Origin of the sequence: Streptomyces sp. NPDC002055 (assembly GCF_040296705.1) — a bacterium.
In the GTDB taxonomy this organism is placed as follows: Bacteria; Actinomycetota; Actinomycetes; order Streptomycetales; family Streptomycetaceae; genus Streptomyces.
This window is the reverse complement of the sequence record NZ_JBEOXS010000037.1, coordinates 1-56,465: the sequence shown is the minus strand read 5'-3', so window position 1 is coordinate 56,465 and position 56,465 is coordinate 1. Positions and strand designations below refer to the sequence as shown.

General features: G+C 72.2%; 53 protein-coding genes, 1 tRNA gene and 2 pseudogenes (1 of these 56 running past the window's edge). 23 read left to right on the top strand and 33 right to left on the bottom strand.

From position 1 onward, the window contains the following. Together ABT112_RS22795 and ABT112_RS22790 are read left to right on the top strand one after the other, a co-directional pair. Nucleotides 1-324, top strand: partial view of an MBL fold metallo-hydrolase gene (locus ABT112_RS22795; protein WP_351512339.1) — the 3' portion only. Its footprint begins 318 nt before the window's first position; 324 of the gene's 642 nt are visible here — the last part of the coding sequence; its start codon lies beyond the left edge, outside the window; it ends in the stop codon at nt 322-324. 371 nt (nt 325-695) lie between these two features. After that, nucleotides 696-1,193, top strand: a complete 498-nt coding sequence (locus ABT112_RS22790) for a hypothetical protein (protein ID WP_351512337.1) — start codon at nt 696-698, stop codon at nt 1,191-1,193. Between the two features lie 268 nt (nt 1,194-1,461). Here ABT112_RS22790 and ABT112_RS22785 read toward each other — a convergent pair whose 3' ends face one another. Then, nucleotides 1,462-2,139, bottom strand: a complete 678-nt coding sequence (locus ABT112_RS22785; RefSeq protein ID WP_351512335.1) for a pentapeptide repeat-containing protein — start codon at nt 2,137-2,139, stop codon at nt 1,462-1,464. Nucleotides 2,140-2,245: 106 nt separating this feature from the next. Between ABT112_RS22785 and ABT112_RS22780 the strand changes: the two genes are divergently transcribed. After that, complete coding sequence (locus ABT112_RS22780) at nt 2,246-2,599, top strand: ArsR/SmtB family transcription factor (RefSeq protein WP_351512333.1); 354 nt, start codon at nt 2,246-2,248, stop codon at nt 2,597-2,599. Here the strand turns inward: ABT112_RS22780 and ABT112_RS22775 are convergent. Next, a complete protein-coding gene (locus ABT112_RS22775; RefSeq protein WP_351512331.1) occupies nt 2,583-3,671 on the bottom strand; it encodes a GlxA family transcriptional regulator in 1,089 nt (362 codons plus the stop codon). The two genes, ABT112_RS22780 and ABT112_RS22775, sit on opposite strands and share 17 nt — an antisense overlap. A gap of 268 nt (nt 3,672-3,939) precedes the next feature. Here ABT112_RS22775 and ABT112_RS22770 point away from each other — a divergent pair, with 268 nt between their 5' ends. Next, complete coding sequence (locus ABT112_RS22770) at nt 3,940-4,716, top strand: NAD(P)H-dependent oxidoreductase (RefSeq protein WP_351512329.1); 777 nt, start codon at nt 3,940-3,942, stop codon at nt 4,714-4,716. Between the two features lie 223 nt (nt 4,717-4,939). Here ABT112_RS22770 and ABT112_RS22765 read toward each other — a convergent pair whose 3' ends face one another. Together ABT112_RS22765 and ABT112_RS22760 are read right to left on the bottom strand one after the other, a co-directional pair. Next, nucleotides 4,940-5,542, bottom strand: coding sequence for an HhH-GPD-type base excision DNA repair protein (locus tag ABT112_RS22765; RefSeq protein WP_351512327.1), 603 nt, complete (start codon nt 5,540-5,542; stop codon nt 4,940-4,942). A gap of 204 nt (nt 5,543-5,746) precedes the next feature. Continuing rightward, nucleotides 5,747-6,106 carry an ATP-binding protein gene (locus ABT112_RS22760; protein WP_502975414.1) on the bottom strand — a complete coding sequence of 120 codons (360 nt, stop codon included), beginning with the start codon at nt 6,104-6,106 and terminating at the stop codon, nt 5,747-5,749. A 258-nt stretch (nt 6,107-6,364) separates the two neighbouring features. Here ABT112_RS22760 and ABT112_RS22755 point away from each other — a divergent pair, with 258 nt between their 5' ends. Both ABT112_RS22755 and ABT112_RS22750 read left to right on the top strand, forming a co-directional pair. After that, nucleotides 6,365-6,679: a putative quinol monooxygenase gene (locus tag ABT112_RS22755; RefSeq protein WP_351512368.1), complete on the top strand. Its 315-nt coding sequence runs from the start codon at nt 6,365-6,367 to the stop codon at nt 6,677-6,679. Next, nucleotides 6,669-7,886, top strand: coding sequence for a helix-turn-helix domain-containing protein (locus ABT112_RS22750; protein WP_351512323.1), 1,218 nt, complete (start codon nt 6,669-6,671; stop codon nt 7,884-7,886). Before ABT112_RS22755 ends, ABT112_RS22750 begins: the two co-directional genes overlap by 11 nt. A gap of 136 nt (nt 7,887-8,022) precedes the next feature. On the opposite strand, the gene ABT112_RS22745 is transcribed toward ABT112_RS22750, so the two are convergent. Continuing rightward, a complete protein-coding gene (locus ABT112_RS22745) occupies nt 8,023-8,721 on the bottom strand; it encodes a permease prefix domain 1-containing protein (RefSeq protein WP_351512321.1) in 699 nt (232 codons plus the stop codon). Continuing rightward, nucleotides 8,718-9,059, bottom strand: a complete 342-nt coding sequence (locus ABT112_RS22740; RefSeq protein WP_351512319.1) for a PadR family transcriptional regulator — start codon at nt 9,057-9,059, stop codon at nt 8,718-8,720. Before ABT112_RS22740 ends, ABT112_RS22745 begins: the two co-directional genes overlap by 4 nt. 87 nt (nt 9,060-9,146) lie before the next feature. Between ABT112_RS22740 and ABT112_RS22735 the strand changes: the two genes are divergently transcribed. Both ABT112_RS22735 and ABT112_RS22730 read left to right on the top strand, forming a co-directional pair. Beyond that, nucleotides 9,147-9,695 (top strand): hypothetical protein, encoded by a 549-nt coding sequence (locus ABT112_RS22735; protein ID WP_351512318.1) that lies wholly within the window; start codon nt 9,147-9,149, stop codon nt 9,693-9,695. A 5-nt stretch (nt 9,696-9,700) separates the two neighbouring features. Continuing rightward, nucleotides 9,701-9,958 carry a DUF3817 domain-containing protein gene (locus ABT112_RS22730; RefSeq protein ID WP_351512366.1) on the top strand — a complete coding sequence of 86 codons (258 nt, stop codon included), beginning with the start codon at nt 9,701-9,703 and terminating at the stop codon, nt 9,956-9,958. A 102-nt stretch (nt 9,959-10,060) separates the two neighbouring features. Here ABT112_RS22730 and ABT112_RS22725 read toward each other — a convergent pair whose 3' ends face one another. Then, nucleotides 10,061-10,522 (bottom strand): hypothetical protein, encoded by a 462-nt coding sequence (locus ABT112_RS22725; RefSeq protein ID WP_351512316.1) that lies wholly within the window; start codon nt 10,520-10,522, stop codon nt 10,061-10,063. 193 nt (nt 10,523-10,715) lie between these two features. After that, a complete protein-coding gene (locus ABT112_RS22720; RefSeq protein ID WP_351512314.1) occupies nt 10,716-11,525 on the bottom strand; it encodes an AraC family transcriptional regulator in 810 nt (269 codons plus the stop codon). Between the two features lie 49 nt (nt 11,526-11,574). Between ABT112_RS22720 and ABT112_RS22715 the strand changes: the two genes are divergently transcribed. Beyond that, nucleotides 11,575-12,006, top strand: a complete 432-nt coding sequence (locus tag ABT112_RS22715) for a DUF2000 family protein (RefSeq protein ID WP_351512312.1) — start codon at nt 11,575-11,577, stop codon at nt 12,004-12,006. Nucleotides 12,007-12,125: 119 nt separating this feature from the next. On the opposite strand, the gene ABT112_RS22710 is transcribed toward ABT112_RS22715, so the two are convergent. Together ABT112_RS22710 and ABT112_RS22705 are read right to left on the bottom strand one after the other, a co-directional pair. After that, nucleotides 12,126-12,470, bottom strand: coding sequence for a TraR/DksA family transcriptional regulator (locus ABT112_RS22710; protein ID WP_351512310.1), 345 nt, complete (start codon nt 12,468-12,470; stop codon nt 12,126-12,128). A gap of 236 nt (nt 12,471-12,706) precedes the next feature. After that, a tRNA-Thr gene (locus ABT112_RS22705) sits at nt 12,707-12,779 on the bottom strand. Between the two features lie 218 nt (nt 12,780-12,997). On the opposite strand from ABT112_RS22705, the gene ABT112_RS22700 reads away from it, so the two are divergent. The 3 genes from ABT112_RS22700 (at nt 12,998) to ABT112_RS22690 (ending at nt 15,780) form a co-directional block, all read left to right on the top strand. Beyond that, nucleotides 12,998-14,134, top strand: coding sequence for an ABC transporter ATP-binding protein (locus ABT112_RS22700; protein WP_351512308.1), 1,137 nt, complete (start codon nt 12,998-13,000; stop codon nt 14,132-14,134). A gap of 393 nt (nt 14,135-14,527) precedes the next feature. After that, nucleotides 14,528-14,950 (top strand): hypothetical protein, encoded by a 423-nt coding sequence (locus tag ABT112_RS22695; RefSeq protein ID WP_351512306.1) that lies wholly within the window; start codon nt 14,528-14,530, stop codon nt 14,948-14,950. 41 nt (nt 14,951-14,991) lie between these two features. Beyond that, a complete protein-coding gene (locus ABT112_RS22690) occupies nt 14,992-15,780 on the top strand; it encodes a nucleotidyltransferase family protein (RefSeq protein ID WP_351512304.1) in 789 nt (262 codons plus the stop codon). Nucleotides 15,781-16,094: 314 nt separating this feature from the next. Here ABT112_RS22690 and ABT112_RS22685 read toward each other — a convergent pair whose 3' ends face one another. From ABT112_RS22685 to ABT112_RS22655, 7 genes are all read right to left on the bottom strand, one after another. Then, nucleotides 16,095-17,699: a DoxX family protein gene (locus ABT112_RS22685; protein ID WP_351512302.1), complete on the bottom strand. Its 1,605-nt coding sequence runs from the start codon at nt 17,697-17,699 to the stop codon at nt 16,095-16,097. 90 nt (nt 17,700-17,789) lie between these two features. Further along, nucleotides 17,790-18,746 (bottom strand): 23S rRNA (guanosine(2251)-2'-O)-methyltransferase RlmB, encoded by a 957-nt coding sequence (gene rlmB, locus ABT112_RS22680; RefSeq protein ID WP_351512300.1) that lies wholly within the window; start codon nt 18,744-18,746, stop codon nt 17,790-17,792. 99 nt (nt 18,747-18,845) lie between these two features. Then, the gene (cysS, locus tag ABT112_RS22675) at nt 18,846-20,240 is read right to left on the bottom strand and encodes a cysteine--tRNA ligase (RefSeq protein ID WP_351512299.1); all 1,395 of its coding nucleotides are present in this window, start codon (nt 20,238-20,240) and stop codon (nt 18,846-18,848) included. A gap of 131 nt (nt 20,241-20,371) precedes the next feature. Next, complete coding sequence (locus ABT112_RS22670) at nt 20,372-20,776, bottom strand: PPOX class F420-dependent oxidoreductase (protein WP_351512297.1); 405 nt, start codon at nt 20,774-20,776, stop codon at nt 20,372-20,374. Nucleotides 20,777-21,122: 346 nt separating this feature from the next. Continuing rightward, nucleotides 21,123-21,659, bottom strand: a complete 537-nt coding sequence (gene ispF / locus ABT112_RS22665) for a 2-C-methyl-D-erythritol 2,4-cyclodiphosphate synthase (RefSeq protein ID WP_351512295.1) — start codon at nt 21,657-21,659, stop codon at nt 21,123-21,125. Next, entirely contained in the window at nt 21,646-22,410 is a 765-nt protein-coding gene (gene ispD / locus ABT112_RS22660) for a 2-C-methyl-D-erythritol 4-phosphate cytidylyltransferase (RefSeq protein ID WP_351512364.1), read from the bottom strand. The genes ispF and ispD overlap by 14 nt, the downstream gene beginning before the upstream one ends. A 512-nt stretch (nt 22,411-22,922) precedes the next feature. Further along, nucleotides 22,923-23,405, bottom strand: coding sequence for a CarD family transcriptional regulator (locus ABT112_RS22655; protein WP_003953493.1), 483 nt, complete (start codon nt 23,403-23,405; stop codon nt 22,923-22,925). 1,044 nt (nt 23,406-24,449) lie between these two features. On the opposite strand from ABT112_RS22655, the gene ABT112_RS22650 reads away from it, so the two are divergent. Further along, complete coding sequence (locus tag ABT112_RS22650; RefSeq protein WP_351512293.1) at nt 24,450-25,136, top strand: DUF461 domain-containing protein; 687 nt, start codon at nt 24,450-24,452, stop codon at nt 25,134-25,136. Between the two features lie 268 nt (nt 25,137-25,404). Here ABT112_RS22650 and phoP read toward each other — a convergent pair whose 3' ends face one another. Both phoP and phoR read right to left on the bottom strand, forming a co-directional pair. Further along, complete coding sequence (phoP, locus tag ABT112_RS22645) at nt 25,405-26,085, bottom strand: two-component system response regulator PhoP (RefSeq protein WP_351512291.1); 681 nt, start codon at nt 26,083-26,085, stop codon at nt 25,405-25,407. After that, entirely contained in the window at nt 26,082-27,383 is a 1,302-nt protein-coding gene (gene phoR, locus ABT112_RS22640) for a two-component system sensor histidine kinase PhoR (RefSeq protein WP_351512289.1), read from the bottom strand. The genes phoP and phoR overlap by 4 nt, the downstream gene beginning before the upstream one ends. Nucleotides 27,384-27,661: 278 nt before the next feature. Here phoR and phoU point away from each other — a divergent pair, with 278 nt between their 5' ends. The 4 genes from phoU (at nt 27,662) to ABT112_RS22620 (ending at nt 31,401) form a co-directional block, all read left to right on the top strand. Then, a complete protein-coding gene (gene phoU / locus ABT112_RS22635) occupies nt 27,662-28,339 on the top strand; it encodes a phosphate signaling complex protein PhoU (RefSeq protein WP_351512287.1) in 678 nt (225 codons plus the stop codon). A 966-nt stretch (nt 28,340-29,305) separates the two neighbouring features. Then, entirely contained in the window at nt 29,306-29,707 is a 402-nt protein-coding gene (locus tag ABT112_RS22630; protein ID WP_351512285.1) for a hypothetical protein, read from the top strand. A gap of 161 nt (nt 29,708-29,868) precedes the next feature. Continuing rightward, nucleotides 29,869-30,438, top strand: a complete 570-nt coding sequence (locus ABT112_RS22625; RefSeq protein ID WP_351512283.1) for a VanZ family protein — start codon at nt 29,869-29,871, stop codon at nt 30,436-30,438. A gap of 183 nt (nt 30,439-30,621) precedes the next feature. Beyond that, nucleotides 30,622-31,401 carry a hypothetical protein gene (locus ABT112_RS22620; protein ID WP_351512281.1) on the top strand — a complete coding sequence of 260 codons (780 nt, stop codon included), beginning with the start codon at nt 30,622-30,624 and terminating at the stop codon, nt 31,399-31,401. Nucleotides 31,402-32,262: 861 nt separating this feature from the next. On the opposite strand, the gene ABT112_RS22615 is transcribed toward ABT112_RS22620, so the two are convergent. After that, nucleotides 32,263-33,117 carry a hypothetical protein gene (locus ABT112_RS22615; protein WP_351512279.1) on the bottom strand — a complete coding sequence of 285 codons (855 nt, stop codon included), beginning with the start codon at nt 33,115-33,117 and terminating at the stop codon, nt 32,263-32,265. Between the two features lie 647 nt (nt 33,118-33,764). On the opposite strand from ABT112_RS22615, the pseudogene ABT112_RS22610 reads away from it, so the two are divergent. Then, a pseudogene (locus ABT112_RS22610) lies at nt 33,765-34,098 on the top strand (tyrosine-type recombinase/integrase); the annotation flags it as partial. Nucleotides 34,099-34,469: 371 nt separating this feature from the next. After that, nucleotides 34,470-34,649: a hypothetical protein gene (locus tag ABT112_RS22605; protein WP_351512277.1), complete on the top strand. Its 180-nt coding sequence runs from the start codon at nt 34,470-34,472 to the stop codon at nt 34,647-34,649. 80 nt (nt 34,650-34,729) lie between these two features. On the opposite strand, the gene ABT112_RS22600 is transcribed toward ABT112_RS22605, so the two are convergent. Then, nucleotides 34,730-35,491 (bottom strand): phosphoglyceromutase, encoded by a 762-nt coding sequence (locus ABT112_RS22600; protein WP_351512275.1) that lies wholly within the window; start codon nt 35,489-35,491, stop codon nt 34,730-34,732. A gap of 275 nt (nt 35,492-35,766) precedes the next feature. On the opposite strand from ABT112_RS22600, the gene ABT112_RS22595 reads away from it, so the two are divergent. Continuing rightward, complete coding sequence (locus ABT112_RS22595) at nt 35,767-37,086, top strand: MDR family MFS transporter (protein ID WP_502975412.1); 1,320 nt, start codon at nt 35,767-35,769, stop codon at nt 37,084-37,086. Between the two features lies 1 nt (nt 37,087). On the opposite strand, the gene ABT112_RS22590 is transcribed toward ABT112_RS22595, so the two are convergent. Both ABT112_RS22590 and mshA read right to left on the bottom strand, forming a co-directional pair. Beyond that, entirely contained in the window at nt 37,088-37,606 is a 519-nt protein-coding gene (locus ABT112_RS22590; RefSeq protein ID WP_351512271.1) for a type III secretion system chaperone family protein, read from the bottom strand. Beyond that, complete coding sequence (gene mshA, locus ABT112_RS22585) at nt 37,599-38,978, bottom strand: D-inositol-3-phosphate glycosyltransferase (protein ID WP_502975411.1); 1,380 nt, start codon at nt 38,976-38,978, stop codon at nt 37,599-37,601. The genes ABT112_RS22590 and mshA overlap by 8 nt, the downstream gene beginning before the upstream one ends. Before the next feature lie 420 nt (nt 38,979-39,398). Between mshA and ABT112_RS22580 the strand changes: the two genes are divergently transcribed. Further along, nucleotides 39,399-40,202 carry a class I SAM-dependent methyltransferase gene (locus ABT112_RS22580; protein WP_351512269.1) on the top strand — a complete coding sequence of 268 codons (804 nt, stop codon included), beginning with the start codon at nt 39,399-39,401 and terminating at the stop codon, nt 40,200-40,202. A 185-nt stretch (nt 40,203-40,387) separates the two neighbouring features. On the opposite strand, the gene ABT112_RS22575 is transcribed toward ABT112_RS22580, so the two are convergent. From ABT112_RS22575 to mshD, 9 genes and pseudogenes are all read right to left on the bottom strand, one after another. Continuing rightward, nucleotides 40,388-41,593, bottom strand: coding sequence for a caspase, EACC1-associated type (locus ABT112_RS22575; RefSeq protein WP_351512267.1), 1,206 nt, complete (start codon nt 41,591-41,593; stop codon nt 40,388-40,390). Next, nucleotides 41,590-42,117, bottom strand: a complete 528-nt coding sequence (locus ABT112_RS22570) for an effector-associated constant component EACC1 (RefSeq protein ID WP_351512265.1) — start codon at nt 42,115-42,117, stop codon at nt 41,590-41,592. The genes ABT112_RS22575 and ABT112_RS22570 overlap by 4 nt, the downstream gene beginning before the upstream one ends. Before the next feature lie 71 nt (nt 42,118-42,188). After that, nucleotides 42,189-43,562, bottom strand: coding sequence for a hypothetical protein (locus ABT112_RS22565; RefSeq protein ID WP_351512263.1), 1,374 nt, complete (start codon nt 43,560-43,562; stop codon nt 42,189-42,191). Continuing rightward, nucleotides 43,559-44,398, bottom strand: coding sequence for a hypothetical protein (locus tag ABT112_RS22560; protein ID WP_351512261.1), 840 nt, complete (start codon nt 44,396-44,398; stop codon nt 43,559-43,561). The genes ABT112_RS22565 and ABT112_RS22560 overlap by 4 nt, the downstream gene beginning before the upstream one ends. Nucleotides 44,399-44,848: 450 nt before the next feature. Further along, nucleotides 44,849-45,244 (bottom strand): NUDIX hydrolase, encoded by a 396-nt coding sequence (locus ABT112_RS22555; protein ID WP_351512360.1) that lies wholly within the window; start codon nt 45,242-45,244, stop codon nt 44,849-44,851. 356 nt (nt 45,245-45,600) lie between these two features. Continuing rightward, a complete protein-coding gene (locus ABT112_RS35400) occupies nt 45,601-46,665 on the bottom strand; it encodes a CHAD domain-containing protein (protein ID WP_502975413.1) in 1,065 nt (354 codons plus the stop codon). A 327-nt stretch (nt 46,666-46,992) separates the two neighbouring features. After that, nucleotides 46,993-47,304 (bottom strand): annotated as a pseudogene (locus ABT112_RS22545) (CHAD domain-containing protein); the annotation flags it as partial. Nucleotides 47,305-47,662: 358 nt separating this feature from the next. Then, nucleotides 47,663-50,014 carry an RNA degradosome polyphosphate kinase gene (locus ABT112_RS22540; RefSeq protein WP_502975410.1) on the bottom strand — a complete coding sequence of 784 codons (2,352 nt, stop codon included), beginning with the start codon at nt 50,012-50,014 and terminating at the stop codon, nt 47,663-47,665. A gap of 820 nt (nt 50,015-50,834) precedes the next feature. Beyond that, on the bottom strand, nt 50,835-51,773 hold the full coding sequence (mshD, locus tag ABT112_RS22535) for a mycothiol synthase (protein WP_351512258.1): 939 nt from the start codon (nt 51,771-51,773) through the stop codon (nt 50,835-50,837). 331 nt (nt 51,774-52,104) lie between these two features. On the opposite strand from mshD, the gene ABT112_RS22530 reads away from it, so the two are divergent. Beyond that, nucleotides 52,105-53,910, top strand: coding sequence for a bifunctional metallophosphatase/5'-nucleotidase (locus tag ABT112_RS22530; protein ID WP_351512256.1), 1,806 nt, complete (start codon nt 52,105-52,107; stop codon nt 53,908-53,910). 582 nt (nt 53,911-54,492) lie between these two features. Beyond that, nucleotides 54,493-55,845 carry an LmeA family phospholipid-binding protein gene (locus ABT112_RS22525; RefSeq protein ID WP_351512254.1) on the top strand — a complete coding sequence of 451 codons (1,353 nt, stop codon included), beginning with the start codon at nt 54,493-54,495 and terminating at the stop codon, nt 55,843-55,845. 225 nt (nt 55,846-56,070) lie between these two features. On the opposite strand, the gene ABT112_RS22520 is transcribed toward ABT112_RS22525, so the two are convergent. Then, on the bottom strand, nt 56,071-56,465 hold a 395-nt coding region (locus ABT112_RS22520), incomplete at its 5' end, for an ATP-binding protein (protein WP_351512252.1).

Below are 56,465 nucleotides of genomic sequence, written 5' to 3'. Positions count from 1 at the left end.
CCGGACGCCGCGCTGGCCGACGGCGAGGTGCTGAACGTGGGCACCGCCGAGCTGCACGTCCTGCACACCCCCGGGCACAGCCCCGGCGCGGTCTGCCTCTACGCCCCGGAGCTGGACACCGTCTTCTCCGGCGACACCCTCTTCCAGGGCGGCCCGGGCGCCACCGGCCGGTCGTTCTCGTCGTTCCCGACGATCGTCGAATCGATCCGGGAGCGGCTGCTGGCGCTGCCGCCGGAGACGGTCGTCCGGACCGGACACGGCGACTCCACCACCATCGGTGACGAGGCGCCGCACCTGGACGAGTGGATCGCCCGCGGGCACTGAGGCGCTTCGCCGACGCCGGGCCGGCATACCAGTCCTGGCCGCCGATGCGGTCCGGGCCGGGCTCCCGACGGGCAGGCCGGGCTTCGATGCCGGTCCGGGCAGCGGATCCGGCCCGCCGGTCCGGCCGCGCCGAGACCGATCGGGCCCGCCGACGCTGATCGGGCCCGCGGGCGCCGATCCGGCCCGCGGCCCGGCGCAGGCCTTGGGCTCCGGCGCGGGCGCGGGCTCCGGCGCGGGCGCGGCCTCCGACGCGAGGCCACCCGGCCCCCGCCGGTCCGGGCCGCCGCCGGTCCGGGCCGCCCCGCCGGGCGCGGCGTCCCGGCCGAGAGGCGGCGGGAGACCGGTGCCTCCGGTCGTGACACCATCGATGGGTGATCGACCTCGGCTATTCGCTCTCCCGCCGCTTCCCGGACCCGCCGCAGACGGACTACCGCACGGCGGACGTCCGCGCCCTGCGGCACGACCTGTTCTGCGGAGACGTCTACCTCGCCGACACCAAGGCCGACCGGGAGCTGTCCACAGCCTGGGGATGGGTGCCGGTGCTCGACTTCGCCTGGGCCCTGTGCGACATCGTCGAGCAGCTCGACCGCGACCCCCGGGGCAGCCGTTCGCACCGCGCCCAGTACGCCGAGCTCGACTTCACCGAGTCCGCCGACCGGATGTGCTTCGAGCGGCGGTTCGGCTGGGTGGACGTCACCGCCGACTGGATGCCCGCCGACGAGCCCCCGCTGACCTTCAACCACGCCGCGCTGCGCCGCGAGGCCCGCGACTTCCTGCACGACCTGATCGCCGACCTCACCGACATGCACGACGGCCTCGGCGACAACCCCGCCGTCTGGGACCTCCAGGCCCGCTTCCGCCGCGTCTGACACCGGCTGCGCCACGCCCACCGTCACGGGCCACGCCGCGGCAACGTCCCACCGCCACGCACAGCCCTTGATCCACCGCCATGGCCGAGCGCCGCGGCACACCCCCGCAGACCGCGGCTCCCACCGCCCCCGGCACCCGCCGACGCCGACTACCACCGCCCCCGGCACCCACCGACACAGGCGCCGGCGCCGACTCCCGTCGCTCCCGGACCCGCCGGCTCCCGTCGACCGCCCCCGCGCTCCCGGACGGGCCCTGAACGGGCCCGCATCACTCCCCCGGGCTCTCCACCCGCACGCCGATCTGTGCCGCGAACGCCGGTGCCAGATCGAGCAGTTGAGCCGGGCTGATCACGGCGCCCGCCAGCCGCTCCACCCCGCGCGCGATGTCCAGCTCCGTCACCGCACGCAGATCGACCTCGCTCAGCTCCGCGCCGTGGAAGTCGACCGCCCGCAGCGTGCAGTCCCGGAACTCCACCCGCTCCAGGCGCGCCTGCCCGAAGTCGGCCTCGATCAGCACACAGCCCTCGAACACCACGTCCTTCAGGGACGCCGTCCGCAGGTTCAGGTAGTCGATCTTGCCGCCCCGGATCAGGACCCGCTCCAGAGCAGCGCCGTGCAGCTGTGTGCCGCCGAGCCGCGCCTCGGTGAGCTCCACATCCCGCAGCAGCGCGCCGGACAGATCCGTCCCGACGCCCCGCACCTCGTCCAGCACGCAGTCGACGAACCGCGCGCCGGACAGCCGGGCCCCGTCCAGCCCGCAGCGGTACATCCCGCAGTCCATGAACCGCGCCGCGCCCCCGTCCCCACCGCCGAGGTCGAGATCCGCGAACGCCAGCCCGTCGTAGTCCCCCTCCGGCTCCGGGCCGTCGCCCGTGAACGGCCGCAGCGGCGGCAGCCGCACCTCGGGCCGCCGTACCCCGCCGGCCGGCTTCCTGCGCCGCGCCATGCGTCACCACCTCCCGGGGCCATGGTGTCCCACGGAACCGACAGCGCACGTCGAACGCCCACCACACCCCCTTGGCACCACCTTCGACGGGAGTCAATATAGATGTATGCCTAAATTGATGGAGGCGACGGCCACCGGGCTTCCGGCGCCCTGCTGCCCCCCGCTGACCTCCCCGGATCTGTCCGAGAAGGACGCGGAGGCCATGGCCGCGATGTTCAAGGCGCTCGCGGACCCGGTGCGTCTGCGCCTGTTCTCCCGCGTGGCGTCGCACGAGGGCGGGGAGGCCTGCGTCTGCGACATCCAGGACGTCGGGGTGTCGCAGCCGACCGTCTCGCACCACCTGAAGAAGCTGCGCGAGGCCGGGCTGCTCACCGCCGAACGCCGGGGCACCTGGATGTACTACCGCGTCGCGCCCGGCGCCCTGACCGCCATGGCCGCGATGTTCACCGGTCCGCGCTGACGCCCGCACCCGCACCGCGAGCGGACGGGGACTCCCGGCCGGGCGGGGGCGGATCGCCGGCCGCCGGAGCCCCCGCGCCGCGGAACGTGCTCCGGTAGGCGCTCGGCGACACCCCCAACGCGGCCTGGAAGTGCTGGCGCAGCGACGCCCCCGTACCGAACCCGGCGTCCGTCGCGACCCGGTCCACCGGCAGATCGGTCTCCTCCAGTAGCTGCCGGGCCCGTTCGAGACGCCGCTGGGTCAGCCACTGCACCGGGGTGATGCCGACCTCCTCCCGGAAGCGGCGGCTGAACGTCCGGACGCTCATCGACTCCTGCGCGGCCAACTCCCGCAGGGAGAGCGGCCGGTCGAGCCGGCGCAGCGCCCAGGCGCGCGCCGTACCGGTGGAGGACCGCCGCGTCTCGGGCACCGGCCGCTGGATGAACTGGGCCTGGCCACCGTCCCGGTGCGGCGGGACGACCGTACTGCGGGCGACCTCGTTGGCCACCGCGGCGCCGTGATCGCGCCGGATCATATGGAGACAGAGATCGATGCCCGAGGCCTCGCCGGCGGAGGTGAGGACATCGCCGTCGTCGGTGTAGAGCACGTCCGGATCGAGCTCCACCGCCGGGTACAGCTCCCGGAACCGGTCGGCGGACTTCCAGTGGGTGGTCGCCGGGCGCCCGTCGAGCAGTCCGGCGGCGGCCAGCACGAAGGCTCCGGTGCAGATCGAGGCGGTCCGGGTGCCGGGCCGGATCCGGGAGAACGCCTCGGCCAGCGGTCGGCTCAGCCGGACCTCGCTCGCGGCCCCGTCCTCCTCGTGCGACGCCGGAACGATCACCGTGTCCGCGGTGCCCAGCAGCTCCGGCCCGTGCTCCACCCGGACAGGGAAATCGGCGTCCGTCCTGATCTCCCCCGGGACGAGTGCGCAGGTCACGACCTCGTACAGCCGCTCTCCCCCGCCCGGCGCCCGCGCCGAACCGAACAGCTGGTGCACCAGCCCCAGCTCCATCGGCATCACACCGTGCCGGACGAGCACCACGACCCGGTGCCGTCCCGGACCCGCGGAGCCGGAGTGCACAGAACCACGCATGGCGCGATTCTTTCACACCCTGGCCATCCAGCCACTCGTTGCGGACGGACCCGCCGCACATGCTGTTCCTGTGGCGCCGAAAAACGACGCGGCGTCGCCCCGGCGCCCGGGCCACGGCTCGGACGCGGGTCCCGACAGCCCCACGGCGCCACGAGCCACCGCACCACGAACCGGCCGGCACGAAACGGCCGGCACGAAACGGCAACCGGCAGTCGGCAGTCGGCAGTCGGCAGTCGGCAGTCGGCACGAACCGGAAGGAGCGTTTCCCGTGAACGTCCTGTGGGTGTTCGCCCACCCGGAACAGCGGTCCCTCAGCGGCTCACTCCGCGACGAAGGCGTCCGCACCCTCACCGAGGCAGGCCACGCCTGCCGGATGTCCGACCTCTACGCGATGGGGTGGAAGGCGACCGTCGACCGGGACGACTACCCCCGCCACGCCCCGGAGGAGCGGCTGATCATCGGCACGGCCTCCCGGCAGGCCCACCACACCGGCACCCTCAGCCCCGACATCCGGGCCGAGCAGGAGAAACTCGCCTGGGCGGACACGGTCGTCCTGCAGTTCCCGCTCTGGTGGTACTCCACGCCGGCCATCCTCAAGGGCTGGTTCGACCGGGTCTTCGTCAAGGGCTTCGCCTACGGCGTCCCCGATCCCCGGCGCCCGGGCCGCAACCTCCGGTACGGGGAGGGCGGGCTCGCGGGGAAGCGCGCCCTGGTCGTCGTCACCGTGGGCAGCCCGGAGGCGCCGTTCGGCCCGCGCGGCGTCCACGGCCAACTGGACCAGGTGCTGTTCCCGTTGCTGCACGGCACGCTCTGGTACACCGGCATGACGGTGCTGCCCCCGGTCGCGGTGTACGGCGCCGAGCGCGTCTCCCCGGAGGCCTACGCCGAGGCCGCGGCCCTGCTCAGGGAGCGGCTGACGGCCATCGAGGACACGCCCCCCATCCCGTACCGCACCCAGAACGGCGGCGACTACGACGACGCCCTGGTCCTCCGCCCCGAGGTGGCTCCGGACGGCACCGGCCTGGAGGTGCACTACGCCTGCTGAAGCGGCCGTTCACCCCGCCGACCCGGCCCTCTCCGCCACCGTCACCCCGGGTGCCGGGTGGGTGGGCCGGGCCGGTGGGATGGCAGGCCGTGGGGCGCCGCGCCGGTGGGATGGCAGGCCGTAGGGCGCCGGGCCGGTGGGATAGGCCGGTGGGATGGCAGGCCAGTGGGGCGCCACGCCGGTGGGCGGAAGGCGGACGCCGCCTCCGCCGACCGGCTCGGCCTCAGGCCCCCGCGGACTTGGCCGTCTTGGCGGCCTTGGCGGCCCGCTTGGCCTCCTGCTTGTAGGCGCGCACCTTGTCCAGCGACTCGGGTCCGGTGATGTCGGCCACCGAACGGTACGAGCCCTCGTCCCCGTACGAGCCCGCCGCCTCCCGCCAGCCCTCGGGCGTCACACCGAGCTGCTTGCCCAGCAGGGCCAGGAAGATCTGCGACTTCTGCTTGCCATAGCCGGGCAACGCGTTCAGCCGCCCCAGCAGCTCCTTGCCGCTCCCGACGCCGCGCCACACCGCGCTCGGGTCACCGTCGTAGTGCTCGACCAGGAACTGGCAGAGCTGCTGCACCCGCTTGGCCATCGAGCCCGGGTAACGGTGCACGGCGGGCTTCTCCGACAGCAGCGCGGCGAACGCCTCGGGGTCGTACGCCGCGATCGCCTCCGCGTCCAGGTCGTCACCGCCCATACGCTGGGCGATCGTGTACGGCCCGGAGAAGGCCCACTCCATCGGCACCTGCTGGTCGAGCAGCATGCCCACCAGCGCGGCCAGCGGGCTGCGGCCGAGCAACTCATCGGCCTCCGGCTGCTGCGCGAGCCGCAGTGTCACATCCATGACCAGCCCATCCTCGTCTTCCCGATCGACACAGACCCGGCCCCGCACTCACCTCGGGCAACAGCAGCCCGGCGGCCTGCATGACGTACGTCGCTGCCACCACGCTAAGCGGTCCACGAGGCCCGGGCGATTTCTGGGCCACAGCTTCGCACCGGTGCCCCTGCCCGGTCCGCAACTCGCATCGCAGGCCCACCCTGTCCGGTGTCACCACGCAGGAGCTCGGCGCACCGGTGTCCGGATCAGGTGTGCCGTGACCGTATGACCGCGATGATCACCGTCGATCTCGACGCGGTCCGCCAGGGCGGTGACCATGCCGAGTCCCCGCCCGTGCGTGTCCCCCTTTGATGGGCGTTCGACGCGAGGCACGGCTCCCGCCCCACCGGAGTCGGTCACCGAGATGGCGATGCGCTCCCGATTGACGACGATCGTCACGTGGAAGGTGCCGGTACCGCTCTTCGTGTGTAACAGGGCGTTCGCACCGAGCTCCGTCACGATCAGGGCAGCGTCGTCCACCTGAGGACTGCCGACCAGCACGTCGCGAGTCCAGTTGCGAGCCCTACGCATCTCTTCGGGCCGACCGACAAAGGTGCATCCGTAGCTGAGCAAGGGCGGTCCCTCCATGACGCCGAGCTGGGGACTTCCACGCGGAGCAGCCCCGCGTCCGCACCCCCGCACCCAGCAGCCGTACAATTAGTACGGCACAGTACTCCCAGTACCGGAAGTGTCAGTGCGAGAACGTACTTTCACTGCGGGTTACGGGCCGCATAGCGTTCACCCTGCGGCGTGGCGCTGGGCCAGGACGTCGAAGAGGAGGGGAACCGCATGTTCGGGCTGATGGTGCGCTTCACATGCAAGGACGCGTCGGCGGCAGCCGAGTTCGATTCCCTGGTGGAACGGACCGGCGAGCGGATCCGCACGAACGAACCCGGGACGGTGATCTACGCGGTGCACCGTGTTGACGGTCGCCCGTTGGAGCGGATCTTCTACGAGCTCTACCGGGACAAGGACGCCTTCGAAACCCACGAGTCGCAGGACTACGTCCAGGCATTCCTCACCGCACGCGAGGAGTACGTGTCCACCACGGTGGTCGACCGACTGGAATTCGTATCCGGCAAGGGCGTGGACGTTGAGCTCTGAGTACGAGAAGTCGCTCGGCCGCAGGATCGCTTCCCATCGCAAGCGCCGCGGCCTCTCACAGCGGGAGTTCGCCGGGCTTCTGGACCGCTCGGAGGCCTGGGTCTCCCAGGTGGAGCGCGGGGTGCGCCGGATCGATCGGATGACCGTGCTGGAGCGGGTCGCCCGAGTCCTCGACCTGCCGGTTGCCGAACTCGCCTCCGAGGCGCCGGTCGTCGCCGCGACAACCGGTGACCAGCCGCCCGGGGCCCATCGACTGCGGCTGCTACTGAGCACCGCCCACTCCCTGGACGCCATCCTCGTTCCGCATGAGCGACCGGACCCGGCGGCCCTCCGCACTGATGTGGACCAGGCCTGGTCCCTGACCCATGAGGGCAGTTACGAGAGCCTGGCCGAACTGCTGGAGTACCTGATTCCGAGCCTGGAGTCCGCCGCCCGATCGGCGCCCGCGCAGGACAGCCCCGAGCTGTACCGGCTCCTTGCTGCCGCCTATCACGCCTGCGGTGCGGCACTGGCCACCATGGGAGAGAGCGGGGCGGCGTGGATCGCCTGCGACCGAGGGGTGACCGCTGCAGAGCGCGCCGGCGATCCGCTCCTGATGGCCGCCGGTCAGTTCCGGCTCTGCATCGTCTTCCTCGGCGCTCACAACTACGACCAGGCAGCACGCGCTTCCGGGAGCGCCGCGGATGCGATGCGCGCCCTGGCGGAGTCCGGACAGCCCGAGGCCGTGGCCCTTCGAGGCGCCCTCACCCTGCAACGGGCACTGGCGGCAGCCCGGATGAACGAGGCCGAGACGGCATACGGGTACGTCCGCCAGGCCCGTGAGATGGCGGCTCGGGTCGGGGAGGGCCGCAACGACTACAACACCGAGTTCGGACCGGCCAACGTCGCCCTGCACGAAGTGTCGATCGCCATCGATCTGGGAGACGCCGGCCTGGCGCTGCGCGTGGCGGAAGCAATCGATGCCACGTCACTGTCGTCCGAACGGCAGACGCGCTTCCGGATCGATATCGCCCGAGCGCACGCCCAGCGCCGTCAGACCGAAGAGGCGGTGTCCGCGCTTCTCGCGGCCCACCGGCTCTCGCCCGAGATCGTCCACGCCTTGCCGAGCGTGAAGCAACTCGTGTCCGACCTGCTCACCATGAGCAGGACACCGTCCGGGCAACTCCGATCCCTGGCATCGGAGCTGGGCGTACCGGTGTCGGCCTGAGCGTCGACCGCCCTTACGCGCCGCCCTCCGCCGGTGCCGACCTCCGCCGGAGACGCGAAGCACCCCGTACCGATCACGGTTCGGGGCGCTCTCCGCGCTCCTCGTGAGCATGGATCGCGGCGGACTGACCGGCGCGTCAGCCCCGCAGCCGGGACTCGGCGGGTTGTGCGATCACCAAGCGTGCACACTGACGGCAGGCGCGGGCCGAGGCGGCCACCACCGCGTGCGACACCGCGGCAAGCGCCCCGGCGAACGCCAACAGCGGCCAGTCCGTGGCCAGGAGGCAGGCGCCGGCCAGCATGAGCGTGGCGACCGCCATGGCGATGCTGGTGGTCGTGCCGGCCCAGGCGACCGCGCGGGGCAGCCCCTCCGGCGTGGGCAGGCGGCGGGCGAGATGGCCGGTGGCCGCCAACCCGACGGCGGCGAGCAGCGCGGCGACGGTCGCGACCCCGGCCAGATGGACGGCCAGCATCTGCGCCGTACGCGACCACTCCCCTGCCTGCGCGCGGTCGGCGGTCCGGGCCAGGTACCAGCAGGCGACCAGGAAGGGCGCCGCGAGAGCCACGACGCGCGCGGTGTGCCGCGCCTGAGCGATGGTCAGTTCCCGCTGACAGCTCGGTACGAGCTCCTCGGCGGCCCCGAACTCCCGCACCGCTTCCCGGGCGGCGCTCGCATACGGCACCGCGTCACCCTGATGGGCCGCGGCGGTGTCCACGAGCCCGCCGCGGATCTCCTCGATCATCCGGGCCTTGGCACGGGCCGGGCCATGCAGGGCGGCCGTCAGGGTTCCGACGTAGTCGTCGATGGGGTCGGCCGGCCGGCCGACGGCGGTCACATCGCCCCCGCGGGCGGCGCCGTGGGGTTCAGGACCGAGCCGATCGCCGCGGTGAACTCGCTCCACGCCGTCCGCTCCCCGGCCAGGGTCGCCCGCCCCGCGTCCGTCAGCTCGTAGCAGCGCCGGCGCCGCTCGCCGGACGACTGCCAACTGCTGCTGAGCAGCCCGAGCCGCTCCAGCCGGTTCAGGGCCGGATAGATCGTCCCCGTGCGCAACTCCAGCGCGCCGCCGCTGCGCTGCTGGACCGCGGCGATGATCGCGTATCCGTGCAGCGGGCCCGGTTCGAGCACGGCCAGCAACAGTCCGTCCAGGTGCCCTCGCACCGCATCTGCCCTCATGAGTAGGCAGCCTACCCAAAAGAGCTGTTGGCAGTGTATGTATTGGCAGCCAACACATATAGCTTCCGATGACCGGGAGGCACCGCAGTGACCAAGCTGCTGCTGTCCGTGCATGTCCTCGCCGCGATACTGACGGTCGGATCGATCGCCGTGGCCGCTTCGCTCTTCCCCCGCTACGCGCTGCAGGCGTCCGGGGGCGCGGATCCCGACGGGCGGGCCGCCGGAGTCGCCGCCCTGCTGCACCGGATCTGCCGCGGCTACGCCCTCGCAGGCCTCGCGGTGCCCGTCTTCGGGATCGCCACCGGCGCCCGGCTCGGCGTCCTCACCGACGCCTGGCTGATCGCCTCACTCGTGCTGACCACCCTCGCGGCGGGCCTCCTCGCCCTGGCGATCCTCCCCGGCCAGCGGCGGCTGCTGGCAGCGCCCCGCACGCCGGACGCGGACGTGGACGGGGACGTGAAAGCGGAAGCGGACGTAGAAGTGGGCGCAGAAGCTGAATCGGAGCAGAAGACGGCCCCGGACGAACTGCGCCCCGTGGCAACCCGACTGACCATGCTCACCGGCGTGTTCAACCTCCTGTGGGCGATCGTCGTCATCCTGATGATCATCCGCCCCGGCTCCACCACGGGTGCGTGACCGCCATGCGCACCCTCCGCATCGCGGCCGCCGTCGAGGCCGCCTCGTTCGTGGCCCTCCTGGGCAACCTCTTCACCGCGCACATCCCGGCGATCACGTCACTCGTCGGCCCCCTGCACGGCACGGCCTACCTCGCCGTCATCGCGGCCACCGCGCTGACGGCCGCGGCCCCGACGAGCGCCCGGTGGCAGTCCGCCGTCCCCGGAGTCGGCGGACTGCTCGCCCTGCGACTGATCGGGCGGAGAACCCCACAGCACACCTGACCGCCGGAGAACCCCGCCGCGCACCGCCCTTCCCCCACTTCCACAAGCGGGGCGACCAGCCGGGTCGGAACCAGCCCCGAGCGGCCGTTCCCGCACCACCCCCTACAGCTGATGCAGCCACGCGTTGACGAGCAGCACCGCCAGCAGCGCGAACACCACGGACAGCGCGACCGGCCACCAGGGCCGCCGGCCACCGGACGCCGGCGGCTCCAGGGCCCGGTCGGCGGCCGCGACACCCCGGAGCACGCCGAGCGCCGCCAGCACCACCGGCACGGCGACCAGCGCATGAACGACCCACGCCCCCACCAGCGTCGGCCCGCCCCACGAGTGCTCGTAGTCATGCGCGTCGATCAGCGGATACAGCAGCCCGTTGGCGGTCGCCTGCCCCGCCAGCAACGCCACGGCCCAGCCGAACAGCCCCAGCGCGACACCGCACCCGCCCCGGAGCACCAGGCCGCCCCGGCCCTGCCCGATGCCGGCCACCAGCCTGCCGACGGCAGCCGGAAACAGCACCAGCCCCCGCCCCGCAGCACGCCATGCGGAGGCCCCCACGAGAGCCGACACGACCGGCACCCACCTGCTGCGATTCGCCCCGCGGGGCTGCGTGTTGACCATGCGGCAAGTCAACCAACGCGACAGCGCCGACTCCATCGTGCGGGCACGAGGAAACCACCTTCGTGCTGGCCTCACCCTTCGGACCTCACGGAAGGCAGCATGAATGGACAACGCCGTGGTGCTCGCGGGGTCCGTTCCCCGGTCACCGTCCCGCCGGGGCGCCCCTGCCCGTGTAACGGCCGGGTGCGGTGCCCACGAGCCGCTTGAAGTGCCGGGTCAGATGCGACTGGTCGTAGAAACCGACCTCGGTCGCCACCTCCGCGGGCGGCCGGCCGTCGAGCAACAGCCGCCTGGCGCGGTCGACGCGGCGGGCCATCAGGTACTGGTGCGGGGCAATACCGAAGGCGGCGCTGAAGGCCCGCACCAGGTGGGTCGGATGGGCGTGCAGGAGCTCGGCCGCCTCGTCCAACGTCGCCCCCTGGACCAGCCGTTCGTCCAGGAGTTCCCGCAGATCCTCGGCCACGCCGCGGCCGGGCTCCGGCGGACGCCGGACGAGCCGGGGCCGCAGGTGGCCGCGCAGCCGTTCGCCGATCAGGGCGAGACGGCTCTCCGCCTCAAGTTCGTCACCCCGGTGCGCGAGGGCCGTGTGCAACTGCCCGACGCGCCGGCGCAGGAGCGGGTCGGCCAGGTCCGGGCCGTCGACCGCCGGGCCGATGAAGCTCTCGTTCAGCAGGCTCAGGTCCAGGTAGAGCACCCGCTTGCGGAAGCCCTGCGGGGTGGCGGGGGAGCCGTTGTGCGGGATCTGCGGCGGGAGCAGGGACACCGTGTCGTCCGGGGTGCCGCACTCGCGACGGTTCAAGTCGTAGCGGACCGCGCCGTCGTCAACGATCAGCAGGGTCCACACGTCGTGGAGGTGCATGGGGTACGCGTGCTCGGTGAAGTGGGCGTGGAAGACCTCCACGACACCCGAGACCGGCGGACACCACGCGGAGATCTCCTGCCGGCCCACCATGCAAGGAATGTACAAGACCGTACGACAGGCCGGTCGGCAGTCTCGGAGCATGACCACCACGAACCCGCCCGTACGTTTCGACACCAAGATCGCCGTCCTGCTGCGCGAGGACCTGGAACCCTGGCAGCGGCTGAACGTGACCGCGTTCCTGGTCAGCGGTCTCGGCTCGGAGCTCCCCGAGGTGATCGGCGAGCCGTACGCCGACGCCGACGGCACCGCCTACCTGCCGATGTTCCGCCAGCCCGTCCTGGTCTTCGAGGGGGCGAAGGAGACCCTGACCGCCGCACACGGCCGCGCCCTGTCCCGCTCGCTGCCACGGGCGGTGTTCACCTCCGACCTCTTCGCCACCGGCAACGACCGGGACAACCGCGCGGCGGTGCGGGCCGTACCAAGGGATCAACTGGATCTGGTGGGCCTCGCCGTGTACGGGCCCCGCAACGCGGTCGACAAGGTGCTCAAGGGCGCCCGCATGCACCCCTGAGCGCTACACGTCAGGCCGGGCAGCGGGAACGGGAGAGTCGGGAAGCCGCTCCCCCACTCAGCGGCGCGCCGTCCCCGCCTTCCCCCACTCAGCGGCGCGCCGTCCCCGCCTTCCCCCACTCAGCGGCGCGCCGTGCCCGCCTCCGCGCACCGCACGCACGTGCTCGCCGCCGGGCGCGCCTCCAGCCGGGCGGCCGGGATCGGCTCCCCGCACCCCTCGCACCGCCCGTAGTCACCGCGCTCCAGGCGCTCCAGCGCCCGGTCCAGTTCGGCCAGCTGATCGTGCGCCTTGGCCAGCAGGGCGGCGACATGGGCCCGCTCGAAGGCCGTGCTCGACCCCTCCGGGTCGTGCTCGTCGTCCACCGCCACCAGGGCGTTCGCCGCGACGATCGCGTCGAAGTCCCGGCTCAGGGCCGCGATCCGGTCACGCGTACCGGCACGCTCGGCCACCAGCCGCTCGCGCACGGCCTCCCGCCCACCCGGAAGCCGGACCCCATCACGGGACGCATCTGTCACCTTCCCCACAACACCCACGCCCGGGCCCGCATTCCGCTCACCCACCGCCCCTCAGGACGACTCCCCACCCCGCCGGCCTCGCTCCCGCCGGCCCGCCCACAGACGTCGCCCACCGACATCGGCCGCACACGACAAAACGCCCCGGACGAAAGATCATCCGGGGCGTTCTCACGGTTCCGTTTCAGAGCCGACTGTCGGGTTCGAACCGACGACCTTCGCTTTACAAGAGCGGTGCTCTACCAGCTGAGCTAAGTCGGCGCCGCGCACCGAAGCCCGTGCGCGGAGGCGGCTCCACTCTACACAGGGCGCTCAGCTTCCGGCATCAGGCGATCCCGGGCTGTGCAACTCGATCCGGGCCTGTCCAACTACTGACAAACCTCGACCCGCCGGGTAGCGTCCTGGCAACCCACTATCAGTGGACTACTCCTTTACTCGGATCGTCCGGCACGTTCCTGCCGGTGAAGGGATATATCACCATGGCTACGGTCACCTACGACCAGGCAACCCGGATCTACCCGGGCACCGACAAGCCCGCCGTCGACAAGCTCGACATCCAGATCGAGGACGGCGAATTCCTCGTCCTCGTCGGCCCCTCCGGCTGCGGCAAGTCCACCTCCCTCCGGATGCTCGCGGGCCTGGAGGACGTCAACGACGGAGCGATCCGCATCGGTGACCGCGATGTCACCCACCTCCCGCCGAAGGACCGGGACATCGCCATGGTGTTCCAGAACTACGCGCTGTACCCGCACATGACCGTCGCCGACAACATGGGCTTCGCCCTCAAGATCGCCGGCGTCAACAAGACCGAGATCCGCCAGAAGGTCGAGGACGCCGCCCGGATCCTGGACCTCACCGAGTACCTCGGCCGCAAGCCCAAGGCCCTCTCCGGCGGCCAGCGCCAGCGCGTCGCGATGGGCCGCGCGATCGTCCGCGAGCCGCAGGTGTTCCTGATGGACGAGCCGCTGTCCAACCTGGACGCCAAGCTCCGCGTCCAGACCCGCACCCAGATCGCCGGCCTGCAGCGCCGCCTCGGCATCACCACCGTCTACGTCACCCACGACCAGGTCGAGGCCATGACCATGGGCGACCGGGTCGCGGTCCTCAAGGACGGCCTGCTCCAGCAGATCGACTCGCCGCGCAGGATGTACGACCGCCCGGCCAACCTCTTCGTCGCGGGCTTCATCGGCTCCCCCGCCATGAACCTCGTCGAGGTGCCGATCACCGACGGCGGCGTGAAGTTCGGCAACAGCGTCGTCCCGGTCTCCCGCGAGGCGCTGTCCGCCGCCTCCGACAAGGGCGACCGCACCGTCACCGTCGGCGTCCGCCCCGAGCACTTCGACGTGGTCGAGCAGAACGGCGACACCACCCGCGCCCTCTCCAAGGAGGCCGCGGACGCCCCGGTCGGCCTGGCCATCACCGTCAACGTCGTCGAGGAGCTCGGCGCCGACGGCTACGTCTACGGCACCGCCGACGTCGGCGGCGAACGGAAGGACCTGGTCGTCCGCGTCGGCGGCCGGCAGGTGCCGGAGAAGGGCGCCGTGGTCCACGTCGTGCCGCACCCCGGCGAGACGCACGTCTTCTCCACATCCTCCGGCGAGCGCCTCGGCGACTGACCGGCCGGCACCGGCCCGCACCGCCGAACGCCGGCCCGCGCCCCTGAGCAGCGACCCGCACCGCCGAACATCCGGCCCGCACCGCTGAACAGCCGGACACCGCCGCATCCGCCGGAGCCGACGGCCGCCGACGGCCGCCGACGGGGCCACCCCGCCCCGGCAGCCACCACCGGCCCGGCCCGGCGCCGTACACCCACCCCCGGGTGTACGGCGCCGTCGCCGTGGGCAGCGTCAGGGCATCCGCCCGGCCGGTGCCCACCACCTCTGAGATCACCGCACTTCTGACGTTTCGACCCTCTACGTCAACACGCTGAGCGGACCGGCTCGGCAGTTCGTCACTCAAGAGAGTGACTAAATGCCGTCGAATCATCACTCCTCGCTACGATCGCGTGCGTGAATCACGCAGCCCGCCGCATCGGCAGAACTCTCGCCTTCGTCCTCCCCGTCGTCCTGGTGCTCTCCGGGACGCTCGCGGTCACCAGCGTCCCGTGGTCGGGAACCGGCACCGACTCCCGGATGCTCACGGCGTCCGCGGAGAAGGCCTCCACGCACGCCAAGTCCCGCGCCCCGCAGGACGTGCTCCGCGACCGGCTCCTCGCGGAACTCCAGGAGAAGGACCCGGGCATCGCCCTCACCCACCTCCAGGAGGAGACCAACGCCCGCCCCTCGCTGGCCAAGCACTGCGCCTCCATCGCCCGCGCCCTGGGCCGGGCCGCCGTCGCCAAGTACGGCGGCGCCGCGCACCGCGCGCAGGAGTTCTCCCGCCCCGTCTGTGACACCTCCTTCGCCTACGGCGTCTCCCAGGAGGCCCCCTGACCGCATGCCGCGCATGTCCGGACAACGCCTAGGGTGCACCCATGACCGGTGACCACCGTGCGGATGTGAACGAGGACGTGAGCGCGGCTGTGCGCAACGACGCGGACACCGACGTGTATCCCACACAAGCCGTGATCCTGGCCGGCGGCCAGGGGTCACGGCTTCGTCCGTACACCGACGACCGGCCCAAGCCGATGGTCGAGATCCCCGGAACCGGGACCCCGATCATCGGCCATCAACTGGCCTGGCTCGCCGAGGAAGGCGTCACCGACGCCGTGGTCTCCTGCGGGCACCTCGCCGCCGTCCTCCAGGACTGGCTGCGGTCCGCCGCCGACCGGCTCCCGCTGCGCGTCACCACCGTGGTCGAGGAGGAGCCGCTGGGCCGGGGCGGCGGCCTCAAGTACGCCGCCGCCTCCCTCCCCCACGCCGATCGCCCCTGGTACGCCACCAACGGGGACGTCTGGACGCGCTTCTCGCTGCGCGAGATGGCCGCCTTCCACCACGAGCGCGGCGCGGACGCCACGGTGGCGCTGGCCCGGCCGCGGATGCCCTGGGGAGCGGTGGAGACCGACGAGTTCGGCCACGTGCTGGACTTCATCGAGGCCCCGCTGTCGCCGTATCACATCAACGCGGGGGTGTACGTGCTCTCCGCGGCGTTCACCGGCCTGCTGCCGCTGCGCGGCGACCACGAGCGCACCACCTTCCCGCGGCTGGCCCGCGAACGGCGCCTGGCGGGCTTCCCGCTCCCCCACGGCGCCTACTGGCGCGCGATCGACACGGTCAAGGACCTCTCCGAGGCAGCGGACGAACTCGCCTCCCACACCCGCTGATTCGCCCGGGCAGCACCCGCTGGTTCGCCCGGCCGCACCCGCTGGTCCGCCCGGGCCGCCCCACCTCCGCCGAGTCTGCCGGGCGTACCCCTCCTTCGGCCCGCCCCGCTCCGTCCACGGCACCGCCGCACCAGGCCACCGGGGCGTTGCCAGGGGTGAACATCCCGATCGAGATGACCTTCACGCCGTTCGCCGACGCCCCTCCGGACCACCCGCCCCCACACAGAACGCCGCCCCACGACTCACGTCGTGGGGCGGCGTTCCGGCCCGCGGGACCGGGGGGAGGCGTAGGCGGGCCCGTACGGGGTCCCGGGTCAGCCCAGGATGCCTCCCAGCGCACCGCCGGAGGACGAATCGCCGCCCGAGCCACCGGAGCCCGAGCCGCCGCCGGTGGCCCCGCCCGGGGTGGCACCGCCGCCCGTGGACGACGGGCCCGCCGTCTGGCTCGGCGGCGCCGCCGGAGCGGCCGGCTGCTGCGGCGTCTGCACACCGCTGGTGTCCCGGCCGGAGGGGGACTGGCCCGGCTGCTGCCCGGTCCCGACGGTCGCGGTCTCCCGCGCCGTGTCCGGGCCCGTGGACGCCCCAGCGGAGGCGCTCGGGGTGGCGCTGCGGCTGGCCTCGGGCGAACCCGATCCGGCCGACGTCGGGCCCTGGGAGGCCTGCTCGGACTCCGGCTCCTTCGGCATCGGCGAGCCGGGGAGGTGGTTGCGCGGAGCGTCCGTCGGCCCCGGCACCGTGGTCATGTCCGTGGACCGCACGGCGCTGCCGAGCATCGAGCCGACCAGCAGGGCCAGTCCGCCGACGACCGTCGCCATGACGGCGCCGCGCCGCAGCACCCGCCGCCGCAGGTCCCAGATGCCGACCCGCGGGCCGAGCCGCCGCCAGGCCTCGCCCGCCAGCCGGGCGTCCATCGAGTACACCGGCGCGCCCGCGATGATCAGCGGGCTCCAAGCGGCGAGGTAGATGAAGTCCGGGGCCTCATAGACCGGGACCGAGCGCCAGCTGACCATCATCAGCAGAGTGGCCGAGAGCAGTGCCCCGAACGAGGCGGCCAGCCGCTGCCACAGCCCGAAGACCGTCAGCACCCCGACCACGACCTGGAGGAACGCGACGCTCAGGCCCGAGCCCACCGGGTGCGCCAGGGCGAAGTCCCGCAGCGGCGAGGCGAAGCCCCACGGGTGGAGATGCGTGAGCCAGGTGACCATCGAGCCGCGGCGGCCGCCGTCGAAGTACACGGGGTCGCAGAGCTTCCCCATGCCCGCGGAGATGAGGATGAAGCCGAGGAAGATGCGCAGCGGGAGCAGCACGACGCCGAGGTTCATCCGGCGGCCGGGGTAGTACGCGTGCCGGACCGGGTCCGGCCCCTGGCGCCGGCCGGCGCGCCCCGGGTCGTCGAGCGCGGCGAACTCGTCGGTGTCCGGGCCGTCGTCGTAGTCGTCGTACGCGCCACGGGCGGGCCGGACGCCGCGCAGCAGTTCCGTCTCGCCGGCCTGGGGGGACCGCGGGCCGATGACGGACGGCGGGGCGTCGTCGAGCCGGACGCGGGGCAGCACCTGGGTCGAGCCCATGTCGGCGCCGCCGCCCCGGTTTCCGGTGCCCGAGGCCCGTACGGCCTGGAGGAGATTGCCTGCCGCGCGGTCGCCCGGTTCGCTGCGACCGCTCCACACGACGGGTGCCCGGCGCTTCCCTGCCCCGGGCGCTCCGGCGCCCGACCGTGCGGCGGAGCCGACGAGCTGCCGGGCGTGCCCCGGCGTGCCCCGGCCTCTGACCGGCGTGGCGAGCTGCACGCGGAAGCTCGCGTGGTTGACGATGACCTGGGACGGGTCGCACGGCACCTTCACCGTGCTCAGCACAGGCTCGTCGTCGAACCCTCGCGAGCGTGCCCCCGTAGGGCGGGGTGTTCTGGTGTCCACGCTCATCTAACCGAGTGACGAGCGCATAGGACACTGCCTTGACGCCTCGAACTGTCCGAGGCCCGTCAAGCTGCTCCCCCGCCCCGGGGGAAAGGCTCACGCCCTGCGACGAGCCGTCTCGTAGAGGACGACGCCCGCGGCGACACCGGCGTTCAGCGACTCCGCGCCGCCCGGCATCGGGATCCGCACCCGGATGTCGCAGGTCTCGCCGACGAGGCGGGACAGGCCCTTGCCCTCGCTGCCGACCACGATCACCACCGGGCCGTCCAGCGCCTCGAGGTCCGTCAGCTCCGTCTCGCCGTCGGCGGCCAGGCCGACCACCGTCATCCCGGCCTTCTGGTAGCTCTCCAGGGCGCGAGTCAGGTTGGTGGCGCGGGCGACCGGCGTGCGGGCGGCGGTGCCCGCCGAGGTCTTCCACGCACCGGCCGTCATCCCGGCGGCGCGGCGCTCCGGCACGACCACGCCGTGGCCGCCGAACGCGCAGACGGAACGGACGACCGCGCCCAGGTTCCGCGGGTCGGTCACCCCGTCCAGGGCGACGATCAGCGGGTCCTCACCGGCGTCGAACGCGGCCGCGGCCAGGTCCTCCGGGTGCGCGTAGTCGTACGGCGGCACCTGGAGGACGAGGCCCTGGTGGTTCAGGCCGTTCGTCATCCGGTCCAGCTCGGGCTTGGGCGCCTCCATCAGCGCGATGCCGCCGCGGTCGGCGGCGAGCTGCAGCGCCTCGCGCACCCGCTCGTCGTTGTCGATGAACTGCTGGACGTAGAGCGTGTTCGCCGGGACGCCCTCGCGCAGCGCCTCGGCCACCGGGTTGCGGCCGACGACCAGCTCGTTGGTGCCCTTGGGGCCACCGCGGCGCGGCGCCGGACGGCGGGTGGCCGCCTGCTTGGCCTTGGCGTTGGCGGCACGCTGCTTGGCGTGCCCCTTGCGCGCCGAGGCCGGCGGGGTCGGGCCCTTGCCCTCCAGGGCACGGCGCCGCTGACCGCCACTGCCGACCTGCATGCCCTTCTTGTTGGACGTGCGGCGGTTCCTGCGCTGGCTGTTGCCGGCCATGGGTCACCTAATTTCTTACTGCTGCTGCAATCCTGCGTATGTATGGACTCCGGCGCCCCGGGACCCCCCGGAGCGCCGGTCGATGGTGCAATTGTGCGATCAGCGCGGGCCGAGCTCCCAGCGCGGGCCGGACGGGGTGTCCTCGATCACCAGGCCGGTCTGCTGGAGCTGGTCACGGATCGCGTCGGCGGTGCCGTAGTCCTTGCGGGCGCGGGCCGCCTGGCGCTGCTCCAGCACCAGCCGGACCAGGGAGTCCACGACGCCGTGGAGGTCGTCGCCGCGGTCGGCGCCGGCCCAGTGCTCGTCGAGCGGGTCGAGACCCAGCACTCCGAGCATCGCACGGACCTCCGCCAGGCGGGCGACGGCCGCCTCCTTGTCGTCGGCGGTGAGTGCGCTGTTCCCCTGCCGGACCGTCGTGTGCACGACGGCCAGGGCCTGCGGGACGCCCAGGTCGTCGTCCATCGCCTCGGCGAAGGCCGGCGGCACCTCGGCCGCGGGCTCCACCGGGCCCGCCTTCTCGACGACCCGCTGGACGAAGCCCTCGATCCGCGCGAAGGCCGACTCGGCCTCGCGCAGCGCCTCCTCGCTGTACTCGATCATCGAGCGGTAGTGCGGGGTGCCCAGGTAGTAGCGGAGCACGATCGGGCGCCAGCGCTTGACCATCTCCGAGACGAGCACCGAGTTGCCGAGCGACTTGCTCATCTTCTCGCCGCTCATCGTCACCCAGGCGTTGTGCACCCAGAACGAGGCGAACGCGTCACCGAAGGCCTTGGCCTGCGCGATCTCGTTCTCGTGGTGCGGGAAGACGAGGTCCAGCCCGCCGCCGTGGATGTCGAAGGCCTCGCCCAGGTACTTGTGGGCCATGGCCGAGCACTCCAGGTGCCAGCCGGGGCGGCCGCGGCCCCACGGGGTCTCCCAGCTGGGCTCCCCGGGCTTGGCCGCCTTCCACATGGCGAAATCACGCGGGTCGCGCTTGCCGGTCTCACCGGCGCCCGACGGCTGCTGGAGGTTCTCCAGCTCCTGGTTGGAGAGCCGCAGGTACTCCGGGAAGGACCGCACGTCGAAGTAGACGTTGCCCTCGGCGGCGTAGGCGTGGCCCCGCCCGATGAGGCCGCGCATCATCTCGATCATCTCGGGGATGTGGCCGGTGGCCCGCGGCTCGTAGGTCGGCGGGAGGCAGCCGAGCACGTCGTAGCCGTAGGTGAAGGCCCGCTCGTTGCGGAAGCCGATCGACCACCACGGCTCGCCGCCCTCCGCGGACTTGGCCAGGATCTTGTCGTCGATGTCCGTGACGTTCCGGACGAAGGTCACGTCGTAGCCGCGGTGGGCGAACCAGCGGCGCATGATGTCGAAGTTGAGGCCCGACCTGATGTGCCCGATGTGCGGGGCGGCCTGCACGGTCGCGCCACACAGGTAGATCGAGACGCAGCCCGGCCGGAGCGGGGTGAAGTCGCGGATCTGCCGGGCGCTGGTGTCGTACAGGCGAATGGTCACCCCACAAGGGTAGTGCGCCCACGGCAGTGCCCTGCGACCCGTGGGGTCACAGGGCACGGAAGCATGACGGCCGCGGTACGCCGGACGCCGTACCGCGCCCCGAAAGCTCCAGGTGACGGGAGCCGCGGGCGTCAGATGCTGCCGACGACCTTGCGCGGGGTGATCCGGACGACAACCCGCTCGGCGTCCTGCCCCGACGCGGGGTTGAACTCGGCGTAGGGCTTGCCGGCGTACTTCATGGACAGCGCGTCGATCAGCTCCTGCCCGCCCTCGGTGGTGAGGGTGGCGGTGCCGCGGATCTCGGCGTACGTGTACGGCGCGTCAGCCGGGTTGACCAGCACGGTGACCCGGGGGTCGCGCCGCAGGTTCTTCTCCTTGCGGCGGCCGACCGTGGTGGAGAACAGCACGTCGTCGCCGTCCCGCTTCACCCAGACGACGGACAGCTGCGGGCTGCCGTCGGGCTGGACGGTGCCGACGGTCACGAAGACCGGGCTGTCGAGGAGCTTCTTGAGGCCGTCGGAGAGTGCGGCTGCCACGGCGGTTCCTTCCGGTGCGGGTGTACGGATGAAACGGGGTGCCCCGATCCGTACCCAACTCCCCGGCGTGGAGGCATATTCCTGCGGCCGGGCACCGGTTCGGCGCAGAGCCGGAGAGCGGGCGGGGAGCTGATGTTCGCCCTGGGGGAAGCCGCCGGGAAACGGGGCGCGCGGCCGGGCGGCACGCCGGGGGAACGGGGGCGCGCACTCGGGACGGCGCTCCGATGCAGGGGCCGCGCAGCCGGACGGCGCTCCGCAGAACGGGGACGCACGGCCGACCGGGCCGGGCCGGGGCCGTCGCACACGGCCCCGGCCCGGCGCGGTGGGACGTGGCGTCCCAGGCGCCTCAGCAGGGGCGCCTGAACACCACGGCCGTGGCCAGCGCGGCGAGCCCCTCGGCGCGGCCGGTCAGCCCCAGGCCGTCCGTGGTGGTGCCGGAGACCGAGACGGGCGCGCCCACCGCGGCGGAGAGCGCCTGCTGCGCCTCGGCCCGGCGCTTGCCGATCTTCGGGCGGACGCCGATCACCTGGACCGCCACATTGCCGATCTCGAAGCCCTCGGCCCGGACGATCCGCGCCGCCTCGGCGAGCAGGGTGACGCCCGAGGCACCGGACCACTCGGGCCGGTCCGTGCCGAAGTGCGCCCCGAGATCGCCGACTCCGGCGGCGGAGAACAGCGCGTCGCAGGCCGCGTGGGCCGCGACATCGCCGTCGGAGTGCCCGGCGAGCCCGTACTCGGCGCCCTCCCAGAGGAGGCCCGCGCACCACAGCTCACGGCCCTTCTCGAAGGCGTGGACATCGGTGCCGATCCCGACGAGCGGCAGCACGGGCGCGGCGCCGGACGCGGACGGATCAGGTGCGGCCAACGGATCAGGTGAAGCCATCGGTGGCCCTCCTCCGGGCGAGTACGGCCTCGGCGAGGACGAGGTCCAGCGGCCGGGTGACCTTGAACGCCTCCTCGTGGCCCGGGACGACGACGACCGGAACGCCGAGGCGCTCCACCATGCCGGCGTCGTCGGTCGCCCCGTCGCCCTCGCAGTGGATCTTCTCGTGGGCCTCGACGAGCACGGACCGGTCGAAGCCCTGCGGGGTCTGCACGGCGCGCAGCCGGGCGCGCTCGGGCGTGCCGACGACGGGCTCGGGCTCGCCCGCGGCGGCGGGCTCGACCTGCTTGACGGTGTCCGCGAGCGGCAGCGCCGGGACGACCGCGGGAGCCCCGGACCGTACGGCCGCGGCCACGGCGTCCACCGTGTCGACGGGAACGAGCGGGCGCGCGGCGTCGTGCACCAGGACCACGCCGACGTCGTCGGGGAGCGCGGCGAGGCCGAGGCCCACCGACTCCTGGCGGGTCTCCCCGCCGGGCACGACCAGCACGTCGGTGGTCTCCGGCAGGGCGTGGTCGTCGAGGAGGGTGCGGACCTCGGCGGCACCGTCCGGCGGAGCGACCACGACGACGAGCGAAACGGCTCGGGAGCGGGCCATCGCCCGCACGGCGTGCACCAGCATCGGCGTGCCCGCCAGCGCCCGCAGCGCCTTGGGGGCACCGGGGCCGAGACGGACCCCGCGACCGGCCGCGGGGATGACCGCGGCGGTACGCGGGAGGTGCGAAGCGGGGGAGTTTGGTTGCGCGTTCAGGTTTGTTTCCTCGGCCGAGTTGGGTATGGCCACAGCGTGCCGGGCGCGATGCCCCGACCGGTCCCTTCCGTGACAACCGGTCGAGCGTGTGCCCGGGCCCGGCACATCCTTTAACAGACCGGTCTTCAACGGGCCGGTTTTCCGTGGGCCCGCTCACACCGGATCATCACGTCGGGGGCGTCGGTGACGACGCAGCCACACAGAAGGACCCGGTTTCGCGATGTCCGGTTCCCCGAAGATCCGGATGGCCGGTTCCTGACAGGATTCCTGCAGGGGAGATCCGGTGACCGGTTCCCCGCATCGCTCCGACAGATCGCTCGGGTGTGCGCCTCGCTCGGGTGTGCGCCGTCGGCGCCGCAACCGCCCGTGCCGCACGACCGACAGCGCCGCACAGGGCAACGCCGAGCTGCACCTATGCCGCAGCGCCCGGCGACAGGATCGTCACTCGGGCACCGCGGCTGTTCTGCCGGCACCGGCGCTTGCGCGCGGTCCGCGTCAGGACGATCGGTGCGTCAGGACGCCAGAACCTCGTCGAGCAGCGCCTCGGCCTTGTCCTCGTTGGTGTTCTCCGCGAGCGCGAGCTCGCTCACCAGGATCTGCCGCGCCTTGGCGAGCATGCGCTTCTCACCTGCGGAGAGTCCGCGCTCGCGCTCACGGCGCCACAGGTCGCGCACGACCTCCGCAACCTTGATCACGTCGCCGGAGGCGAGCTTCTCGAGATTTGCCTTGTAGCGACGGGACCAGTTGGTCGGCTCTTCGGCATAAGGTGCACGCAGCACCTCGAAGACCCGGTCCAGCCCGTCCTGGCCGACCACATCGCGCACGCCGACGAACTCCGCATTGTCCGCAGGCACACGAACCGTCAGGTCACCCTGGGCAACCTTCAGCACCAAGTAGGTCTTGTCCACGCCTTTGATCTGACGAGTTTCGATGGCCTCGATCAGCGCGGCCCCGTGATGGGGATAGACCACGGTGTCGCCAACCTTGAACGTCATGTGACAGGTACCCCTTCCGTGGCTATCCAGAGTAACACGTGAACGGCCCGTTCTGAATGGCGTTTTCGCAGGTCAGGGCATATCTCGGGGCTTGACAATCACAGCCGGGACGTGCTGCGCGGGGTCTCCGGAACCAGGTATTCGCAGGTGGGAGCGGCTGTGGCGGGGAGGCGAAACGCGTACGTTACACGCATCCACGACCCCGGAAGACAGGCCGAACGTCCCGGTTTGCCGGAGTCCAAGCGGCTGACTTCCGCTACTCCGTTCGGAGCCAGGGGATGCGGATCCGGTCGCGATTCGCGAATTGATCACTCCGACCCGTTCGGCGCACTGATCAATTTCTCGCCTTCACGGATTCGGCGCCGATAATCCGCCGAGCGGACTCCCGGTGGATATTCACCCGCCACCGGTCACCCGGGCGTGGCCGACGGCCGGGTGACGACCCTGGGTAGCGACCCGAGCGGCGTGACGGCCGCCGTCCGGGCCTCTCCCGTCGTGGCTGCTCAACCGGGGTGGACCGGTGTGTCGGCGGCGTGGCGGGAGCTGTACGGTGCGCTTCCTTACCGTGCGGGTGGCCCACTTCCTTCGTGCGGGTGGCCTCCCCCGGGCGCGGCGTGCCACCCGCAGAGCCGGGCCGGGCGGACCGAGCGGGTAGGGCGCCCAGAGCGGGCCGGCGGGCGGCTGAGGGCGTCCGCGTGGCGGACGGCGCACGTGTGGCGGACGGCGCCCGTGTGGCCGGCGAGCGCCGCTGAGAGCGTGGGAGGGCCGCAGGGCGCGCCCGGTGTCACCCACGGGCGCTCGGCGTGGCGGAGGCGCCGGTGCGGCGCGCAGGCCGCCGCACGGGGCGCCGGGAAGTCCGTACGGATCCACGAGGGCCCCACACCATGGCGTGGAACGGCTGCGGCGGGCTCGGGAGCCGGGCGTGAGGCGTGGGACGCGAAGGGCGTGTGGGGTCCCGGGGGCGGGTCGGGTGCGGGGCCGAAACCACGGCTCGGTAATGTAAGCGCGCTGACACCCCCTTACGTCCAAGGAGATGCCGCCGCCGTGAGCAGCAGCCTTCGACGCGGCGCCCTCGCCGCGACCGCCATCGCGTTCTCGATCGCCTCGCTCGCCGCCTGCGGCGCCGGGAACTCCGCCTCGACGCTCCAGGTCAAGCCGGACAACGCGGCCACCAGCGTCGGTGACGTCCAGCTCCAGAACGTGAACGTGATCACCCAGCCCGACGGCGCGGAGGGTCCGGCCGTCGTGTCGGGCCGGATCTTCAACGACGGCTCGAAGACGGAGACGCTCGAGTCCGTCGCCGTCGAGGGCTCGTCCTCCCCCGTGAAGCTGCGGCCCGCCAAGGGCAGCGGCCCGGTGACCATCCCGGCGGGCGGTTCGGTGATGATCGGCGGCAAGGGCAACGCCTCCGCCGTCATGGCCCGGAGCGGCGAGTCCGTCCGGGACGGCAACGCCCAGCAGGTGTCGTTCGAGTTCAGCCGGACCGGCAAGGTCGAGCTGAAGGCGTTCGTCGTGCCCGCGCACACCTACTTCAAGGACTTCGGGCCGAGCATCGTGCCGACCCCGTCGTCCTCCGCGAAGCCCTCGGGCACCGCGTCCCCGTCGGGTTCGCCGACCGGCAGCCCGGGCAGCGAGGAGGCCGCCGGCGGGGAGTCCGCCGAGGGCGACGAGGCCAACGGCGACACCGCCGGAAGCCCGTCCGCCGAGGGCCACGAGGGCGCCGGGCACTGAGCCGCGCGCCGGACACCGTCCGGCGCCGGCCGCCCGGCCCGCCGCGTCACGCGTCCGGCGCGTATGCGTCCGGCAGGTATGCGCCCGGCACGCATGGTTCCCGCGCCTATGCGTCCGGCGCAGCGGCACCCAGGCAGCACGAAGGCCCCGGAGCAGCACTGCTCCGGGGCCTTTCGTCGTTGCTCTCGGCCGGGGGTTTCCGTTTCGGGGATTCCCTGCCGGAAAGCGTGGCCGGGTTTTCCGTTCGGGCATTCCCCGGCGGGACGGTTTACGGCTCGAACTTGTAGCCCAGGCCGCGGACCGTGACCAGATAGCGCGGCGCGCCCGGGTCCGGCTCGATCTTGGCGCGCAGCCGCTTCACATGGACGTCCAGGGTCTTGGTGTCACCGACGTAGTCGGCGCCCCACACCCGGTCGATCAGCTGCATCCGGGTGAGCACCCGGCCGGCGTTCCGCAGCAGCATCTCCAGCAGGTCGAACTCCTTGAGCGGGAGGTCGACCTTGCCGCCGCCGACGGTGACCACGTGCCGGTCGACGTCCATCCGTACCGGGCCGGCCTCCAGGGCCGCCGGGACGACCTCCTCCGGCTCGCCGCGGCGCCGCAGGACGGCCCGGATCCGGGCCACCAGCTCGCGGGAGGAGAACGGCTTGGTCACGTAGTCGTCGGCTCCTATTTCGAGCCCGACGACCTTGTCGATCTCGCTGTCCTTGGCGGTCACCATGATCACCGGGACGTTGGAGCGGCCGCGCAGCTGGCGGCACACCTCGGTGCCGGGCAGGCCCGGCAGCATCAGGTCGAGCAGCACCAGGTCGGCGCCATTACGTTCGAACTCGTCCAGCCCTTCGGGCCCGGTTGCCGCAATGGCGACCTCGAAGCCCTCCTTGCGGAGCATGTACGACAATGCGTCGCTGAACGATTCCTCGTCCTCGACGACGAGCACTCGGGTCACGGAAGGACCTCCGGGGCGGGAAGTGTTTCATCGGTGAAGGTCTCGTACGGCCGGTGGTCCTCGTCTTCGAGGTCGTCCGGCTCGATCAGGGTCCGGTCGTGGCGGTCCGTCCGCTCCCGGTCCCTTTCGCGGCCTGCCTCCGGAAGCCGCAGGGTGAACGTGGAGCCCTGTCCCTCAGCGCTCCACACCGTGACCTCCCCGCCGTGCGAGGCGGCCACGTGCTTGACGATGGCGAGGCCGAGGCCGGTCCCGCCGGTGGCGCGCGAGCGCGCCGGGTCGACGCGGTAGAACCGTTCGAAGATCCGGTCCTTGTCGCGGTCGGAGATGCCGATGCCCTGGTCGGTCACGGCGATCTCGATCATTGCCCCCGAGCCTCCGGCCGGGGAGCCGCCGGGCGCGTTGACCCGGCGCCCGGCTATGCCGACGCGGGTGCGGGCCGGGCTGTAGTTGACCGCGTTCTCGACGAGGTTGCCGAGGGCCGCGGCGAGCTGTCCCCGGTTGCCCCACACATGGAGGCCCGCCGTCCCCCCGGCCGCCATGGTGATCTGCTTGGTGCCGGCCTGGTGGCGGCAGCGGTCGATCGCCTCCGCGACCAGTTCGTCCACCCGCACCGGCTCGGCGTCCTCGAGCGGATCGTCGTTCTGTACCCGGGAGAGGTCGATGAGCTCCTGCACCAGGCTGTTCAGCCGGGTCGCCTCGACCTGCATCCGGCCGGCGAAGCGGTCGACCGCCTCCGGGTCGTCCGAGGCGTCCATCACCGCCTCGGAGAGCAGGGAGAGCGCGCCCACGGGGGTCTTGAGTTCATGGCTGACATTGGCCACGAAATCCCGGCGGACGGCCTCTATGCGGCGGGCCTCGGTGAGGTCCTCGACCAGCAGCAGCACCAGCCGGGAGCCGAGCGGGGCGACCCGGGCGGAGACCGCCAGGCCTTCGCCGCGGCCGGATCCGCGCCGCGGCAGATCCAGCTCGACCTGTCGTATCTCGCCGTCCCGGCGGGTGTCCCGGGCCATCTGGAGCATCGGGTCGACGGCCAGCTTGCCGCCGCGGACCAGGCCCAGGGCGTAGGCCGCGGAACTGGCCTTGACGACGCTGTCGGCCTCGTCGAGCACGACTGCGGACGAGCGGAGGACGGACAGCACGGTGTCGACACCGGGGGGCAGCACGGAGTCGGTGTGCAGCGAGCTGCGGGTGGGCTTCGCCTGCTCGCGCTCGCTCCAGCGGAAGGCCAGCATGGCTACGACACCGGTTCCGACCCCGGCGATCGCTGCCGCTGCGGCAACCGCCGCGTTCACGTCCATGAGTCCAGATTAAGCGGGTGGCAAGAGCCGCCCACAGCCATCGGAGGCCGACCCTGGTCAGACGTTGCCGAGAGTTCACCACCAGGTTGCGGCCGGTTCACCCCGGATGGACGGGCGTCAGCGGGCCGTCGTCACCCGCCGCCGGGCGGCGGGGCGTACGTTGCCAAGAGTTCACCGTGACGTCGGGGCCGGTTCATCCCGGCGGCTGATGCGGGACGCACTGTCCCCGGAGCGTGGATGCTGGGAGAACCAGCCAGTTCGATGAGATGAGGAAATCGATGCGGGACGCATACCACGAGGAGCTCGACTCGATCGGGGAAGGCCTGGTCGAGATGGGCCGGCTCGTCGGCTCCGCGATCGGCCGCGCCACCACGGCGATTCTCGACGCGGACCTCAAGCTCGCCGAGAGCGTGATCGCCGGGGACGAGAAGGTGGACGATCTCCAGCGCGAACTGGAGGCGCGGGCGATCGCCCTGCTGGCGCGCCAGCAGCCGGTCGCCACCGACCTGCGGATCGTCGTCACCTCGCTGCGGATGAGCGCCGACCTGGAGCGGTCCGGCGACCTCGCCCAGCACGTCGCGAAGCTGGCGCGGCTCCGCTTCCCGGACTCGGCCGTACCGTCCGACCTGCACGCCACGATTCTGGAGATGGGCCAGCTCGCGCAGCGGCTGATGGCCAAGGCCGCCGAGGTGATCATCACCAAGGACGTGGACCTGGCGCTCCAGCTGGAGCAGGACGACGACGCGATGGACCTGCTGCACCGCACGCTCTTCCAGCACCTGATGGACGACCGCTGGAAGCACGGCATCGAGACGGCCGTCGACGTGACGCTGCTCGGCCGCTACTACGAGCGCTTCGCCGACCACGCGGTGTCCGTGGCCAAGCGGGTCGTCTACCTGGTGACCGGCGAGCACGCGGACGAGATCCTGCCGGTGACGCCGGTGGAGGGGGCTTGATGGCGGGCCTCGGGGTCTGACCCCACGGACTGCTGATCGCGGGGCTGGTCCCACGGCCTGCTGAGGGCCTGATTGCGGGGTCCGAACTCGGGGGCGGTGATGAACTCGGGGGCCGAGCCGGTCGTGGGGGCTGGGTTCGGTCCTCGTCCCGGGGCTGGTCATGACCCCGGCGAGAGAGCCCGGGCGAGGGCGGCTGGCCCTCGTCCGGGCTCTCTCCTGCCGGCGCGAGGGCGGCTGGCCCTCGTCCGGGCTCTCTCCTGCCGGCCGACGTGCCGACGCCCCTGGCCCGCCCGGGGGCGCCCCGCCTGTCGTGCCTGGTGGGACGGTGTCTGGCGGGGCGGGTGGGGGCAGCTGTGCTTCCGCGCGCCGTTGATGCGCCCGCGGACGGCAGTGTGGAGTGTGCGGCAGGCTCACTGCCTTCGAGGAGGATCCCATGGCCGAATCCATCCGCCCCGTTCCCTCCCGCGAACAGAAGCCGCGCGACCGGGCACCACGTCTGGTCGAGGTACCGGTGCCCGTCCTGGGCTCCTGCGGCTGCGGCCCCGGCTGCAGCTGTGGTTGTCAGAGTGGCGGTGCCTGCCAGTGCGGCGGGTCCTGCGGCTGACACGTACGACCTGAGCTCCACCGATCCGCGGTTCCACCGACTCTTTTTCAGCGCGACTCCACCGGACCGGCTCCGTTCTCCGGTGGACCACCGAGCACAGAGGGCCCGGCCGGGCAGACCCCGGCCGGGTCTGTGCGTTGTGGGGCCCACGTCGACGCCAAGCGTCCGCGTTCGGACGCCAGGGTCCACGTTCACCGTGCGGTGCGGAGCCGCTCGGACATTCGGGTGATGCCGGGGCTGAATCCGGAGCACTCCCGGAGGGGCCCGGACAGGATGCCGAGTGCACGGGACGCTCGACCGCGTCCGCTGCGTCATGGCCGGTCCCGGGCCTCACCAAGTCCCGGGCCTCACCAAGGGGGACCATGAACCTCAGGCATTCACTCGGCATCTCGGTGGCGGTTGCCGCCTTATTGGGCACGACCCTGGCGACCGCTCCTCCGGCAAGCGCGACCCCTGCCGGTTGCGGAGACCTCAGCAACGGACAGCTCTGCGTCAGGGGGCGCACCGGCACCTCGGGTAACTTCACGTTCTCCACCTTGTACTGGCGGAGCGGAGCGCGGGGCGAGATCACGGTCAAGCTCGGTTCGCAGCGGAAGACCCGCCGCATCACGGCGTTTCCGCTGTGGTTCGGATCGAAGAAGACGCGCAACGCCTATGCGAAACTGAGCAAGCGGCACCACATCTCCAAGGACGAATGCGTCCGCGGAGTCATGGAGTACAAGCGCGAAATCTATGTCACGAAGTGGCGCTGTCCCGTTCGGTGATCCCGAGCGCCGAATGACTGAGTCCTGACACCTGAGCCCAAAATGGCGGAGTTCTGATCCCTGAGCCTTGATCCCTGAACGGCTTACAGGCCTGGGTTCACCTGGTCCTGGAGGCGCTCGGCCCGGGCGAAGCAGGTGTGTCGTGTCAACTGGAGTGCGCCATGTGGCAAGTCGTCCTGTACATCAATCCGGCGACCGTCGCCCTGTTCGTCGTGGCGGTCGTGGCGTTGTCGGCGACGGTCGCGTGGTGGCACCACCGTTCGAACGGCGTCCTGCCGCGCCGGGCGGCCGGAGCGATGCTCGCGGCTTGGACCGCACTCGCCCTGGCCGCCACGATCATGCCGACCCAACCGCTCGGCACGGGGGGCTACGACATCTTCTTGACGCCCGGTGAGGGCCTCTGGAACTCCGACGAAGGCGGCGCGGGACTCTTCGCGTCGGAGCGGGAAATGATCGTCCGCCTCCAGATCGCCAACGCCGCGATGTTCGTCCCCCTGGCCTCGCTGCTCTCCTTCTGCGCACCGCGCTGGTCGGCGGGACGGGTCGTCGCGGTGTGCCTGTCGCTGAGCGTCCTCATCGAGACGGTGCAGTTCGCGATGGCGGCCGGCCGGACCGTGGATGTGGACGATCTGCTGTTCAACACGGTGGGCGCCGTGCTCGGCGTGGCGGCGGCCAGGGGGGCGCTGTTCGTGGTGGGCCGACTGAGCCCGTCGCGGGTACGTCGGGCCTGAGGCGGCGCGGCGACCGCCCGTCGCCGCATCGGCCCCGAGAGGGAGCGGTCCGACCGGCCTTGGTACACCTGCGCGCCCGTCATTCCGGTCGGGAGCGCACCGCACGCCGTGGCTGCTGTATGGAACCAGGTCCATGAGGCGCCCCGTTCCGCCTGACGGTCGTCGCCGCGATGATGTCTGGTCATGAAGGAACTTGTTCTCGCTCTGGTGGCTGCGGTGTTCGGGCTGGCTGGCACAGTCGTTGGTGCCCGGGCCGTAAAGAAGGGATCCTTGATCAGTGCACAAGTCACTTTGCAGCAAGTTCGCGATCAAGCCGACGTCGATCAAGCCCACTGGCTTCGGCAACAGCGGCTTCAGGCGTACGAAGGTTTCCTAGCAGCCTGGGACGAGTGTCTTCGCATCCTTAACTCCGTGGGTCTGCCAGGAGACTCTGAATCGTCGGGGCTCAACCCGCTGAAAGAATCTGCTGACCGCATGACTGAGCGTGCTCGGAGGATCGACATCTTGGGACCGGCCGAGGTGGCCCGGGCAGCGGAAGAGCTCGCCGACAGCATTCGACGTGACGTGGATATAGCCACCAAACTACTGAAACTCACAGAGGCGTATGTTCCCACTACTGAACACGGAGCTACCGAAACAGCGCCAGCGATGACAGCCGCCATGGAAGCCATGGAGGAGGCCACAAGGCAGATGCAAGAGCTCACGACGGAGGCGATCGAGAGCGTTCGAGTGCCCCCTGAGGCGGACGCGATGTTCGAGAGCTTCGACCGGGCCGAGAAACTCGCCAACGCTGCAATCTCTCGCGCGTATGAGGACGCCGACGGGTTTTCCGGATTTCTTGACCAAGCAACTGCGATCGTCGATGAACTGAAGCGCAACCAGGAAGCCCGCGAGCGTACTCGCGAGCGGTTCACGACTGCTGCACGTCACACGCTCGCTTCTGAAACTCCACCCGCTCCGTAAAGCAAGTCCACGCGGGCGGGACGATCTCCAGTGAGAGCGCAATCGGCCCTTCGGGCGCGTCCTGACGCTGAAGGTGTACGCGCACCCCATGCTCAGTAGCCGGGACCGTGCCCGGAAGGCTCTCGCTCAGCACTCGACCACCGCGCTGAGGTCCCACAGAGGGCCCAGACCGTGAAAATGCCCCCCGATCCGCGCCACCAGCGCAAGTCGGGGGCGTCATCACGGAACCTACTTCTTCTTGCCCTGGGTCTTGCCGGGGATCTTGGTGAGCTGGTTTTTGCTGGCCAGGGGCGATGGGCTCGTGCGCCTGGTGGTCGTTGTTGGTCGTCATTGGCCACTGTTGAGCGACGTCGGACAGCCCAGAGACGGCCCAGACTTCTGCTCATCGGCCAGCCTCGAAAGCGGTGTCGTTGGCCACTGTGGGTCTCTGGTGCGACCGCATGGCGGTTCGCAGAGCTTCAAGTTCGGATCGGGGAAACGGCTGGCCCCATTGAGACTCGTAGGCATCTTCGCCCTGCTCGTAGTCGATCCGGTCGAAGGTCCGGACGGCGGACCGCGCGAGTGCCGTGACGGTGTGGCAGCCTGACCAGAGAACCACCCCTGAGCTGTTCGGAGCTTGGGCGTCATCGGCCAGGACCAGGCGGACATCGACCACAGATCCGTCTCTGTGGAAGAACCACCGGTACACCTGCGGCTCCCCCTCCAACTCGGCGCGTGTGTCCTCGTCACCGAGCACGAGTGTGCGACCGTCGACGGTCGCACACCTCCGTAGCACTCAGCCCTCCCAGAGCCGACGGGTTCTACGCGACGAGGCCGGCACGGCATTGATCCTGGAGTTCACACGCGGGAGGGCGTCTCCCGTCAACCACTCGTTGGTACGGCGGGGGCTACCCGAGCAATCCTAAAGATCGCGACGGTTCCCAAGAACGGCGACGGGCCTTCGGTAAGGGGATAGTTGTCCTTCGCTCCCGCGTAGAGGGCGAGCCCCTTATCTGCGAGCTCCTCCAGGATAGCCGTGAGGCTTCGCTGTGCGTCGCGCACGGAGGAGCGAGAGAACTCTATGTCTCCGGAAATATCGCTCCAGTCCCGGAAGCTTTGAACAGCGCTGTCTATGAGGTCCTGCTCCTCGTCAGTGCAGTCGTCTGGTTCCTCATGGGGCAACCATCCAAGGCAGCCGGAGAGGATCGGCCAGAGGTCACGCCCTGTCTTCATGTGGTCGAGCACCACGACATCAAACGCTGGCTCGTCGTCCATCGTGACGACGTCGATGATCCTGTCGACCTGCACCCTCTTGAGCTTGCTGATCTCGTCGGCAAGCCTCTTGATCCCCCACACCTCGATGGTGACACCCCGGTACAAGGGACGAAGCTCGTTGTCGATGAACTGGTCGACCTCGCCCAGCAAGGTGTCGTTGGTGAGGAAGCGCCACGCCTTCACGTCACGGTGCTCCTGGAGGCAGCCCTCCAAGTCACCGCGGATCTTCGCCTTGGTCTTGTCGATCCGCTCGCCGCGCGTCGCGTGCGCCGCGAAGAACACCCGGGCCTTCGGGCAGTAGCCGTCGTTCTTAGTGTCGCCCTTCGGTCCGGCCGCCCGCACCGGCTGATAGTCGCCGGGGTACAGCTCCAGGCCGAGCCGATCCATGCAGTCCTGAAAGGCGTTGCCCTCAAGTCGGAGGAGCTGGCCCTCCACGAGCTTCCGCAGCGAGTTGTGATCCACGGCAGTCATTACCTCATGGCCTGCACACCCTGCGCAGCTAGGTTGAGCGGATCAAGGGACCGTGGCCGGCATGGGGTTGAGTCAGACGGTTCAAGAGCCCGAACCCACGGCTGCTGGTGGTCGGCCGGACTCATGTACGGGCAGGACGTAGGGCAAGTCGTCCGGTTCAAGGAGGCTCGGCCGGCGGCGGGTTGACCGGCTCGGCCTATGCAGCAAAGTCCAGCTCCTCACCCCTGGCGTCTTTGACAACACTGACAGCTGCGGCGCCGAGCAGCCAAGTTCGCCGCCGTGCACGCAAAGCTTCGTCAACTTCGGTGACGCGCTGTTGCACATCACCCCAGCTCGGGCTGTTCCGAGTTTTCATCCTGGCAATCGGAGTTCGATTCTCCGTGAGACCACCAAGGGAATTTTCAGCCAACTAACAGGTACCCCTGTTTCCGGTTTGTTTTTGTCTTCAGAGGAGGGGTTAAACTGATCGACCAAAAATGGCGTGGCTGGTGCTTGACATCCATCTTGACAGCTACCTGCACGAACGGCGGTTTCACTGCTGCTGTTTCCGTAGATGGTTGACGGTGGCCGTGATCGAACACAAGTCACTCAGGGCCTGAGGGCTTGAAGTCTTGTGCACACAGGGGCAGTTCGATTTCTTCACCGGGCCGCGCGGCAGTCAAGTCTGGCGGACGTCGCTCAACGAGGAGGCATGGAAGCGGGCGCTGGCCTCGGCTGGAGTGATCCCCGGGAAGCCTGGCGAGCCTACGCCGAGTCCCGCGAGAACGGCATGCACGCACTCCGACACTTCTACGCCTCGATGCTCCTGAACGCCGGGGAGAACATCAAGGCTCTCGCCGAGAGTACCTGGGCCACTCGGACCCGGGCCTGACGCTCCGCGTGTACGCATACCTCATGCCGTCAAGCCAGGAGCGCACACGCAAGGTAATCGCTCACGCGTACGACGAATTTCAGACCACGCCCCAGACCTAAATCTCGCAAAGCACTCACGCTGGCACTCGAAACTTTCCCTACCGAGGGAAAGACTTCCTTGCGAGCAAGCAATTACGCTAGCCCTCACATCGCACACGAAGGAACGATCCCCACATCGCCAGGATGCCCCAACTGCGTACCATTCGCCCTGTTCACAAGCATGAACAGCTTGTTCACGCGAATGAACGCATGGCCGATCCTTCGACTTTCTACTGTGAAAGTCGAAGGCCGATCTAGCTGCACATTTGTCTATGGTGCCCAGCTATGCGAAAGTCTCACCGCATGCGAATGCCGCCCGTCCAGGGGCGGCATTCGCTTCCATTTCCGCACCCGGAAACCCTAGCCAGGAACCGACCACAGATGGAGGCCACATGGTCCCACGCGCAGGTGTCACCGTCGACATCTGTCCCCGCGACTTGCCGATCGCGCTCATCGGCACGGCCGGCGGGGCATTCGCCCTCTGGGCCGACGTTCCTGCCGACATCGCTGTCCCCGTGGCGCTGTTGATCGTCCTGGACATCCGGGTCCGCCGCTGGCTTCGCCGCACCTGACGGCCCAGGGACGGCCCAGCACCACCAGGAAGCCCCCGCCCCGCGAAGAAACCGCAGGTCGGGGGCTTTCTGGCGTCGCGTTACTTCTTCTTGCCCTGGTTCTTCACGGCCTCGATCGCGGCCTTCGCCGCGTCCGGGTCCAGGTACGTGCCGCCCGGCTTCAGGGGGCGGAAGTCGGCGTCCAGTTCGTAGGCGAGCGGGATGCCGGTGGGGATGTTCAGGCCGGAGATGTCCTCGTCGGAGATGCCGTCGAGGTGCTTGACCAGGGCGCGCAGGCTGTTGCCGTGGGCGGCGACCAGGACCGTGCGGCCGGTGAGGAGGTCCGGGACGATGCCGTCGTACCAGTACGGCAGCATGCGGACGACGACGTCCTGGAGGCACTCGGTGCGCGGGCGGAGCTCCGGCGGGATCGTGGCGTAGCGGGGGTCGTCGCTCTGCGACCACTCGGTGCCGTCCTCCAGCACGGGCGGCGGGGTGTCGTACGAGCGGCGCCAGAGCATGAACTGCTCCTCGCCGAACTCGACCAGGGTCTGCGCCTTGTCCTTGCCCTGCAGCGCGCCGTAGTGCCGCTCGTTCAGGCGCCAGGAGCGGTGGACCGGGATCCAGAGCCGGTCGGCCGACTCCAGGGCGAGCTGCGCGGTGCGGATCGCGCGCTTCTGGAGGGAGGTGTGGACGATGTCGGGGAGCAGGCCGGCGTCCTTGAGCAGCTCACCGCCGCGGACCGCCTCCTTCTCGCCCTTCTCGGTCAGGTTCACGTCCACCCAGCCGGTGAACAGGTTCTTCGCGTTCCACTCGCTCTCGCCGTGGCGGAGGAGGATCAGCTTGTACGGTGCGTCGGCCATGGCGCCGAGCCTAATCGACGGGATTCGGCCGCAGCACGACCGCCCGACTGGTGGACCGGGACGGCCCCGGGGACGAGGCTGACGGGGTGCGGGAGACGACGCCGACGGGCCCCGGCGGACGGGGCCGATGAGCCCCGGAGTACGGGGCCGGCGGCGTGCGCGGCCGAAAATCCGTGGCGGTTCCCGCTCCGTGATTCGTAAGCTGCGTTCGGCGTATTGACCACTTACGGAGCCGGGGGGCCTGCTTGTCCGTCGCCAGTCTGAAGCGTGCCGCGATGGAGAGTGTCTCGGGTCTGCCCCGGGCCTTCTGGTGGCTGTGGACCGCCACGCTGGTCAACCGGCTGGGCGCCTTTGTCGCCACCTTCCTTGCCATGTATCTGACAGTCGACCGGGGCTATTCGGCCTCGTACGCGGGCCTGGTCGCGGCGCTGCACGGGCTCGGCGGCGCGGTCTCGTCCCTCGTCGGCGGCGTGCTCGCCGACCGGCTGGGCCGGCGGCCCACCCTGCTCGTCTCGCAGATCGGCACCGCCTGCTCGGTGGCTCTGCTCGGCTTCATGGAACATCCGGTCGCGATCGCCGCCGCGGCCTGTCTCGTCGGCGTGACGAGCAACGCCTCCCGGCCGGCGACGCAGGCGATGATGGCCGACATCGTCGCTCCCGAGGACCGGGTGCGGGCCTTCTCCCTCAATTACTGGGCGATCAACCTCGGGTTCGCGGTGTCGTCCTCCGCGGCCGGACTGCTCGCCGCGCACAGCTATCTGCTGCTGTTCCTGGGCGAGGCGGCGATGACGGCGGTCTGCGCGGTCGTCGTCTTCGTGAAGCTCCCGGAGACCCGTCCGGAACGGGGCAGGAGCGACGGCTCGACGGCGGCGGAGGCCGAGATCGGGCTGGGCTCGGTGCTGCGCGACTACCGGTTCATGAGCGTCGTCGGACTGTCGTTCCTGATCGCGACCGTGTTCCAGCAGGCCTTCGTGGCCCTCCCCGTCACGATGGGCGCGCAGGGCTTCTCCAGCGGCGACTACGGCCTGGTGGCGGCCGTGAACGGCGTGCTGATCGTGGTCCTGCAGATTCCGGTGACCCGGTTCATCGAGCACCGGGACCCGGCGCGGCATCTGATCCTCGCCTCCCTGCTCATCGGATTCGGCTTCGGGCTGACGGCGTTCGCGGGTTCCCTCACGGTGTACGCGCTGACCGTCTGCGTCTGGACGCTGGGCGAGGTCATCAACGCGCCGACGCAGATGGGGCTGGTCGTCCGGCTCTCCCCCACCCATGGCCGGGGCCGCTACCAGGGCATGGTCGTCCTGTCGTGGGCGGTCGCGTCGCTGGTGGCGCCGCTGCTGAGCGGCTTCGTCATCGACCGCTTCGGCCCCGACACGCTCTGGTACGCGAGCGCGGTCGTGGGGGCGGTGGCCGCCGTCGGCTACGCCCTGCTGATGCGGCGCCTGCCGGACGACCGGCCCGCGCTTCTCGAACCGGAGAGGAAGGGGGCGCCGCAGGAGATCGGGGAGAAGACGATCGGGGAGAAGGAGATCGAGCGGCAGGGCCCGGAGGAGTTGCTGAAGGCCGGGGAGCGGCAGGCGGCCGGGGAGCGGTAGCTCAGTCCGACGGGCGCCGCTCGCCCGTCAGATGGGTGAACGCCTCCAGGTTCCGGGTGGACTCCCCGCGGGCCGTGCGCCACGCGTACTCCTTGCGGATCGCCGTGGCGAAGCCCATCTCCAGCAGGGTGTTGAAGCTGCCGTCCGCGTGCTCCAGCACCGTGCCGAGGAGGCGGTCCAGTTCGTCGGGGGTGACCGAGGACAGCGGCAGCTTGCCCGCCAGGTAGATGTCACCGAGCCGGTCGATCGCGTAACTCACGCCGTAGAGGCGGGTGTTGCGCTCCAGCAGCCAGCGGTGCACGGCGGCCTCGTTCTCGTCCGGATGCCGGACGACGAAGGCGTTGACCGACAGCGAGTGCCGGCCGATCACCAGGGAGCAGGTCGTCGACAGCTTCCGGGTGCCGGGCAGCTTCACGACGTACGTGCCGTCGCTCGGGCTCTCCCATTCGAGTTCGGCCTCGGTGAGGGTCCGCTCGACGGTCTTCCGGGCGTCCAGTTCAGCGTGGGCAGCGTCAGCCATGCAGCGAGCGTAGACGACGCCGTTCCTGCATCGCCGCCGTGTACACCTCGGCGGTCGACGCCGCGGACGCGTCCCAGCCGAAGGCCTGGGCGTGCCGGGCCGCGGCCGCGCCCATCCGGTCCGCGAGGGACGGGTCGTCGCTGAAGCGGCGCAGCGCCCGCGCGTAGTCGCGGGGGTCGTGGCCGTCGACGAGGAAGCCGCTCTCCCCGTCCCGGACCGCGACCGGCAGGCCGCCGACCGACGCGGCGACGACCGGGGTGCCGCAGGCCTGCGCCTCGATGGCGACCAGGCCGAAGGACTCGCTGTAGGAGGGCATGACCAGCACGGACGCCGCCCGGAACCAGTCCGCGAGCTGTTCCTGACCGACGGGCGGCCGGAACCGGACCACATCGCAGATGCCGAGCCGGGCCGCCAGCTTCTGCAGCCCCTCGGGCTTGGCGAGGCCGCTGCCGCTCGGTCCGCCGACGATCGGCACCACCAGGCGTTCCCGCAGCCGCGGCTGTTCCTCCAGCAGGGCGGCGACCGCGCGGAGCAGGACGTCGGGGGCCTTGAGCGGCTGTATCCGGCCGGCGAAGAGGGGGATCAGCGCGTCCTGCGGCAGCCCGAGGCGGGCGCGGGCGGCGGCCCGGCTCTCGGCGACCCCGGCGGGCTCGGGCCGGAAGCGCTCCAGGTTCACGCCGGGATGGACGACGGCGACCTTGCCGGCCGCCGCGTCGTAGTGGCGGACGAGCTCGCCGGCCTCCTCGGTGGTGTTCGCCACCAGCCGGTCGGCGGCGCGGACTATCTGGGTCTCGCCGATGACCCGGGCCGGCGGCTCGGGGGTGTCGCCCGCGGCGAGCGCGGCGTTCTTGACCTTCGCCATGGTGTGCATGGCGTGCACCAGCGGGACGCCCCAGCGCTCGGCGGCGAGCCAGCCGACGTGGCCGGAGAGCCAGTAGTGGGAGTGGACGAGGTCGTAGTGGCCGGGGCGCTGGCCCGCCCACGCCTGCATCACGCCGTGGGTGAAGGCGCAGAGCTGGGCGGGCAGGTCCTCCTTGGCCAGGCCCTCGTAGGGGCCGGCGTCCACGTGCCGGACGAGCACCCCGGGGGCCAGCTCGACCGAGGGCGGGAGCGTGCCGGTGGTGGCCCGGGTGAAGATCTCGACCTCGATGTTGATCGCGGCCAGGCGCCGGGCGAGCTCGACGATGTAGACGTTCATGCCGCCGGCGTCCCCGGTGCCGGGCTGGTGCAGCGGCGAGGTGTGCACGCTGAGCATGGCGACCCGGCGCGGGCGCCGCGGCGCGGTGCCGGGCAGCCTCAGCCGGGGCGGAGTCACCAGCGGGCCGTGGGAACGGCCACGGAGCGCACCGAGACGGGACACGTACTGGCTCACCTCGCGAGACCTCCTTAGCCGGGAGCGGACCTCCCCTTCGAACGTGTAACCAGCGGAACGCCTCATACCATTTCCGCTTTGCCAAAACGTGACGCGCGATGTCTCCGTGGGCCGGCGGAAGGGGCCGCTCCGGGCGGTGCGGAGTGGACCATTCCCGGACCAGGGTTCCACGGCCGCTCGGGGGCACGGGCAGGGGCACGGGCACGGGCACGGGTACGAGAACGGCCACGGGTACGGCCACGTCCACGGCCACAGGTACGAGAACGGGCACCGGCACCGGCACCGGCACCGGCAGTACCGTCCGCGCGGTACGGGCCCGGGGTGCGATGCAGGCCTGGAGCTCGGTAGGGGGTCGGTGCGGGCCCCGGGGCCCGGAACCGGGCGGTACGGGCTTCGGGTGGCACCGCCTACCCTCTCCTCATGGCCGTCCGCATCCCCTCGCCCCGCCCCGTGGGGACCGTGACCCGCGGCACGACCAACCCCAACCGTCTGCGGCGCATGGACCGCTGGATCGCCGCGGTCCACGGCGGAGCCGTGCGCCGGGACCGGGACGGGGTCGCCGTCGACCTCGGCTACGGCGCCGCCCCGTGGACCGCCGTGGAGCTGCTCGGGCGACTGCGGACCGTGCGGCCGGACGCCCGGGTGGTGGGCATCGAGATCGATCCGGTCCGGGTCGAGGCCGCCCGCCGATACGAACGCGACGGGCTCGCCTTCGCCCACGGCGGCTTCGAGGTCCCGCTCCCCGGCGGGCGCCGGCCGGTGCTGATCCGGGCGGCCAACGTGCTGCGGCAGTACGACGAGGCCGAGGTCCACGCCGTCTGGGAACGGCTGCGGGCGCGGCTGGCGCCCGGCGGACTGCTCGTGGAGGGGACCTGCGACGAGATCGGGCGGCGGCACGTCTGGGTCGCCCTCGGCCCCGAGGGCCCGCGCACGGTCACCTTCGCGACCCGGCTGGGGTCGCTGTCCCGCCCCTCCGACCTGGCGGAACGGCTGCCCAAGGCACTCATCCACCGGAACGTGCCGGGCGAGCCCGTCCATGCGTTCCTCAGCGACTTCGACCGCGCGTGGGCGGCCGCCGCGCCGTTCGCCTCCCTCGGGGCGCGGCAGCGGTGGATCGGCGCCGTCCGCGCCCTGCGCCGGGACTGGCCGGTCGCCGACGGGCCCGGGCGGTGGCGCCAGGGGGAGGTCACCGTCCGCTGGGACGCCCTGGCTCCGCGAGGCTGACCGGGGCGCAGGCTCCGCGCGGCTGACCGGGGCGCAGGCTCCACGGGACTGGCCGGGGTGCAGGGATCGGCTGGGGCATGGACGGCCGGAGCGCTGGGGCGGGGGTGCTGGGGCTGGGCAGGGGCGGCGTCCGTCCAGCCGTCCCAGCCGCCCCGTCGAGCACGGGACCTTGTGGGTCGTCGGTCTCAGCGAGCCTGCGGCCCTACCGGGGCGGACGGGTGCAGAGAAGGGGCGGCCGGCCCCTCCCCGGGCGGTCCCTCCCCGGGCGGCCCCTCCCCGGGCGGCCCCGCTGGACCGGTCGACGCCGCTCGGCCTTCGTGGTGCCAGTGCGCGCGGCTGGCCCGGGCCGCCGTGAGCCGTGCGTCGTCCGGCGCGGCCACGCTCTCCCAGTCGGCGACCACGGCGTCGAGCAGTGCGGCGGCGCCCGGCGCGTCCCCCGCCTCGCCCAGCACCGATCCGTGGGCGTGCCGGTAGGTGAGGACCTCCCGGTCGGTCGGGGAGAGCTCCCGGACGCCGTCGGCGACGATGCCCGCGAAGAGGCGTACGGCCTGTTCCAGGCGTTCGGGCTTGACCACGGCACCCTGGAGGGCGAGCCGGCGCATCCGCAGGGCGAACCGGGCCCGCGCCGCGAGTCCTTCCCGGGTCCGCCCCGTCCCGTGCGCGGGGTTGCGGGTCAGGGCCAGGTCGTGGCTGAACCCCACCGCCCGCTGCGCCGGCACCGGACAGCGCTCGGCGGACGTGGGCAGGGTGACCGCGAGCCGGCGGTGGAGCGTGCCGAGGTCGAGGTGTTCCGGGCCGTCGGGGATGCCGTCCCGCAGCAGCTCCAGCAGCGCGCCGGTGAAGCCGGTGTACTCCGCGCCCTCCCCGTACCGCGCCTTCTTCGTCCGGGTCGTCGCGGTCAGGAGATGCACATCGGCCGCGGCCGGTGCGTCGAAGGCACGGGCGGCGAAGCAGCAGTCGAGCACCGCGACCTTGTGGCGGGCCGCCGACTGGGACATCGCGGCGAGGACGTCCTGCACGGGCAGCGAGGTGCGGGCCACCCGGCCCGGCTCGTCCACCGAGCCGGGCAGCGCCAGGCACAGCCGGTCCCCTTCGGCGAGCAGTCCGTGGCCTGCGTAGTAGAAGAGGCACAGGTCCGGCCGGCCGCCGCCTGCCGTCGGGAACAGATCGAGCACGTCCGTGGCGGTCTGCGGGTCGACGCGCAGCCGCACGGCGTCCGGGTCGAGGTGTCCCGCGGGGCCGGTGAGGGCGTCCGCGAGGGCCCGGACGCCGGCCGCCGCCTGCGGAATCGGGTGCAGGCCGCTGGGCGTCACCTGGGTGGCGGTGCCGACGAGCACGGCGGACGAGCGCTGCGGGCGCGGCAGGTGTACGGCCCATCCGCCGTCGTTCACGCGCCCGGGTCCGGGCCGTCGCCGGTCCGCCCGTCGCCGGTCTGTCCATCGTCGGCCCGCGTGTCGTCGGCCCGCGTGTCACCGGCCTGTGTGTCACCGGCTCGCGTGGCGCCGGCTCGCCCGTCACCGGCTCGCGTGGCGTCGTCGGTGCCGTCCCCGCCCTGGCCGTTGTCGTTCACGAAGCGCTCCAGTTCCTCCCGTACGGCTGCCGCGTCCGCCGGGCTGCCCGCGGAGACCCGCAGTTCCGCGCCGTCCGGCCGGACGGCGCGGAAGCTGACGCGCCGGCTCTTCGTACGCTCCGCCAGCCACATGGCGACGGCGCCGACCCCGGCGCTGAGCAGCGGCTCCGCGGCGCCGAGCAGTTCCGCGGCCTGGGCGAGGGCGCCCTGTTCGCCGCGGGCGGGCGGTGCCATCCGGAGGCGGACGGCGCCGCTCAGGTCCTCGTCGTCGTTCAGCCAGTCGGCCAGGTCACGGGCCAGGGCGTCCGCCTCGGCGGAGCCATCGTCGAAGGCGAAGGTAAGCACGGTTGCTGAGCCTTTCCGGTCGAGGTTCGGTCGGTCCCGTGCGGTGCGCGGACGGGAGTGGGGCCATGTCGTCACAGGCCCGGGAAGTGCGGATCCGCCTGCGGGGCGGCCGGGGCCGGTCCTCCGCTCCGGGGTCCGCCCCGGGCCGCCCGTCGGCTCGCGGTGTCGAACAGCGGCGGGCGGCCCGGGGTTTCGTACGGGAAGCGGAACGCGGTGCCGGCCTCCGGCAGATCCACCAGATCGCTCAGCACCCGCTCCACCGGTCCCAGCCGGCCGGGCGGCGCGCCCTGCCCGTAGGTCTCCTCCAGCCAGGCCCGGCCCAGCGTGTCGACGCTGTGCCAGGCGGCCTGCCGCTCGCCCTCCGGCGGCACGCGGACCACCGCGGCCTCGGCGGCCGACACGGCCCCGGCCCCGGTCCCGGCCCCCGGTGCGGCGGACAACGGTGCGACGGACACCGATGCGGCGGACACCGATGCGGCGGACACCGTGGCCGCGACCGTCTCCGCCAGGTGCCGCGGCACCGGCCCCGCGGCGGCGACCGCGATCCGCATCCGGAAGACGCGGCCCCCGTAGCGCTGGGCCGCGTCCTGGTACAGCGGCGCGGCCCGGATCGCGAACGGGTCCGGCGGCACCGGCTGCTGGTACACCGGGTTCGGCGTGCCGGCGACCGCGAGGCGGCCGTACTCCTGGGCGAGGTAGCCGAGCCGGGCCGGCAGTCCCTCTCCGGGGGCGGACGGCTCCAGACAGACGCCGATCATGCTCGGCCGGTCCTGACGGGCCAGTTCGTTCCAGACCGGTTCCCAGGACACGGCCTGTCCGACCAGCGGGAACACCATGACGCCCACCCGGAACCGGGCGTCGTGCCGGGTGGACGGCGCCCAGGCCAGCCGCTTACGGACCTCGGCCAGGCCACCGTCCCCCGGACCGCTGCCCCCACCGGGGCCGGGTCCTGGTCCTGGTCCTGGTCCTGGTCCGGCACTGGTCCCGGTTCCGGTTCCAGCTCCGGTTCCGGTTCCGGTTCCGGTTGCACCAACGGCTCCACCACCGGCTCCGAGGGGTGTGAGCGCGCGCCGCACCCCCGCCGCGTCGAGCCCGACGGCCCGCACGTGCCGGGGTACGGAGAGCAGGCGCGGCCGCAGCGCGCGGGCGGCGCTCTCCGCGCTCTGCCGGTCCCGGTCGTGGACCTGGCCGAGCAGGGCACAGGAGATCCGGCCGGTGTCCGGCTCGTTCCAGTAGCGGATCTCGAACCGGTGCCGCCCGTCGGGGACCCACCGCTCCGCAAGCCAGGCCCGTTCCCGGACCGCCGCCTCGGCCGTGCGCCGCTCCTCGGGCAGACCGGCGAAGCCGCCGTGCTCCGACAGGGCCGCCTCGGGTTCGAGCCGGGCGCCCACCCAGGCCCAACTGCCCTGCGAACCCGAGGAGACCAGCACACCGTCGTCGGTCATACCGTGCCGGGACCTCCGGCCTGCGGCGGGACACCGGGGCGCGGCGGCATCGACGGAACGGGGACCGGCGGGGGCGCCGGGGCGGCGGGCACGTCCTCGTCGACGACCGGCGGCAGCCCCTGCGGGAAGCCGTAGGAGTCGGGGACGTCGATGCCCTCGATCGCCACGAACAGGCCCTCCCGGCAGGCCAGATGCACGGCCTCCCGCATCGCCTGCGGACGGTCGGCGCGCATCATCTGCTTCTCGGGCGTGTTCTGCCCCAGCACGCCGCGGAACAGGTCCCCGACGAACTGCGCGAACAGCGCGGCCCCGCGGCGCGACCGCCACATCGTCCAGCCGAGGTAGAGGCTCGATCCGTAGCCGAACACGGAGACGTACGCGGTGTACGGGCCGTCGTCGAGGACCAGCCGGTGACTGATGCTCTCCGCGTCCCGCCCACCGGTCCTGATCCGGCGTTCCTGAACGGCCAGCGGGCTGCGCCGGAGCCGCAGCGTGCCGCGGATCTGGCTGTAGACCGATGTCGCCCGGTCCTCGCGGTCGGCGAGGAGGACCCGCCAGGCGCCCAGCGGCTCCCGGACCCGGGACGCCAGCAGGACCAGCCAGAAGGCCGCGGTGGAGGCGATGAACGCGAACATCAGCCAGGCCGCGCCCGCCGCACCCCCGTCGGACGACGACCCGTAGGCCCCGTACTCGGAGGACGCGCCGAGGTCGGCCATCAGGGCGATCAGCCCGATGAAGGCCGGGACCATGGCGACGAGGACCGAGGCGAAGAAGGCCCGCAGCACCAGGAAGAGAATGAACCGGCCGCTGACGCCCTCCGCGAGGGACAGCTCCATGTCTCCATGACGCAAGGTTTTGTCGAGATACGCGGCGTTGCCGTCGCCTCCGCGCCACCCCGGTAACTGCATACCGTCGCCTGTGATCACCACTGCCCCCCAGAGGTCTCGCGTTGGTGCCGAGGTGCGACAGAATGCCACGTCAGCGACCCAAGTGCACTGCCTGTGACGGAACTTGACACCAAGTTTCCACGGCCCGGCGGCCCCCTTCCCCCAGGCTGTACGACTCATCCGGCGCACCCGCACCGCCCGGCTCGCAGGAGGCTGCCGACACCTGACCGGATCGGAGGCATCCGCGATCGAAGTGGTCGTGAAATCGACCGGAATGCGCTCGGAATTGGAGCGTTCGATGACGGCGGGCGGGTGCCGCTCGGGAGAGCACTGTCGGGGCCCTGTCATTGGCCGACCGGTCCGCGACGATGGCCCACGCACCGCCCCGCACCGGTGGGCTCAGGCCATGTGGAGCACGTCGCGGAAGGCGTCGACCAGTTCCCGGTCGCGTTCGTGCGTGAGGCGGACCCGGGCCGCGTCCGGGGGGAGCCAGAGGAGGCGGTCGACCTCGCGGTTCGGCACGAACTGCCCGTCGGTGGCCTCGGCGGCCCAGTAGTGGACCAGCTTGGGGCGGTCGTTGGCCACGTAGTGGGCGGTGGGGAGCGGCGGTCCGGGTGCGCAGGCGTATCCGGTCTCCTCCAGCACCTCGCGCAGCGCGCCCCGCAGTGGTTCCTCGCCCCGCTTGAGCTTGCCCTTGGGGTGCGACCAGTCGTCGTACTTCGGGCGGTGGACCAGCGCGATCTCGACCTCCCCGGCCCGCGGGGAACGCCGCCAGAGCACGCACCCCGCCGCCAGTACGGTCCTCCCGACGAAGGGATACGGCCCGGCCGCGGGATGCCGCCCGGCCGCGGGCTCGCCGGTGGACGGTTCGTGGGTGGACGGTTCGCCGGTGGACGGTTCGTGGGTGGACGACCCGTTGCCCGGGCCGTCGTCCGGAGGGCCGGCGGCCCGGGGCTCGTCGTCCCGAGAGCCGGTGCCCGGAGAGGCGATGCCCGGAGAGCGGCCGTCGTCCCGAGAGCCGGTGTCCCGAGGACCGGTGTCCGTGGAGTCGCCGTCCCGAGGACCGGTGTCCGGGGGGCCGTCGTCCCGAGGACGGGTGTCCGGGGGGTCGTCGTCCCGAGGGCCGGTGTCCGGGGGGTCGTCGTCGCGGGTCACCGGGTGGTCACCGCCCATCGCTGCCAGAGCCTGCCGAAGGCGAACCGGGCCGCCTCCACGTCGTGCCGCTGATCGGCGTGGAGCACGCCCAGGGCGTACGCCGTGGCGGGAGCGATCCGCGGGGTGCGGGCGGCAGCCGCGGCTGCTGCCGCCGCCTCGGCCGCGTCGCGGTGCCGCTCCAGGGCCTGCGCCGCGCCGGAGAGCCGCACGCTGAACGGCGGCTCGTCTCCCCCGCCGGGCACCGGCCGCGGGTCCACCGCCTCCATGACCTCCTCGGCGTACCGGCACAGCCGCAGCAGCAGCCGGACCTGGTGCCAGGGCGCGTCCTGCTGCTCCGCCGCCGGAGGCGCGTCGGCCGCCGCCGTGGCGGCGAGCCCGTGCACCAGGGCCTCGGCGTTGTACGGGTGCCCGGCCCGGTACAGCGGCAGGGCGTCCACCGCGTCCGCCAGCCGCCGGTGCACCTGGTCGGCGAGCGGCCGCAGTGCCGCCTCCGGGGGTCCGGCGGCGGCGACCGTGTCGAGCGGTGCCTCCGAGGCCAGCACGGCCACGCTGTCGGCGACCGCGTGGAACCGTGACGAGCCCAGGACCTGGAGGGCCTGCGAGTGCGCCCGGGTCCGGGCGAGCGTGAGCTGCCGGTCCAGCAGGGCGGCGGCGCGGGCGGCGCCCACCGTCAGCGCGCCGGGGGCGGTGGCCGTGGCCTGGGCGGTGGTCCGCTGCTGGGCCCTCCGCTGCCCACCGGCGGCCCCGCCCTTCCCGGGCGTCCCGGCCGCCCGGGCCGTCCCGCCGGTCCCGGCCGCCCCGCCGGTCCCGGCCGCCCCGGCCGTCGTCGCGGATCCGGGCGCGCGCTGCGTTACGACCCGCTCCCCGTTCTCCCCGCTCGCCAGGTTTCCGTTCGCCGCGGCTCCGTTCGCCGCGCTTCTGTTCGCCGGGCTTCCGTTCGCCCCGGAGTCCGCCCCGTATCCCGCATCAGTCCCGTATCCCGAGCCCGACCCGTACCCCGATTCCGCCCCGTACCCCGATTCCGCCCCGCACCCGGTGGTCCCGGTGGTCCCGGTGGGCAGCAGGTCCCCGGGGGCGGGCAGTTCGGCCTCGCCGAGCGCGAGCGGCCGGACGGCCGGGCCGTCACCGTCGTACGCGGCCGGGCCGCCGTCGAAGGTCTGTCCGCCGTCGAAGGTCTGTCGGCTGTCGAGGGGCTGTCCGCCGCCGTGAGACGGTCCGCCGTCGGAGGCCTGCCCGCCGGTCCCGCCCGTGCCCGTGCCCGTGCCCGTGCCCGTCAGGTCGTACCACTCGGTGGCGCCCCGGCCGCTCTCTCCCGCCCCGGCCGCCGCCACGGGCGACGGGTCCGCGCCGGAGAGCCGGTGCAGGGCCGCGCGGAGCCGGACCAGCCGGGCGGCATAGGCGTGTTCGCGGGCCAGCGTGCCGGCCACCCACGCGAGTTCCGCGCGCAGCGGGTCCGACCAGGCCGTGTCCGTCAGCGGGCGGAAGGTGTGCAGCGCGCCGCTGATCCGCCGCGCGGACCGGCGCAGCCGCCGCCCCGCCTCGACGGCTTCCTCCGCGTCGGATCCGCTCTCCCGCTGCAACCGCAGGCTGCGCAGGAACTCGGTCGCGTGCGCGTGCAGGTACCCGGCCAGCACCTCGCCCGCGGTCGGGGCCGGGGGCGCGCCCCGGACCGGCCTGCCGCCCGTGCTCTCCGCCACCATCACACGCACCCCTCGTGCCGGTTCCTCCCCGCCGTCCGCGGCCGGACGGCCGCGGACGGCGGATTCCCGGCGGTCCTGGCCGTGGCGCTGCCGCCACTCCCGGTGCCGCCCGTCCTCGTCCCCGCGGCCCCCGCCGCGGTGGTCCCCACGTCTCCCGGGGCGGCGGTCCCCGCCCCAGCGCACCCCGTCGCGTTCGTCGTCGCGTTCGTCGTCGCGGCGCTCCCGGCCGGGGTGTTCGGCCCGCCGGCCCGCCGGGGCCGGCGCGTCCGCGGCGCGGGCCGTAATCTCCCGCTCCGGACCGGTCCCCGGAACGCTGTCGCCGTGAACGCTGTCGCCGTCACCGGCTCCACCGGCGGATTCATGATGTCGCTGGGCCACGCCGGCGCCTCCGGGCGTCGATGAGCATTTCCTGGACGTTGGGCAGCCGCTGCCCCTCGGCGTCCGTCGCGTGCCGCGTCCAGTTGCCGTCCGGGCCGAGGTGCCAGGACGCGGTCGCGTCCGACATGCCGGTCTCCAGCAGCCGGGTCAGGGTGGCCCGGTGGGCCGTGTCGCTCACCCGGACCAGCGCCTCGATGCGGCGGTCCAGGTTGCGGTGCATCATGTCGGCGCTGCCGAACCAGACTTCGGGCTCCCCGTTGTTGCCGAAGGTGAAGATCCGCGAGTGTTCCAGGAAGCGCCCGAGCACGCTGCGCACCCGGATGTTCTCCGACAGCCCCTCGACCCCGGGCCGCAGCGCGCAGATCCCGCGCACCCAGACGTCCACCGGCACCCCGGCCATCGACGCCCGGTACAGCGCGTCGATGACGGCCTCGTCCACCATGGAGTTGACCTTCATCCGGATGTACGCGGGCCGGCCGGCGCGGCGGTGCGCGGCCTCCCTGTCGATGCGCTGTATCAGGCCGTCGCGCAGCGACTTGGGGGCGACGAGCAGCCGCCGGTAGTTCTCCCGCCGGGAGTAGCCGGACAGCCGGTTGAAGAGGTCCGAGAGGTCCGCGCCGACCTGCGGGTCCGCGGTGAGCAGCCCCAGGTCCTCATAGAGCCGCGCCGTCTTCGGGTGGTAGTTGCCGGTGCCGACGTGGCTGTAGCGGCGCAGCGTGTCGCCCTCCTGCCGGACCACCAGCGACAGCTTGCAGTGCGTCTTCAGCCCGACCAGGCCGTAGACGACATGGCAGCCCGACTCCTCCAGCTTGCGGGCCCACTTGATGTTGGCCTGCTCGTCGAAGCGGGCCTTGATCTCGACGAGCACCAGCACCTGCTTGCCGGACTCCGCGGCGTCTATCAGCGCGTTCACGATCGGCGAGTCGCCCGAGGTGCGGTAGAGCGTCTGCTTGATCGCCAGCACGTCGGGGTCGTCGGCGGCCTGCTCCAGGAAGGCCTGCACGGAGGTGGAGAACGAGTCGTACGGGTGGTGCAGCAGCACGTCGCGCTCGCGCAGCGCCGCGAAGATGTCCGGGGCCTGCGCCGACTCGACCTCGGCGAGGTCGCGGTGGGTCCCCGCCACGAACTTCGGGTACTTCAGCTCGGGCCGGTCCAGCTTCGCTATGCCGAACAGGCCGGTCAGGTCCAGCGGGCCCGGCAGCGGGTGGACTTCGGCCTCGGAGATCTTCAGCTCCCGGACCAGCCGGTCCAGGACCTCCGGGGCCATCGACTCCTCGACCTCCAGCCGCACCGGCGGGCCGAAGCGGCGCCGCATGAGCTCCTTCTCCAGCGCCTTGAGGAGGTTCTCCGCGTCGTCCTCCTCGACCTCCAGGTCCTCGTTGCGAGTGACCCGGAACATGTGGTGGGCGAGCACCTCCATCCCCGGGAAGAGCTCCTCCAGATGCGCCGCGATCACGTCCTCCAGCGGCACGTACCGCTGCGGGGAGGCCTCCAGGAAGCGGTGGAGCAGCGGCGGCACCTTGACCCGGGCGAAGTGCTCGTGCCCGCTGACCGGGTTCCGCACCACGACGGCCAGGTTCAGGGAGAGCCCGGAGATGTACGGGAACGGGTGCGCGGGGTCCACGGCCAGCGGCGTGAGCACCGGGAAGATCTGCTGGCGGAACAGGGTGAACAGCCGCGCCTGCTCCTTCTCGGTCAGATCCGGCCAGCGGATCATCTGGATGCCCTGCTCGGCGAGCTCCGGCAGGACGTCCTGCTGGAAGCAGGCGGCGTGCCGGGCCATGAGCTCGCGGGAGCGGTTCCAGATGAGGTCCAGCACCTCGCGGGGCTGGAGCCCGGAGGCGGACCGGGTGGCGACCCCGGTGGCGATCCGGCGCTTCAGGCCGGCCACCCGGACCATGAAGAACTCGTCCAGGTTGCTCGCGAAGATCGCCAGGAAGTTGGCGCGCTCCAGCAGCGGGGTGGCGGGGTCCTCGGCGAGTTCCAGCACCCGCTCGTTGAACGCCAGCCAGCTGCGCTCGCGGTCCAGGAACCGTCCCTGGGGCAGCTCGCCGTCCCGGTCCTCGTAGCCGTCCTCGTAGCCGTCGAGGTCGGCGTCGAGATCCGGTTCCAGGTCGGAGTAGGCCGCGGCCGCAACGGTGTGGGTACGGTGCGCGGCGATGGAGCCGACCGAGGGCTGGACGTGCTGGGCCGGAGCCGGAACGCTGGAGTCGCTCATGTCCTCATTGTTCCGCGCCCACGCGGGTTCGGGCGCGTCGGATGGGGGCGGGGAGAGCGGCGGAGGAGCGGCACGGAGCCGTCTCGTGGGGGATTTCGGCACAGCGGGCTGCATTCAGTGATGCTCGCAAGCAACGTTGAATCGCCGGTAACGCGCACATGGCGGCCAGGCAAGCGGGTCCCTTCCCGGGGGTGGACACGGCCCGGCTCCCGGGGGCCGTGCCCCGGTTCCCGGCGGGGCGCGCGGGCCCGGGCGGGGTGCGGAGCCGCCGTTGCGGAGTGCGGCTACGGCCCTCCTCCGCGGCGTTCCGCTTCGGGCTTCTCCGCGGGGCCACCAGGGGCGGCGGGGGCTCCGGAGCCCGCCGGGATCCGGAGGCTGCGGGGGTTCGCCGGGTCCGGGGACTGCGGGGTCCGCCTGGTCCGGGGACTGCGGGGCCCGCCGGGGTCCCGGGGCCGCCGCCGCACGTCTTCCGCCACCAGGCTGCCCAGCCCGGCGGGCGGTCACGCATGACGGCCTTTTTGCCTCCCGGTCGGGGACTCCCGACGTCACGAGGGGGGACCGGAGGGGCGGGGGACTTCGGCAGGTGCCCCTCGGCCGGGGTCCGAGGCTCTGGCCATGGGTTTCCGGGACTACTCCATCCGGGTGCCGACGAGCGCCCGCCGGGGCCTCCTGCCGGAGGCCGGAAGGGCGCCGGTCCGGCGCGGGCTGCCCACGGGCGGCGGCCCGGCCGTACCCGGTGCCCACCCTGATCAGCTCTCCACCCGGACCGGCTCACCACCCGGCTCAGCTCACCGCCCGGACCGGCTCACCGCCCTGATCAGCCCACCGCCCGGACCGGCTCACCGCCCTGATCAGCCCACCGCCCGGACCGGCTCACCGCCCTGATCAGCCCACCGCCCGGCTCAGCTCACCACCCGGCCCGGATCCGGGTCGCTCAGCTCTCCGTCCGGTACATCAGATCCGTCTCGTGGGTGACGAACCCGAGCCGTTCGTAGACCGTGACGGCCGCGGTGTTGTCCGCGTCCACGTAGAGCATCGCGGTCGGCAGCGCGGACGCCGCCAGGTGCCGCAGCCCGATCGCCGTGAGCGCCTTCCCCAGGCCGCCTCCCTGCGCGCCGGGGACGACGCCGACCACGTAGACCTCACCGAGCTGTTCGGCGGCGTGCACCTTGGTCCAGTGGAAGCCGACGATCCGGCCCTCCCGCTCCGCCAGGAAGAAGCCCTCCGGGTCGAACCACGCCTCCGCCATGCGGTCGTCGAGGTCCCGCTGGGTGAGGGAGCCCTGCTCGGGGTGGTGGGCGAAGGCCGCCGCGTTCGCCGCCAGCCACGCGGCGTCGTCCTGCCCCGGCCGGAAGGTCCGTACGGTCACGCCCTCCGGCAGCACCGGGTCGGCGAGCGAGAGATCGGCCAGCGGGCGGCGCATCTGCCGCAGTTCCCGGAACAGCGACATGCCCAGCACCTGTGCCAGGTGCCGTGCCGCCGGGTGCCCGCCGTGCGCCCACATCCGCAGCCGCCGCCCCGAGGCGTCCAGCAGCGCGCCGCCCAGCGCCCGGCCGTGGCCGCGCCCCCGGTGTCCGGGGTGCACGACCAGTTCGGCGGCCGGTGCCTCCACCGGGTCCGTCTCCTCCAACTGGGCGTAGCCGGCGAGCGTCCGGCCGCCGTCGCCCTCGTCCGCGTACAGCAGCAGATGCCGGACGCCCTCGCGGCGGCCGCCCCGCAGTTGCAGCCGGCCCTGCTCCGAAACGGCGGGCTGCCCGTCGATCCGGGCCGCCTCCTCCAGCAGCTCCGAGACCGCCTGCGCCGTCTCGGGCGCCACCTCGTCGAGAACCTCGATCTTCCGCACCGCGCCCGTCCCGTTCACCACGTTGCTCATGTCCTGAGCCTACGACCCGCGGGTTCCGGGGGAGCCCTGCCGCCACCGGGAGACACGGTGCCTCCGCCCGTCCGCCGCCCGTGACCCCGGGGCGCGGCCGGCGGCCCGCCGCCCCCGCCGTCGTGCACGGCCCGCCGGGTGCCTCCGGAGCCCGCGGACCGGCCCCGCTCCCCCGACCCGTCCGCCCCAGGTTTCCGGCCACACCGTCGCAACCTGCTCGTTACCACCGGAGTCCTGACACGCTACGCGCGTTGACCATAAGCTGCCGCTCGACTCGACCACGTCAGCGATTTCCGCTGTCGCACAACTCGCTGTCCGCAAAGGGGAACTCATGTCAGCGACACCTCAACGGCGCCGCACGGCCCGCCGTCTGACGATCGGTGCCGCGGTGCTCGCGGCCACGGCCGGGGCGCTGTCCGTCGCCGTTCCGGCCGGGGCCGACAGCAACGGGCACGGCCGCGGTCACGGCCGCACCGTCGATGTGCAGCTGCTCTCCTTCAACGACTTCCACGGGAACCTCGAACCGCCCGCCGGCTCCTCCGGCCAGGTCACCCAGCAGAACCCGGACGGCACCACGCAGAAGATCGACGCGGGCGGCGCCGAGTACCTCGCCTCCTCGCTGCGCACCGCGCGGAAGGGCCACCCGTACAGCGTCACCGCCGCCGCCGGCGACATGATCGGCGCCAGCCCGCTGGTCTCCGGCCTCTTCCACGACGAGCCGACCGTCGAGGCGATGAACAAGCTCGGCCTCGACGTGACCAGCGTCGGCAACCACGAGTTCGACGAGGGGCGGACCGAACTCACCCGCATGCAGAAGGGCGGCTGCCACCCCAAGGAGGGCTGCTTCGAGAAGGGCAAGGTCTTCAGGGGAGCGGACTTCCCCTACCTGGCCGCCAATGTGACGGACGAGAAGACGCGCAAGCCGATCCTCAAGCCGTACACGGTCTGGAAGCACCGCGGGGTGAAGATCGGCTTCATCGGGCTGACTCTGGAGGGCACCCCGGACATCGTCTCCGCCAATGGCATCAAGGGCCTGAAGTTCCACGACGAGATCAGGACCGTCAACAAGTACGCCAAGGAGCTGAACCGGCGCGGGGTGAAGTCCATCGTCGCGCTCATCCACGAGGGCGGCGCACCCGCCGGCGGCTCGTACAACTACAACTGCGACAGCCCCGGCCAGGGCGACGGCATCTCCGGCCCCATCGTGGACATCGCCAAGGGCATCACCCCGAAGGTCGACGCGCTGGTCACCGGCCACACCCACCAGGCGTACGTGTGCACGGTCCCGGACCCGGCGGGCAAGCCGCGGATGGTCACCTCGGCCTCCTCGTTCGGCAAGCTCTACACCGACACCACGCTCACCTACGACCGCCGCACCCACGACATCGTGCGGACCAAGGTCGCGTCGGCCAACCACGTGGTGCGCCGGGACCAGCCCAAGGCCACCGACATGACCGCGCTCATCCAGCGCTGGAACAAGCTGGCCGCGCCGGTCGCGAACAAGCCGGTCGGCTACATCTCCGGCGACATCCCCGGCCGCGGCGCCGCCACGTACGAGTCGCCGCTCGGCGACGTCATCGGCGACGCCCAGCTGGAAGCCATGGCCCCGGCCGACAAGGGCGGCGCGCAGCTCGCCCTGATGAACCCGGGCGGCATCCGCTCCGACCTGGTGCAGAAGGCGTCGGGCAGCGAGGGCGACGGCGTGGTCACCTACGGCGAGGCGTTCACCGTCCAGCCGTTCACCAACATGATGACGGCGGTCGACCTCACCGGCGCCCAGCTGATCACCGCGCTCCAGCAGCAGGTCAGCGGCCCGAACGAGGCCTCGCCGAAGATCCTCCAGGTCTCGAAGGGCTTCACCTACACCCTGGACATGACGAAGACCGGCGCCGCCCGGATCGAGACGGACTCGGTGAAGCTGAACGGCACGGCGATCGACCCGTCGAAGACGTACCGGGTCGCGATGAACGAGTTCCTCTCCGGCGGCGGTGACGGCTTCACGGCGTTCAAGGAGGGCCGCGACAAGTTCGTGGGCCAGTCCGATCTCGACGCGCTCACCGCGTACTTCGCTGCGCACTCGTCCGCGGCGCAGCCGCTGGCGCCGCCGAAGGCGGACCGGATCACCGTCGTGAAGTAGCCCGCGCGGATCACGGTCGTGAAGTGACCCGCGCGGATCACGGTCGTGAGGTGACCCGCACGGCGGGAACCGGCCCGTCACGCAACTGACCCTCTGCGCACGGGAGTCGTCCGGACACCCGCGGTGCGCCGAGCACCGGTACGGCCCGGCGGGGCACGATCCCGCCGGGCCGTCGTGCGTGAAGAGCGCCCGCCGGCGGCCCGTCCCTCCTCCGTCCCCGCCGCGTCCGTCACCCCCGCGTCCGTCACCCCCGCGAGTGACCAACGGCGGTGATCCGGAAGGCCGTATACGGCTGAACGCGGCCGGTCACCGGCGGTCGGCCGGCCCCGTCCGGAGCCTCCCGGTCCGCTTCCCCGCGTGGGCCCCGAGCGCTGCCGCACCTGTTCCGACCTGCCCGGGGACACTCCGCAGCGCACGGCGGGTCCGCTGCCCCCGGGCACGGCACCCGCGCCCGCCCCAACGTGAAATCGCTCGCATTAACCGAGGTTTAACGCCTGAACTTGCATTCGAGGGTGCGGTTCGTGATCGGATATACCGATGCGACCCCCCACACGACCTCCCGAGTCAGAGCCGAGGCCGTCGGTGCGCAACCCGTACGAGGACCTCGCAGCGCTCGCCGACCCCGAAGAGGACTACGGCGACAGCTCACACCGGCGCCTCGAGGACGACGTCCTGGGGCTGGGGCTTCGCGCGGACGACGAGCAGGCCGACGAGGAGTGGACCCGGCCCGACCACCGCCGGGGCAGGCGGCGCCGGGGCCGGTTCGCCGCCCTGCCGATCGCCCTCAAGGCAGTGGTGGCCGTCGTGGTGGCCATGGCGTTCCTGGTCGTCGCCGACCGCTGGGCCGTGCTCTATGCCGAGCAGAAGACGCAGGAGAAGCTGAAGGATTCGCTGCATCTGGCCACCGAGCCGGATGTGACCGTGCACGGCTTCCCCTTCCTGACGCAGGTGGCCGACAAGCGGCTGGACAAGGTCGACATCGCCATCCCCGACGTCGCCGCCGACCGCGTCTCGCTGGCGCGGGTCGAGGCGTCCGCCTCCGACGTGCAGCTCCAGGGCGACCTGCCCACCTCCATCAAGGGGGCGGTCATCGGCCGGATGCAGGGCAGCGTGCTGCTGTCGTTCGACGACCTGAACCGGGAGCTCGGCTCCTCGCAGGTGAGGTTCACCGAGATGGGGCGCAGCTCCGTCCGGGCCGAGGGCAGCCTGCCGGTCGCGGGCCACGACCTGCGCATGAAGGCCGAGGCGCACATCCGGCGGGTGGGCGGCCGGGGGATCGCCACCGACATCAGCGGCATGCAGCTCAACATTGCCGACATCGCCGTGTTCCGGCCGGGGAAGGGCGAGGGCGAGGGGCTGCGGCTGACCCGCAAGGGCGCCGAGGAAGTGCGCCGCAACCTGGCCCAGGCGAAGGCCCTGCTCTCCATCCCGTCCCTGGCCGAGCGGCTCGGCGTGCCGGACTCGGCGATCGACCGGACGGTGCGCAGCGAGGAGGAGCTGCACCGGGTCACCGGGGCGCCGCGCTTCGTGAAGCAGGTGATGAAGCTCAACCTCGTCGACGTCCTCGTCGATCACCCGTGGCTGCTGAAGAAGATCGGCATCGACCCGGGGCTGGCCTCCGGGCTGACCGAGCTGACGAAGCCGGACCTGTCGAACCGGTTCTCCCTCTCCTTCCAGCTCCCGAAGGTGCCCGGATACGTCCGCCTCCAGAACATCTCGGTGGAGCGCGAAGGCATCCAGGCCGACCTGTCGGGGATGGACATACCGCTCGGCGACGCCGAGAAGAAGGACGCGGAGAAGAAGGGGCCGGCGAAGAAGGGCGCGAAGTCCGAGTCGTCCGAGTCATCCGAGAAGAACGACCAGGGCAAGAGCGACCAGGGCGACAAGGACAAGGGCGAGAAGTCGCAGAAGCCCGAGGGCGGCAAGGAGCACTGAGGGCCCGCCCGCCCCGCCGGCGCCGCCGCGCCACCCGCTGTCCGAGCCCCGCTCAGGCCTCCGCGCCGGGCGGGGCTCGTCGTTTCCGCGGGGCGGGGGCGGCGGCCGAACCGGTGCCCGGCCCCGGGCCGGGTCCAGGGGCCGGAGTGGTGGCCGAACCGGTGCCCGGACCGGGCCGGGTCGCCGACCCGGCCACCTGCCACCTGTCACCCGCCGGCCGGCCGGCTACGGCGCCGTCTCCGGCGGAGGCGCGCTCGACCCCGGCAGCGCGAGGCGGGCCAGCGTGCCGCCGCCCGGTGCCGCCTCCAGGGTCACCGTGCCGCCCGCCTGCTGCACCGTGCGGGCCACGATCGACAGCCCGAGCCCCGACCCGGGCAGGCTCCGCGCCGAGGTGGAGCGCCAGAAGCGTTCGAAGACGTGCGGGAGTTCGTCGGCCGGGATGCCCGGGCCGTGGTCCCGCACCGTCAGCGCCCCGCCCCGGAGCCGGACCTCGATCGCGCCGGCGCCCCCGGCCGGAACGCCCGCCCGCCCCGTACCGGCCGCCGAGGCCGCACCGCCCGGCCGCTGCGCCTGCTGGCGCTCGCCCCCGCCGGCGTCGTCGACGCGCACATCGCGTCGGC

Bases quoted from the DNA above. Each gene is read 5' to 3' on its own strand.
- ABT112_RS22590 (WP_351512271.1), bottom strand. From the start codon at position 37,606: ATGGCTGACGCTGCCCACGCTGAACTGGACGCCCGGAAGACCGTCGAG.
- ABT112_RS22655 (WP_003953493.1), bottom strand. From the start codon at position 23,405: ATGACGTTCAAGGTTGGCGACACCGTGGTCTATCCCCATCACGGGGCC.
- ABT112_RS22780 (WP_351512333.1), top strand. From the start codon at position 2,246: ATGCCTAAATTGATGGAGGCGACGGCCACCGGGCTTCCGGCGCCCTGC.
- ABT112_RS22740 (WP_351512319.1), bottom strand. From the start codon at position 9,059: ATGAGGGCAGATGCGGTGCGAGGGCACCTGGACGGACTGTTGCTGGCC.
- mshD (WP_351512258.1), bottom strand. From the start codon at position 51,773: ATGAGCAACGTGGTGAACGGGACGGGCGCGGTGCGGAAGATCGAGGTT.
- ABT112_RS22630 (WP_351512285.1), top strand. From the start codon at position 29,306: ATGAACCTCAGGCATTCACTCGGCATCTCGGTGGCGGTTGCCGCCTTA.
- ABT112_RS22690 (WP_351512304.1), top strand. From the start codon at position 14,992: ATGACCGGTGACCACCGTGCGGATGTGAACGAGGACGTGAGCGCGGCT.
- ABT112_RS22600 (WP_351512275.1), bottom strand. From the start codon at position 35,491: ATGGCCGACGCACCGTACAAGCTGATCCTCCTCCGCCACGGCGAGAGC.
- ABT112_RS22620 (WP_351512281.1), top strand. From the start codon at position 30,622: ATGAAGGAACTTGTTCTCGCTCTGGTGGCTGCGGTGTTCGGGCTGGCT.
- ABT112_RS22730 (WP_351512366.1), top strand. From the start codon at position 9,701: ATGCGCACCCTCCGCATCGCGGCCGCCGTCGAGGCCGCCTCGTTCGTG.
- phoR (WP_351512289.1), bottom strand. From the start codon at position 27,383: ATGGACGTGAACGCGGCGGTTGCCGCAGCGGCAGCGATCGCCGGGGTC.
- ABT112_RS22605 (WP_351512277.1), top strand. From the start codon at position 34,470: ATGGTCCCACGCGCAGGTGTCACCGTCGACATCTGTCCCCGCGACTTG.
- ABT112_RS22595 (WP_502975412.1), top strand. From the start codon at position 35,767: ATGGAGAGTGTCTCGGGTCTGCCCCGGGCCTTCTGGTGGCTGTGGACC.
- ABT112_RS22760 (WP_502975414.1), bottom strand. From the start codon at position 6,106: ATGCGTAGGGCTCGCAACTGGACTCGCGACGTGCTGGTCGGCAGTCCT.
- ABT112_RS22785 (WP_351512335.1), bottom strand. From the start codon at position 2,139: ATGGCGCGGCGCAGGAAGCCGGCCGGCGGGGTACGGCGGCCCGAGGTG.
- ABT112_RS22540 (WP_502975410.1), bottom strand. From the start codon at position 50,014: ATGCAGCCCGCTGTGCCGAAATCCCCCACGAGACGGCTCCGTGCCGCT.
- phoU (WP_351512287.1), top strand. From the start codon at position 27,662: ATGCGGGACGCATACCACGAGGAGCTCGACTCGATCGGGGAAGGCCTG.
- ABT112_RS22720 (WP_351512314.1), bottom strand. From the start codon at position 11,525: ATGGTGGGCCGGCAGGAGATCTCCGCGTGGTGTCCGCCGGTCTCGGGT.
- ABT112_RS22580 (WP_351512269.1), top strand. From the start codon at position 39,399: ATGGCCGTCCGCATCCCCTCGCCCCGCCCCGTGGGGACCGTGACCCGC.
- ABT112_RS22560 (WP_351512261.1), bottom strand. From the start codon at position 44,398: ATGGAGCTGTCCCTCGCGGAGGGCGTCAGCGGCCGGTTCATTCTCTTC.
- ABT112_RS22715 (WP_351512312.1), top strand. From the start codon at position 11,575: ATGACCACCACGAACCCGCCCGTACGTTTCGACACCAAGATCGCCGTC.
- ABT112_RS22765 (WP_351512327.1), bottom strand. From the start codon at position 5,542: ATGGATGTGACACTGCGGCTCGCGCAGCAGCCGGAGGCCGATGAGTTG.
- ABT112_RS22775 (WP_351512331.1), bottom strand. From the start codon at position 3,671: ATGCGTGGTTCTGTGCACTCCGGCTCCGCGGGTCCGGGACGGCACCGG.
- ABT112_RS22685 (WP_351512302.1), bottom strand. From the start codon at position 17,699: ATGAGCGTGGACACCAGAACACCCCGCCCTACGGGGGCACGCTCGCGA.
- ABT112_RS22755 (WP_351512368.1), top strand. From the start codon at position 6,365: ATGTTCGGGCTGATGGTGCGCTTCACATGCAAGGACGCGTCGGCGGCA.
- ispF (WP_351512295.1), bottom strand. From the start codon at position 21,659: ATGGCTTCACCTGATCCGTTGGCCGCACCTGATCCGTCCGCGTCCGGC.
- ABT112_RS22625 (WP_351512283.1), top strand. From the start codon at position 29,869: ATGTGGCAAGTCGTCCTGTACATCAATCCGGCGACCGTCGCCCTGTTC.
- rlmB (WP_351512300.1), bottom strand. From the start codon at position 18,746: ATGGCCGGCAACAGCCAGCGCAGGAACCGCCGCACGTCCAACAAGAAG.
- ABT112_RS22565 (WP_351512263.1), bottom strand. From the start codon at position 43,562: ATGACCGACGACGGTGTGCTGGTCTCCTCGGGTTCGCAGGGCAGTTGG.
- ABT112_RS22530 (WP_351512256.1), top strand. From the start codon at position 52,105: ATGTCAGCGACACCTCAACGGCGCCGCACGGCCCGCCGTCTGACGATC.
- ABT112_RS22700 (WP_351512308.1), top strand. From the start codon at position 12,998: ATGGCTACGGTCACCTACGACCAGGCAACCCGGATCTACCCGGGCACC.